General features: G+C 72.7%; 42 protein-coding genes, 2 tRNA genes, 1 pseudogene and 1 riboswitch (1 of these 46 only partly in view). Of the genes and pseudogenes, 22 read left to right on the plus strand and 23 right to left on the minus strand.

All coding sequences use genetic code 11. The annotated features are described in order from the left end of the window. Window positions 1-500, minus strand: partial view of a carbohydrate ABC transporter permease gene (locus ACJ6WD_RS22670; protein WP_407616407.1) — the 5' portion only. The gene continues 475 nt to the left of window position 1, outside the view; only the first 500 of its 975 coding nucleotides appear in the window; it begins with the start codon at window positions 498-500; its stop codon lies off the left edge, out of view. 168 nt (window positions 501-668) lie between these two features. Next, window positions 669-1,937, minus strand: coding sequence for an extracellular solute-binding protein (locus ACJ6WD_RS22675; protein WP_016573180.1), 1,269 nt, complete (start codon window positions 1,935-1,937; stop codon window positions 669-671). A 241-nt stretch (window positions 1,938-2,178) separates the two neighbouring features. Here ACJ6WD_RS22675 and ACJ6WD_RS22680 point away from each other — a divergent pair, with 241 nt between their 5' ends. From ACJ6WD_RS22680 to mctP, 3 genes are all read left to right on the plus strand, one after another. Beyond that, window positions 2,179-2,940 carry a GntR family transcriptional regulator gene (locus ACJ6WD_RS22680; protein ID WP_016573179.1) on the plus strand — a complete coding sequence of 254 codons (762 nt, stop codon included), beginning with the start codon at window positions 2,179-2,181 and terminating at the stop codon, window positions 2,938-2,940. 218 nt (window positions 2,941-3,158) lie between these two features. Further along, entirely contained in the window at window positions 3,159-3,416 is a 258-nt protein-coding gene (locus ACJ6WD_RS22685) for a DUF3311 domain-containing protein (RefSeq protein ID WP_016573178.1), read from the plus strand. After that, window positions 3,413-5,083 carry a monocarboxylate uptake permease MctP gene (gene mctP / locus ACJ6WD_RS22690; protein WP_331247265.1) on the plus strand — a complete coding sequence of 557 codons (1,671 nt, stop codon included), beginning with the start codon at window positions 3,413-3,415 and terminating at the stop codon, window positions 5,081-5,083. The genes ACJ6WD_RS22685 and mctP overlap by 4 nt, the downstream gene beginning before the upstream one ends. Window positions 5,084-5,167: 84 nt before the next feature. Here the strand turns inward: mctP and ACJ6WD_RS22695 are convergent, their stop codons facing one another. Next, window positions 5,168-5,356, minus strand: a complete 189-nt coding sequence (locus ACJ6WD_RS22695; protein WP_308401724.1) for a hypothetical protein — start codon at window positions 5,354-5,356, stop codon at window positions 5,168-5,170. 136 nt (window positions 5,357-5,492) lie between these two features. On the opposite strand from ACJ6WD_RS22695, the gene ACJ6WD_RS22700 reads away from it, so the two are divergent. The 4 genes from ACJ6WD_RS22700 (at window position 5,493) to ACJ6WD_RS22715 (ending at window position 11,995) form a co-directional block, all read left to right on the plus strand. Beyond that, window positions 5,493-5,996, plus strand: a complete 504-nt coding sequence (locus ACJ6WD_RS22700) for a GNAT family N-acetyltransferase (protein WP_331247267.1) — start codon at window positions 5,493-5,495, stop codon at window positions 5,994-5,996. Between the two features lie 167 nt (window positions 5,997-6,163). Further along, window positions 6,164-6,264: riboswitch (cobalamin riboswitch) on the plus strand. Window positions 6,265-6,450: 186 nt separating this feature from the next. Next, window positions 6,451-8,871 carry a ribonucleoside-diphosphate reductase subunit alpha gene (locus tag ACJ6WD_RS22705; protein ID WP_376555761.1) on the plus strand — a complete coding sequence of 807 codons (2,421 nt, stop codon included), beginning with the start codon at window positions 6,451-6,453 and terminating at the stop codon, window positions 8,869-8,871. Next, window positions 8,871-9,935, plus strand: coding sequence for a ribonucleotide-diphosphate reductase subunit beta (locus tag ACJ6WD_RS22710; RefSeq protein WP_016573173.1), 1,065 nt, complete (start codon window positions 8,871-8,873; stop codon window positions 9,933-9,935). The genes ACJ6WD_RS22705 and ACJ6WD_RS22710 overlap by 1 nt, the downstream gene beginning before the upstream one ends. Before the next feature lie 107 nt (window positions 9,936-10,042). Continuing rightward, window positions 10,043-11,995: a transglycosylase domain-containing protein gene (locus ACJ6WD_RS22715; protein ID WP_331247268.1), complete on the plus strand. Its 1,953-nt coding sequence runs from the start codon at window positions 10,043-10,045 to the stop codon at window positions 11,993-11,995. 38 nt (window positions 11,996-12,033) lie between these two features. On the opposite strand, the gene def is transcribed toward ACJ6WD_RS22715, so the two are convergent. From def to ACJ6WD_RS22755, 8 genes are all read right to left on the minus strand, one after another. Then, window positions 12,034-12,663: a peptide deformylase gene (gene def / locus ACJ6WD_RS22720; protein ID WP_233656842.1), complete on the minus strand. Its 630-nt coding sequence runs from the start codon at window positions 12,661-12,663 to the stop codon at window positions 12,034-12,036. A 69-nt stretch (window positions 12,664-12,732) separates the two neighbouring features. Further along, entirely contained in the window at window positions 12,733-13,731 is a 999-nt protein-coding gene (locus ACJ6WD_RS22725) for a hypothetical protein (RefSeq protein WP_233656843.1), read from the minus strand. 337 nt (window positions 13,732-14,068) lie between these two features. Beyond that, a complete protein-coding gene (locus ACJ6WD_RS22730) occupies window positions 14,069-15,307 on the minus strand; it encodes an HD-GYP domain-containing protein (protein WP_233656844.1) in 1,239 nt (412 codons plus the stop codon). After that, window positions 15,304-16,716 (minus strand): HD-GYP domain-containing protein, encoded by a 1,413-nt coding sequence (locus tag ACJ6WD_RS22735; protein ID WP_407616408.1) that lies wholly within the window; start codon window positions 16,714-16,716, stop codon window positions 15,304-15,306. Before ACJ6WD_RS22735 ends, ACJ6WD_RS22730 begins: the two co-directional genes overlap by 4 nt. A gap of 318 nt (window positions 16,717-17,034) precedes the next feature. Continuing rightward, window positions 17,035-17,427, minus strand: a complete 393-nt coding sequence (gene rsrA / locus ACJ6WD_RS22740; protein WP_016573167.1) for a mycothiol system anti-sigma-R factor — start codon at window positions 17,425-17,427, stop codon at window positions 17,035-17,037. After that, the gene (locus ACJ6WD_RS22745; protein WP_233657109.1) at window positions 17,424-18,125 is read right to left on the minus strand and encodes a sigma-70 family RNA polymerase sigma factor; all 702 of its coding nucleotides are present in this window, start codon (window positions 18,123-18,125) and stop codon (window positions 17,424-17,426) included. Before ACJ6WD_RS22745 ends, rsrA begins: the two co-directional genes overlap by 4 nt. Window positions 18,126-18,466: 341 nt before the next feature. Further along, entirely contained in the window at window positions 18,467-19,114 is a 648-nt protein-coding gene (locus ACJ6WD_RS22750) for an alpha/beta family hydrolase (protein ID WP_233656846.1), read from the minus strand. Between the two features lie 66 nt (window positions 19,115-19,180). After that, the gene (locus tag ACJ6WD_RS22755; RefSeq protein ID WP_016576470.1) at window positions 19,181-20,011 is read right to left on the minus strand and encodes an SOS response-associated peptidase; all 831 of its coding nucleotides are present in this window, start codon (window positions 20,009-20,011) and stop codon (window positions 19,181-19,183) included. A 35-nt stretch (window positions 20,012-20,046) separates the two neighbouring features. On the opposite strand from ACJ6WD_RS22755, the gene ACJ6WD_RS22760 reads away from it, so the two are divergent. The 4 genes from ACJ6WD_RS22760 (at window position 20,047) to ACJ6WD_RS22775 (ending at window position 23,799) form a co-directional block, all read left to right on the plus strand. Further along, on the plus strand, window positions 20,047-20,760 hold the full coding sequence (locus ACJ6WD_RS22760) for a M50 family metallopeptidase (protein ID WP_407616409.1): 714 nt from the start codon (window positions 20,047-20,049) through the stop codon (window positions 20,758-20,760). 205 nt (window positions 20,761-20,965) lie between these two features. After that, the gene (aroA, locus tag ACJ6WD_RS22765) at window positions 20,966-22,318 is read left to right on the plus strand and encodes a 3-phosphoshikimate 1-carboxyvinyltransferase (protein WP_233656848.1); all 1,353 of its coding nucleotides are present in this window, start codon (window positions 20,966-20,968) and stop codon (window positions 22,316-22,318) included. Between the two features lie 13 nt (window positions 22,319-22,331). Beyond that, complete coding sequence (rsgA, locus tag ACJ6WD_RS22770) at window positions 22,332-23,339, plus strand: ribosome small subunit-dependent GTPase A (protein WP_233656849.1); 1,008 nt, start codon at window positions 22,332-22,334, stop codon at window positions 23,337-23,339. 136 nt (window positions 23,340-23,475) lie between these two features. Further along, entirely contained in the window at window positions 23,476-23,799 is a 324-nt protein-coding gene (locus tag ACJ6WD_RS22775) for a multidrug efflux SMR transporter (RefSeq protein WP_344575491.1), read from the plus strand. Window positions 23,800-23,819: 20 nt separating this feature from the next. On the opposite strand, the gene ACJ6WD_RS22780 is transcribed toward ACJ6WD_RS22775, so the two are convergent. Continuing rightward, complete coding sequence (locus ACJ6WD_RS22780) at window positions 23,820-24,476, minus strand: TetR/AcrR family transcriptional regulator (protein ID WP_233656850.1); 657 nt, start codon at window positions 24,474-24,476, stop codon at window positions 23,820-23,822. Window positions 24,477-24,646: 170 nt separating this feature from the next. Here ACJ6WD_RS22780 and hisN point away from each other — a divergent pair, with 170 nt between their 5' ends. Together hisN and ACJ6WD_RS22790 are read left to right on the plus strand one after the other, a co-directional pair. Continuing rightward, a complete protein-coding gene (hisN, locus tag ACJ6WD_RS22785) occupies window positions 24,647-25,441 on the plus strand; it encodes a histidinol-phosphatase (RefSeq protein ID WP_233656851.1) in 795 nt (264 codons plus the stop codon). Between the two features lie 207 nt (window positions 25,442-25,648). Further along, on the plus strand, window positions 25,649-26,047 hold the full coding sequence (locus ACJ6WD_RS22790; RefSeq protein WP_016579232.1) for a cyclic nucleotide-binding/CBS domain-containing protein: 399 nt from the start codon (window positions 25,649-25,651) through the stop codon (window positions 26,045-26,047). A gap of 234 nt (window positions 26,048-26,281) precedes the next feature. Here the strand turns inward: ACJ6WD_RS22790 and ACJ6WD_RS22795 are convergent, their stop codons facing one another. Continuing rightward, window positions 26,282-27,745 (minus strand): catalase, encoded by a 1,464-nt coding sequence (locus tag ACJ6WD_RS22795; RefSeq protein WP_233656852.1) that lies wholly within the window; start codon window positions 27,743-27,745, stop codon window positions 26,282-26,284. A 160-nt stretch (window positions 27,746-27,905) separates the two neighbouring features. Here ACJ6WD_RS22795 and ACJ6WD_RS22800 point away from each other — a divergent pair, with 160 nt between their 5' ends. The 4 genes from ACJ6WD_RS22800 (at window position 27,906) to ACJ6WD_RS22815 (ending at window position 31,862) form a co-directional block, all read left to right on the plus strand. Then, complete coding sequence (locus ACJ6WD_RS22800) at window positions 27,906-28,325, plus strand: Fur family transcriptional regulator (protein WP_233656853.1); 420 nt, start codon at window positions 27,906-27,908, stop codon at window positions 28,323-28,325. 671 nt (window positions 28,326-28,996) lie between these two features. Then, window positions 28,997-29,761 carry an ABC transporter ATP-binding protein gene (locus ACJ6WD_RS22805; protein ID WP_233657110.1) on the plus strand — a complete coding sequence of 255 codons (765 nt, stop codon included), beginning with the start codon at window positions 28,997-28,999 and terminating at the stop codon, window positions 29,759-29,761. Beyond that, window positions 29,758-30,630, plus strand: a complete 873-nt coding sequence (locus tag ACJ6WD_RS22810) for an ABC transporter permease (RefSeq protein ID WP_331247269.1) — start codon at window positions 29,758-29,760, stop codon at window positions 30,628-30,630. The genes ACJ6WD_RS22805 and ACJ6WD_RS22810 overlap by 4 nt, the downstream gene beginning before the upstream one ends. 89 nt (window positions 30,631-30,719) lie before the next feature. Beyond that, window positions 30,720-31,862 (plus strand): ABC transporter substrate-binding protein, encoded by a 1,143-nt coding sequence (locus tag ACJ6WD_RS22815; protein ID WP_407616410.1) that lies wholly within the window; start codon window positions 30,720-30,722, stop codon window positions 31,860-31,862. 69 nt (window positions 31,863-31,931) lie between these two features. Here ACJ6WD_RS22815 and ACJ6WD_RS22820 read toward each other — a convergent pair. The 4 genes from ACJ6WD_RS22820 to ACJ6WD_RS22835 all read right to left on the minus strand — a co-directional run bounded on the left by ACJ6WD_RS22820 (window position 31,932) and on the right by ACJ6WD_RS22835 (window position 37,257). Further along, window positions 31,932-32,005: transfer RNA gene (locus ACJ6WD_RS22820), tRNA-Met, on the minus strand. Window positions 32,006-32,139: 134 nt separating this feature from the next. Further along, a complete protein-coding gene (locus ACJ6WD_RS22825; protein WP_233656855.1) occupies window positions 32,140-33,975 on the minus strand; it encodes a tetratricopeptide repeat protein in 1,836 nt (611 codons plus the stop codon). Between the two features lie 208 nt (window positions 33,976-34,183). After that, window positions 34,184-34,257: transfer RNA gene (locus tag ACJ6WD_RS22830), tRNA-Met, on the minus strand. A 108-nt stretch (window positions 34,258-34,365) separates the two neighbouring features. After that, on the minus strand, window positions 34,366-37,257 hold the full coding sequence (locus ACJ6WD_RS22835; protein ID WP_233657112.1) for a UPF0182 family protein: 2,892 nt from the start codon (window positions 37,255-37,257) through the stop codon (window positions 34,366-34,368). Window positions 37,258-37,393: 136 nt separating this feature from the next. On the opposite strand from ACJ6WD_RS22835, the gene ACJ6WD_RS22840 reads away from it, so the two are divergent. Then, complete coding sequence (locus ACJ6WD_RS22840; RefSeq protein ID WP_016573258.1) at window positions 37,394-37,948, plus strand: PPA1309 family protein; 555 nt, start codon at window positions 37,394-37,396, stop codon at window positions 37,946-37,948. A 44-nt stretch (window positions 37,949-37,992) separates the two neighbouring features. Here ACJ6WD_RS22840 and ACJ6WD_RS22845 read toward each other — a convergent pair whose 3' ends face one another. The 4 genes from ACJ6WD_RS22845 to ACJ6WD_RS22860 form a co-directional block, all read right to left on the minus strand. Next, window positions 37,993-39,087 carry a PDZ domain-containing protein gene (locus tag ACJ6WD_RS22845; RefSeq protein WP_376439817.1) on the minus strand — a complete coding sequence of 365 codons (1,095 nt, stop codon included), beginning with the start codon at window positions 39,085-39,087 and terminating at the stop codon, window positions 37,993-37,995. An 86-nt stretch (window positions 39,088-39,173) separates the two neighbouring features. Continuing rightward, complete coding sequence (locus tag ACJ6WD_RS22850) at window positions 39,174-39,374, minus strand: hypothetical protein (RefSeq protein WP_233656857.1); 201 nt, start codon at window positions 39,372-39,374, stop codon at window positions 39,174-39,176. Window positions 39,375-39,559: 185 nt separating this feature from the next. Next, the gene (locus ACJ6WD_RS22855) at window positions 39,560-40,039 is read right to left on the minus strand and encodes a molybdenum cofactor biosynthesis protein MoaE (protein ID WP_233656858.1); all 480 of its coding nucleotides are present in this window, start codon (window positions 40,037-40,039) and stop codon (window positions 39,560-39,562) included. Between the two features lie 153 nt (window positions 40,040-40,192). Continuing rightward, entirely contained in the window at window positions 40,193-41,350 is a 1,158-nt protein-coding gene (locus tag ACJ6WD_RS22860; protein ID WP_016578180.1) for an SDR family oxidoreductase, read from the minus strand. A 190-nt stretch (window positions 41,351-41,540) separates the two neighbouring features. On the opposite strand from ACJ6WD_RS22860, the gene ACJ6WD_RS22865 reads away from it, so the two are divergent. Together ACJ6WD_RS22865 and ACJ6WD_RS22870 are read left to right on the plus strand one after the other, a co-directional pair. After that, window positions 41,541-43,007, plus strand: coding sequence for a zinc-dependent metalloprotease (locus ACJ6WD_RS22865; protein ID WP_407616411.1), 1,467 nt, complete (start codon window positions 41,541-41,543; stop codon window positions 43,005-43,007). After that, window positions 43,004-43,549, plus strand: a complete 546-nt coding sequence (locus ACJ6WD_RS22870; protein ID WP_233656860.1) for an NUDIX hydrolase — start codon at window positions 43,004-43,006, stop codon at window positions 43,547-43,549. Before ACJ6WD_RS22865 ends, ACJ6WD_RS22870 begins: the two co-directional genes overlap by 4 nt. A 258-nt stretch (window positions 43,550-43,807) precedes the next feature. Here the strand turns inward: ACJ6WD_RS22870 and ACJ6WD_RS22875 are convergent. Further along, window positions 43,808-44,929 (minus strand): annotated as a pseudogene (locus tag ACJ6WD_RS22875) (TerD family protein); the annotation flags it as partial. 114 nt (window positions 44,930-45,043) lie between these two features. Continuing rightward, entirely contained in the window at window positions 45,044-45,655 is a 612-nt protein-coding gene (locus ACJ6WD_RS22880) for a M48 family metallopeptidase (protein ID WP_020931216.1), read from the minus strand. Window positions 45,656-45,844: 189 nt separating this feature from the next. On the opposite strand from ACJ6WD_RS22880, the gene ACJ6WD_RS22885 reads away from it, so the two are divergent. Together ACJ6WD_RS22885 and ACJ6WD_RS22890 are read left to right on the plus strand one after the other, a co-directional pair. Further along, window positions 45,845-46,984 carry a ThiF family adenylyltransferase gene (locus tag ACJ6WD_RS22885; RefSeq protein WP_407616412.1) on the plus strand — a complete coding sequence of 380 codons (1,140 nt, stop codon included), beginning with the start codon at window positions 45,845-45,847 and terminating at the stop codon, window positions 46,982-46,984. Window positions 46,985-47,018: 34 nt separating this feature from the next. Continuing rightward, window positions 47,019-48,452 (plus strand): ABC1 kinase family protein (locus ACJ6WD_RS22890; RefSeq protein WP_407616413.1); only part of this gene is annotated, 1,434 nt, incomplete at its 3' end.

The raw sequence follows: 48,452 nt of genomic DNA on the forward strand, positions 1-48,452 counted from the left end.
TCCAGAAGCCAGTTGACGACGCCGTAGCGGGAGTCGAAGAGCCACTGGAAGACGGTGGTGGCGGCGATCGACGGCATCGCCCAGGCCAGTACCAGCGCCACCGACAGCACCAGGCGCATCTTCGTGCCGAGCCGGGCCAGCAGCAGTCCGAGCAGGGTGCCCAACACCATGATCAGCACGACGTTGACGGCGGTGAAGACGATGGTGCGGCCGGTGACCCGCCAGAACTGCTCGCTGCCCAGGACCTCCTGGTAGTTGCCCAGGCCCCGCCAGTCGGTGAGGTGCTGGATCAACTCCTTCATGTTGAGGTTCTGGAAGGAGAGCACCAGGTTGCGGACGAGGGGCCAGCCCAGGAAGACCGCGGTGGCGAGCAGGGCCGGGAGCAGCAGGAGGTAGGGGGCGCTCCGTCGGCCGCCGGGGCCGCTCCGGGCGGGCGGCGCGCCGCCCTTGCCGGTCCGCGGCGTGGTCCTCCCCGCCGCTTCGTCGAGCTGCACTGCCATGAGCGTGTGGTCCCCTCGTTCCCGTGGATGCGCCGGGTGGTGCGGTGGAGGCGGCCGCCGGCACCGCGGGGTGCCGGCCCGGCGCGGTGACGGCGGCCGCGGTCGCTGCTACGGGCGTACGGGCGGGGCCCCGGAGGGCCGCCCGGCCCGTACGCGTCCGGTGGCCGGCTACTCCTTGGCGAGCCGGGCGTTGATCTCGGACTCGATGTCCTTGGCGGCGTCGGTCGGGGCCTTGCCGTTCAGGACCGCGGTCATGTAGTTCTTGATCGGGTTCGGCACGTTCTCCACCGCGGCCCACTGGGGGATCAGCGGGGTGGTGCCGCCCGCCTTCTCGGCGGCGGGGGCGGCGGCCGCGGCGGCCGGGTTGTCCTTGGCGGCGCCGGCCAGGGCCGGGGACTTGGGCGTCCAGCCGGATTCCTTGACCATCTGGGCGTCGTTGTCCTTGGAGAGCGCGACCTTCAGGAATTCCTTGGCGAGTTCCTGGTTCTTGCTCATTCCGGCGACTGCGAAGTTGGAGCCGCCGAGGAAGACGCCCTCGGGCTTGGCGGCGGTCTCCCCCGGAATGGTGAAGAATCCGATGTCTTCCTTGATCTTCGGATTCGCCTTGACGGCGGTCGCGGCTTCGTAGCCCATGGCGATGAGGGCGCCGGTCTTCCCCTTGGCGAAGATTTCGGCCTGCTGCGGAGTGGCCTCGTCCTTGTTCTTGGGGGCGCTGCTGAACGCCATGTACTGCTTGTAGATGTCCATCGCCTTGGCGACCTTGGGGTCAGCGAAATTGGACACCCATTTGCCGCCTTCCTTCTTCACCAGTTGCGCACCGGTGCCGATGGTGAGGCCGTCGAGGAAGTACCAGTTCTGGCCGGGCAGGTAGAGCGGATCGGCTTCGGTCTTCTGCTTGATGGTGTCGAAGTCGTGGAAGAGTTCGGCGCGCGTGGTGGGGAGCTTGGTGATCCCGGCCTGGGCCCAGATCTTCTTGTTGTACATCACCACGCGGTTGCCGGCGAACCACGGCAGGGCGTACTGCTTCCCGTCCGCCATCGCGGCCTTGTTGAAGGCGTCGTTCCAGTCGGCGCCGATCTCCTTCTTCAGGTCGCCGAGGTCGACCAGGGCCCCGGCCTTGGCGTAGGCGGCGGTCTGGGTGTTGCCGATCTCGACGACGTCCGGCGGAGTGTCCTCCGAGAGGGCGGTGCTCAGCTTCTGCTGAATGCCGTTCCACTGCTGGACCTTGAATTCGACCGTGGCGCCGGTCTTCTTCTTGAATTGGTCGGAGACCTGCTTGGTCCATTGTTCCGGATTGGACCCGGACATCACCCATACGGTCAGCTTCTGGCCCTTGAAGCCATCGGCGCCCGCATTGCTCTTGCCGCTCGACCCACAGGCAGCGACACTCACCAGCATTCCCGCGACCGCGGTCGCCGCTATGAGCCCACGCTTCATCGCGCTCTCCCCCTCAAGGACGGGTGTGGCTTTAATGGTTTAGACCAGTTCCCGCAGCTTGGCCTAGACCTTTAGGGGTGTCAAGGGTGTATAAGAGTCGCTGTCAGGTCCGTTACCGGACCGACATCTGGCGGGCCCAGGCCCGCGTGGACGCATGGGCACCCCGTCCGTGCCACGATGTGAGCCGCTACGTACGGAGGAGCCGGTGACGGCAGCACGACAGGCATCGGAAAGGCGGGTCATGGACACCGAGGCGGGCAGCGCCGAGAGCAGCGGCAGTGGCGCGCGGACCGCCCGGGTGCCCAAGTACTACCGGCTCAAGCGGCATTTGCTGGAGATCACCGAAACCCTGCCGCCGGGCACCCCAGTGCCGCCCGAACGCACCCTCGCCGCGGAGTTCGACACCTCCCGCACCACCGTCCGCCAGGCCCTCCAGGAACTCGTCGTCGAGGGCCGCCTGGAGCGCATCCAGGGCAAGGGCACCTTCGTCGCCAAACCCAAGGTCTCCCAGGCGCTGCAACTGACCTCCTACACCGAGGACATGCGGGCCCAGGGCCTGGAACCCACCTCCCAGTTGCTGGACATCGGCTACGTCACCGCCGACGACCGGCTCGCCGGGCTGCTGGACATCACCCCCGGCGGCCGGGTACTGCGCATCGAGCGACTGCGGCTGGCCAGCGGCGAGCCGATGGCCATCGAGACCACCCACCTTTCGGCCAAGCGGTTCCCGGCGCTGCGCCGCAACCTCGTCAAGTACACCTCCCTTTACACCGCGCTGGCCGAGGTCTACGACGTCCGGCTGGCGGAGGCCGAGGAGACCATCGAGACCTCGCTGGCCACCCCGCGCGAGGCCGGCCTGCTGGGCACCGACGTCGGCCTGCCGATGCTGATGCTCTCCCGGCACTCCCTGGACGCCCAGGGCCAGCCGGTCGAATGGGTGCGCTCGGTCTACCGCGGCGACCGCTACAAGTTCGTCGCCCGCCTCCAGCGCCCGACCGACTGACGCCCCCGCCCGGAGCCGACCGACCGTACGGATTCCGAACGGCCCGCCGCCCGACCGCCGCCGCACGCCACGGAATCCGGTCCCTCCCGGTGTCCGCCCAACTCCCGTGCGGTAACCGCCGCATACCGATATGCGGACAGCTAGTGACGCGTGCCACGACCCTGCCTTAGATTTCCAGCCGGTTGCACAGGAGTTCACGAGGGACGGGAGCCACGGTCATGGCCGAGAAAGCCGCACCACCGGACCGCAGACCGGTCGTCACCCCCACACGGGTAGTGGCCGGATTGTGCCTGATCGCCCCGTTCATCGCGATGCTGTGGGTGAGTTCGTACGCCAGGATCGAGCCGACGCTGATCGGAATCCCGTTCTTCTACTGGTACCAGATGGCGTGGGTGCTGATCTCGACGGTGCTGACGTCCGTGGCCTACAAGCTGGTCCAGCGTGAGCAGCGGGCCCGCAAGGACGGTGCGGCATGACGACGACTCCCTTGACCACGACGCTCGCCGCCGCCCCCCAGGGCGTCAACGGCGTGGCGCTCGCCGTCTTCGTCTTCTTCTTCCTGGCCGTCACGGTCATGGGCTTCCTGGCGGCGCGCTGGCGCAAGGCCGAGCAGTCCGCCAACCTCGACGAATGGGGCCTGGGCGGCCGCAGCTTCGGCACCTGGGTGACGTGGTTCCTGCTCGGCGGCGACCTCTACACCGCCTACACGTTCGTGGCCGTTCCGGCGGCGATCTACACGGCGGGCGCGGCCGGCTTCTTCGCCGTCCCGTACACCATCCTGGTCTACCCGCTGATCTTCACCTTCCTGCCCCGGCTGTGGTCGGTCTCGCACCGGCACGGGTACGTCACCACCTCCGACTTCGTCCGCGGCCGCTTCGGCTCCAAGGGCCTGTCGCTGGCGGTGGCCCTCACCGGCCTGCTCGCCACGATGCCGTACATCGCGCTCCAACTGGTCGGCATCCAGGCCGTCCTGGACGTGCTGGGCGTCGGCGGCGGTGCGGACGCCAACTGGTTCGTCAAGGACCTGCCGCTGCTGATCGCGTTCGCCGTGCTGGCCGCGTACACCTACTCGTCCGGCCTGCGGGCGCCGGCGCTGATCGCGTTCGTCAAGGACGGGCTGATCTACCTGGTCATCGTGGTGGCGATCATCTACATCCCGATCAAGCTGGGCGGCTTCGGCGAGATCTTCCACGCCGCCAAGGACACACTCGCCGTGCACGGGCCGACCGGCAAACCGCGCGGTGAACTGGCCAGCGGCCCCAACGCGCAGTGGGCGTACGCCACGCTCGCGCTCGGCTCGGCGCTGGCGCTGTTCATGTACCCGCACTCGATCACCGCGACGCTCTCCTCGCGCAGCCGCAACGTCATCCGCCGCAACACCACGATCCTGCCGCTCTACTCCCTGATGCTGGGCCTCCTGGCGCTGCTCGGCTTCATGGCGATCAAGGCCGGTACGGACACCCACGGCAATGCGCAGCTGGCGATCCCGCAGCTCTTCGAGGACATGTTCCCCAGCTGGTTCGCGGGCGTGGCGTTCGCCGCGATCGGCATCGGCGCACTGGTGCCCGCGGCGATCATGTCGATCGCCGCCGCCAACCTCTTCACCCGGAACGTCTACAAGGACTTCCTCAAGCCCCACGCCACGCCCGAGCAGGAGCACAAGGTCGCCAAGCTGGTCTCCCTCCTGGTGAAGGTCGGCGCGCTGGCCTTCGTCCTCACCATGGACAAGACCGTCGCGATCAACTTCCAGCTGCTGGGCGGCATTTGGATCCTCCAGACCATGCCGGCCCTGGTCGGCGGGCTCTTCACCCGCTGGTTCCACCGCTGGGCGCTGCTGGCCGGCTGGGCGGTCGGCATGGTCTACGGCACCCTCGCCGCCTACGGGGTGGCCAGTCCGACCCAGAAGCACTTCGGCGGCTCCAACGCCCAGATCCCCGGCATCGGCGAGATCGGCTACATCGGCCTCACCGCCTTCGTCCTGAACGTCGTGGTGACCGTCGTCCTGACGTTCGTCCTGAAGGCCCTCAAGGCCCCCGAGGGCACCGACGAGACCTCTCCGGGGGACTACACCGCGGACGTCGGCGACGCGGGCGTCACCGCCGACCTGCCGCCGGCGACGGCGGGGGCACCGGCGGGGCACTGAGCACCGTCAACTACGGCGGAGGGCCGTGGCGTTCCCCGGAACGGCACGGCCCTGTGTCCCGTGCGGCGCGTCGGCCGCGCAGGATCAGCTCACCCCGTCCTTGAGCGCCTCGGTGTCGAGGGTGATGCCATCCCCGTCCGGCACAGCCTTGCTCCAGATTTTTCCGTCGATGAGTTCCAGCCGTGCCCCTTCCTCCGCCCGGTCGATTATCCGAGCTGCCTCTTCGAAGCAATCGGTGAGCGTGCTGTGCGGCCGGTCGACGAGCGCGGTCATGGAGCCTCCTCCTTCTTCCGCTGGACGGACCAGAGAGCGTAAGCCCGACGACAGTCGAGGCCACTGACGGTCACATGACGGTTACCATTCGCCGCCCCGGCCGTGCCCTCGGGCGGCCGCCGCGACACTGGCCTCCATGGACATCACCATCAGAGCCGTCCGCCCGGCGGAGTACGAGACGGTCGGGGACCTCGTGACCGAGGTGTACCTGGCCGACGGGCTGTTGAAGGGCGGAGCGGACGATCCGTACGCGGCGGTGCTGCGGAAGGTCGCGCACCGGGCGGCGCACGCCGAGGTGCTGGTGGCCGTGGGCGGGGCGGACGGGGCGCTGCTGGGGGCGGTGACGTTCGCGCCGCACGGGAGCCCGTACGCGGAGTTGGCCGGGCCCGGGGAGGCCGAGTTCCGGATGCTGGCGGTGCGGGCCGCCGGGCGCGGGCACGGCGTCGGGGCGGCGCTGGTGCGGGCGTGCCTGGCGCGCGCACGGGAGTCGGGGCTGCGCGCCATGGTGCTGTCGAGCCAGGCGCACCTGCTGCCGGCGCACCGGCTGTACCGCCGGCTGGGCTTCGCGCGGGCGGCGGAACGGGACTGGGTTCCGGTCCCCGGGGTGACGCTGTGGGCGTTCGCCCGTGAGCTGGTCTGAGGGGTCGTCGGCGGCTGTCGCGACGGCGTTCCGGCGGCGCCGAAGCGGCGCCCGGGTGGTCCGGCCCTTCGCATACCTGCGGGAATGGTATGCGGGAGCGACACAAGATGTGGGGGTGCATGCGGGTAGCGACACAAGATGTATGCTCTTCCTCGCTGTCGCCGCAGGGGAATCCGGTGCGAATCCGGGACTGTCCCGCAACGGTGTGAGAGCGCGTTCCGCGGCCCGTTCGCAAGGGTCCGCCGGTGCGCTCCCGAGTCCGAGGACCTGCCGACGGCACGTCCGCACCGCCATCGGTGCGGCGTCGATACGTCCGGGCCCCGAGGGATGGGCCGATGGACGCCGCGCGGCCGACCCGCGCACCTCCGGCTCGCCGTGAGGTGCCGCCCTGCCCGCGCGGCTGCCGTCGCACCGCCGCCCCTCCCGGCCCCCGCCGAGTGAGGGAGAGCATCAGGTGACCATCGCGCCAACGGAGCCCGCGTCAGACGCCGAGGTCGTGCAGTCCGCGGTGGCCGCACCTCCCGCGCACCAGGACGGACCGGGCGTCGCCCTGCTGCGGACGCTGACCGAGCTGACCGCCGACCTGACCGCGACCGACCCCGGCAAGGTGGCCGCCGCCGCGCTGCGCGGCCGGCACCCCGGCTCCGACGAGGCGGAACTGCGCGCGCTGGCGACCGAGGCCGCGGCCGGGCTGATCGCCGACGAGCCGCAGTACTCCCGGCTCGCGGCGCGCCTGCTCACCCTCGCCATCGCCGAGGAGGCCGCCGGCCAGGGCGCCACCTCCTTCGCGACCTCGATCGAGGTCGGCCACCGGGAGGGCCTGATCGCGGACGTCACCGCGGAGTTCGTCCGCGGCCACGCGGCGCAGTTGGACGCGCTGGTGGACGGGGCTCTGGCGTCCGGCGCCGACGACCGGTTCGGGTACTTCGGGCTGCGCACCCTGCAGTCGCGCTACCTGCTGCGGCACCCCACCACCCGCAAGGTGATCGAGACGCCCCAGCACTTCCTGCTGCGGGTGGCCTGCGGTCTCGCCGAGGACGACTCCGCGCGGGCGCTGGCGGACGTCGCCGAGCTGTACCGGCTGACCAGCACGCTGTCCTACCTGCCGTCCTCCCCCACGCTCTTCAACTCCGGCACCCGGCACCCGCAGATGTCCTCCTGCTACCTGCTGGACTCCCCGCTGGACGAGCTGGACTCCATCTACGACCGCTACCACCAGGTGGCCCGGCTCTCCAAGCACGCCGGCGGGATCGGTCTGTCGTACTCCCGGATCCGCGCCCGCGGTTCGCTGATCCGCGGCACCAACGGGCACTCCAACGGCATCGTGCCGTTCCTGCGCACGCTCGACGCGTCGGTGGCCGCGGTCAACCAGGGCGGCCGCCGCAAGGGCGCGGCCTGCGTCTACCTGGAGACCTGGCACGGGGACATCGAGGAGTTCCTGGAACTGCGGGACAACACCGGCGAGGAGGCCCGCCGGACCCACAACCTCAACATCGCGCACTGGATCCCGGACGAGTTCATGCGCCGGGTCGAGGCGGACGCCGACTGGTCGCTGTTCTCCCCGGCCGACGTGCCGGAGCTCGTCGACCTGTGGGGCGAGGAGTTCGACGTCGCCTACCGGGCGGCGGAGGCCGCGGGCAAGGCCCTCAAGCAGGTGCCGGCCCGGGTGCTGTACTCCCGGATGATGCGCACCCTGGCGCAGACCGGCAACGGCTGGATGACGTTCAAGGACGCCGCCAACCGCACCGCCAACCAGACCGCGGAGCCCGGGCGGGTCGTGCACTCCTCCAACCTGTGCACGGAGATCCTGGAGGTCACCGACGACGGCGAGACCGCGGTCTGCAACCTGGGGTCGGTCAACCTCGCCGCGCACCTGCGCCAGGACGCCGGCGACGGGGCGGAGGCGATGGACTGGGAGCGGCTGGACGCCACCGTCCGCACCGCCGTGACCTTCCTCGACCGGGTCGTGGACATCAACTTCTACCCGACCGAGCAGGCCGCCGCCTCCAACTCCCGTTGGCGGCCGGTGGGTCTGGGCCTGATGGGCCTGCAGGACGTCTTCTTCCGGCTGCGGCTGCCGTTCGACTCGGCCGAGGCCCGGGAGCTGTCCACCCGCATCTCCGAGCGGATCATGCTGGCCGCCTACGAGGCGTCCGCCGACCTCGCCGAGCGGCACGGGCCGCACGCGACCTGGTCCGCGACCCGCACCGCCCGCGGCGTGCTGCACCCGGACCACTACCCGAACGCCGAACCGCGCTGGGCGGACCGTTGGGCGGCGCTGCGCGCCCGGATCGCCACGACCGGCATGCGCAACTCGCTGCTGCTGGCCATCGCGCCGACCGCCACCATCGCGTCGATCGCCGGCGTCTACGAGTGCATCGAGCCGCAGGTCTCCAACCTCTTCAAGCGCGAGACGCTGTCCGGCGAGTTCCTCCAGGTCAACACGTACCTGATCGAGGAGCTCAAGGAGTTGGGCCTGTGGGACGCGCGGACCCGGGACGCGCTCCGGGACGCCAACGGCTCCGTCGCGGAGCTGGCCTGGATCCCCGCGGACGTCCGGCACCGCTACCGCACCGCCTGGGAGATCCCCCAGCGCGCCCTGATCGACATGGCCGCGGACCGCACGCCGTTCCTGGACCAGAGCCAGTCGCTCAACCTCTTCATGGCGTCGCCGACCATCGGCAAGCTCAGCTCGATGTACGCGTACGCCTGGAAGCGCGGCATCAAGACCACGTACTACCTGCGTTCCCGGCCGGCGACCCGGATCGCCCAGTCGGCCCGCGCCGCGTCCCTTCCCGCCCAGCTCCCGGCGAGCGACCCCGACGCGGTCGCGTGCTCCCTGGAGAACCCCGAGTCCTGCGAGGCCTGCCAGTAATGTCCACCGCACCCGAGAAGACCACGAACGCCGCAGCCGCCCACACCGCCACCACCGGCGGCCGGAAGAACCTCCTGGACCCGGGCTTCGAGCTGACCCTGCGGCCCATGCGCTACCCGGACTTCTACGACCGCTACCGGGACGCGATCAAGAACACCTGGACCGTCGAGGAGGTCGACCTCCACTCCGACGTCGCCGACCTCGCCAAGCTCTCCCCGGGTGAGCAGCACCTGATCGGCCGTCTGGTGGCGTTCTTCGCCACCGGCGACTCGATCGTCGCCAACAACCTGGTGCTGACGCTGTACAAGCACATCAACTCCCCCGAGGCGCGGCTGTACCTGAGCCGTCAGCTCTTCGAGGAGGCCGTGCACGTCCAGTTCTACCTGACGCTGCTGGACACCTACCTGCCCGATCCGGACGACCGGGCCGCCGCGTTCGCCGCGGTGGAGAAGATCCCGTCCATCCGCGAGAAGGCGGAGTTCTGCTTCCGGTGGATGGATCACGTCGAGAAGCTCGACCAGTTGGAGAGCAAGGCCGACCGCCGCCGCTTCCTGCTGAACCTCATCTGCTTCGCGGCCTGCATCGAGGGCCTGTTCTTCTACGGCGCGTTCGCCTACGTGTACTGGTTCCGGTCGCGGGGCCTGCTGCACGGCCTGGCCACCGGCACCAACTGGGTCTTCCGCGACGAGTCGATGCACATGGAGTTCGCCTTCTCCGTGGTGGACACCGTCCGCGAGGAGGAGCCCGACCTCTTCGACGACGCGCTCCAGCAGCAGGTCACCGACATGCTGACGGAGGCCGTGGAGGCCGAGCTGCAGTTCGCCCGCGACCTGTGCGGCGAGGGCCTGCCGGGGATGAACACCGCGTCGATGCGCGAGTACCTCCAGTGCGTCGCCGACCAGCGGCTGCGCCGGCTGGGCTTCCCCGCCGTCTTCGGCTCGGAGAACCCGTTCTCCTTCATGGAGCTGCAGAACGTCCAGGAGCTGACCAACTTCTTCGAGCGGCGCGCCTCGGCCTACCAGGTCGCCGTCGAGGGCTCGGTCTCCTTCGACGACGAGTTCTGATCCCGACCGGCTGAAGCCGTGTCCCGGCCACCCGCCCGAATGTGAGCGTTCGATTAGCGGGTGGCCGGAGCGGCAACCGGAGCCTGTGCCACCACATCTACCCGGATATGGAGGGCAGGAAGAAAAGTCGCCGGTACATCGACTACCCCCGCCTCGGCCGGAAGGGGGTGCGCCGCTGGCTGCCGTCGTGGCGCCTGTGGTCGGGCACGTGCACGTTCGTCCTGGCATGTCTGGGCGGGCTGTTCGCGTTCGTCTACGCGAAGATCGACGTCCCCAACGAGAACGCGCTCGCCGGCCGGGAAGGCACCGTGTACTACTGGGCGGACGGCAGCCAGATGGTCACCGTCGGCACGGTCAACCGACAGAACGTCACCCTGGACAAAGTACCCAAACACGTCCAGAACGCCGTGATCGCGGCCGAGAACGCCACCTTCTACGAGGACCACGGGGTCTCGCTCACCGGCATCGCCCGGGCCGTGGTGAACATGGTCTCCGGCGGTGACACCCAGGGCGGTTCGACCATCACCCAGCAGTACGTGAAGAACACCTACCTCTCGCCGGACCAGACCGCCACCCGCAAGGTGAAGGAATTCATCATCGCGCTGAAGGTCAACAACCAGAAGAGCAAGTCGGACATCCTGCGGGGCTACCTCAACACCAGCTGGTTCGGCCGGGGTTCGAACGGCATCCAGGCGGCGGCCCACGCCTACTACGGCATCGACGCCAAGGACCTCGACCCCAGTCAGGGCGCGCTGCTGGCCGCCGTGCTGAAGGGCTCCGAGCAGTACGACCCGGGCCTGAGCAAGGCCAACCACGCCCGGGCGGTGGACCGTTGGAAGTGGATACTCGACCGGCTCGTCGACACCGGTGCGATGAGCAAGGAGGAACGCGCGCACTACCGCACGTTCCCCGAACCTCGCCCGGTGACCAAACCCACCAGCCAGGCCGGCCAGATCGGCTACCTCGTCGACGTCGCCAACAAGTTCGTCAAGAGCACCACCGGGCTGACCGACAAGGACCTGGCCCGCGGCGGCTACCGCGTCCACACCACGTTCGAGAAGCAGCGCACCCGCCGGCTGGAGAAGGCCGTCAACGACGTCCGCACCAAGAGCCTGGACGCGAAGAAGCGCACCGCGGACAGCTACGTGGAATTCGGCGCGGCCTCGGTGCGCCCCGACGACGGCGCGATCGTCGCGCTCTACGGCGGTGCCGACGCCACCCGGCACTTCAGCAACAACGCCGACACCACGGCGGTGCCGGCCGGCTCCGCCTTCAAGCCGATCGTCCTGGCCACCGCCCTCCAGCAGGAGGCCGAGCGGTACGGCGACCAGCCGCGCCCGGCGGACGGCTCCAGCCGGTCCGACGCGCTGCTCGGCGCCCTGATGCAGGGCTCGAACGTCCCGTTCGTCCAAGGCGGGAAGCAACTCGGACTGGAGCAGATCCGGGACCTGGCGCTCAGCCTGGGGCTGCGCAAGGAGAGCCTGGCGCAGCTGGAGCAGACCTTCCCGCTGGGCACCTCGGCGCCCAGCGCCGTCCGCCTGGCCAGCGCCTACAGCACCTTCGCCAACGCCGGGCGGCACGCCGAGCCGTACGCCGTCTCGACCATGACCTACCAGGGCAAGGCGGTCGCCGGCTTCGAGCGCCCCGAGCCGCAGCAGGCGGTCACCCCGGAGGTCGCGCAGACGATGACCAACATGCTGGCGGGGCTGGGCTGGCGGACCCTGCCGTCGGGCCTCAAGGCGGGCGAGGAGCCGCCCGCGGTCGCGGCCACCGAGCCCGGTGACCGGATGAAGTCGGCGTGGTTCGTCGCCACCCCGCCGCCGGCCGGCGGCGGCTGGGCCAAGGGAGTGCGCCCCGCACCGGTCGCCGGTGCCGGTGTCCGCGCCGACCCCACGACCGGTGCCGGGAAGGGCGCCGAACCCACCACCGCGATCACGCTGTTCCGGAACAAGCCGGGCGCGCCCCAGTTGCTGCCCCTGAACGGCGTCGGCGGCCCCGACACCGGACTGGGCACCTCGCTCCCGCCCCGGGTCTGGACCGCCTACCAAGGCGCCGCGTAGGGCGGCGCCGGGCCGGGAGCCCCGCGCCGCCCACCGCCTCAGTCGTTGGGGACGACGGCGTAGCGGGGCTCGCGCTCGGCCATCTGCTTCAGCGCGTCCTTGCGGTCCCGCTTGGAGAGCCGGTCGATGTAGAGGTAGCCGTAGAGGTGGTCGGTCTCGTGCTGGAGGCAGCGCGCGAAGTAGCCGGTGCCCTCGACCACGATCGGCTCGCCCTTGGCGTTCTGGCCGCGCACCACCGCGTAGTCGGGGCGGGGCAGCTCGGCGTACGCGCCGGGGACGGACAGGCAGCCCTCGTTGGAGTCGTCGAGCACCCGACGGCCGGCGGGCAGCTCGTCCAGGACGGGGTTGCAGACGTGGCCGACGTGCCGGACGCCCTCGTCGTCCGGGCAGTCGTAGACGAAGACCTTGAGGTCCACGCCGATCTGGTTGGCGGCCAGGCCGACGCCCTCGGCGGTGCGCTGGCTGGCGAACATGTCGTCGATCAGCTGCGCCAGCTCGTCGTCGAACTCCGTGACGTCCTTGCACTCCTTGTGGAGGACCGGGTTGCCGACCACGGTGATGGGACGGGAGGTGCCGCGCTCCCGGTGGGCCGCCTCGCGCTCCTTGGCGTCCGTGACGTCGTCGACGAACGCGACGCTCTCCTGCTGATCACTGTCCTGCTGGGCCATCTCCGCCGTACGCCTTCCTGCAAAACCCTCGGGGAACGCCCTACAGCCTACGGGGACGCGGTCGCCCGCTCAGCAGACCTCTTCAAGATCGCGCCATTCCCGGGTGTCCGGGCTGTCCGCGACCCAGCCGTCCAGCAGGCCCCGCACCAGGGCCGCGGGCGCCGCGATACCGCACTCGCGCTCGGGGGCCCACAGCGAGCCGGAGCCGGCGGTGCGGTGGCCCAGCGGCCCGGGGTGGCCCGGTTCGCTGTGGTCGTGCGGGTCCAGGTGCTCGCCGTCGCCCTCGTCGCTGGGCATCCGGCTCTCGGAGCAGGTGCGGCACAGCAGCCGCACCGACGACGACCAGTCCTCGGCGGCGAAGCCGGCGTCGGCCGCCAGCTGCTCCAGGGCGTCCCGGTCGGCCTCGGTGGCGGCCTCCAGGAGCACCACCCAGGTGGGCACCGGGGAGGGCGCCCACAGCTCGATCTCGTCGAAGACCGGGAAGGTGCGGGTGTCGCCGTCGGCGGCGGTGGTGGTCCGCTCGCCGTGCGGGACGCCGTCGTGCAGCACCACCTCGCCCCAGCGCCGCCCGGAGGACGGCAGCGGGATGGAGAGCACCTCGATGCGGGCCGGGTCCAGCCGGCGGCCCCAGACCACCTCGGCCTCGCCCTCGGGCGAGAGCCGGACCGCGGCGCTGCCCAGCGCCATCCCCCGCGGCTCCCCGGTCGGCGAGCCCTCGCCGGGGACCTTCAGCCCGTACGCCTGCCAGGCACGACGGGCCAGCGGCCAGTCCTGGAGGGCGGTGGCGGCGATGCCGACGTTCCACCAGTCGGGCGCCCCGGTCTCGCGGTCCAGCAGCGCCACGGCGCGCAGGCCGGCGGCCCGGGCCTGCTCCCAGTCGTGCCGGAACTTGTGCAGCAGCGCGAGGTTGAACCAGGACTCCGACAGCCAGGGCTCCATGTCCGCCGCGCGGGTCAGCAGTGCCCCCGCGTCCTCGTAACGGCCGTCGCCGATCAGCGTGAAAGCGCGGTCGGTCGCCTGCCGCCACGAGGCGGAGGGCCGGTGCCGTACCTTGCCGAAGATCCTCACGATTCCCGCCTGCTGGTTGCTCTTGTGCCGCTCCGGAGGGGGCCCGGGCGGTTCCCCGGGGCCTTCTGGGGGCCCACTCGACAACCTGCCACAGATTGGCGTCGGGCTCACCCCCGTGCGGCTCATGCCCTGCGCCGACCCCCTGAACCCCCCTTCAAGGGGCTCCCTTCGCATCCAACCATGCCCATCTCGCAGGCCGCTCATTACCCATGGGTTCCCCGACAGTGGACGGGTCGGGAACACCGTGCGACGGGGGTGCGCGGGGCCTCGACGGGAGCGCACGGAACGGCTCCGCGCCCCGGCGCACACCGTGCGGAAGCCCCCCCGGCGCCCGGGCTCAGCCCGCCCGGCCCCCGCGCGCCAGGACCCGGGCGAGCGCCTCGACCACCCCCGGTTCGTGGTCCCGGGCGGTGGCCAGCCGCAGCCGTTCCAGGGCCCGCAGCCGCCCGGCGGGCCCCGTGGCGCCCGCCACCAGGTCGTCGTAGGCGTTGACGGTGCGCACGATACGGGCGGTGACCGGCTGCTCCCGGTACGGATCGGCCTGCCGCTCGACGATCACCGCGACCTCCGGCGGGGCACCGGTCTGCCGGGCCACCGCGCCGCCCAGCAGGGCGATCCGGCGCTGTTCGGCGGGCGGCAGCGGGGCGGTGGCGCCGTCCGGCACCGGGTCGACGAGCGAGAGCTGTCCGATGTCGTGCATCAGGGCGGCGTGCTCCAGGACGTCCAAGTCCGGCCCGCCGAGCCCGAGTTCCCGCCCCACCGCGCGGCTGAGCCCGGCCACCCGGCGGACGTGGCCGGGCGGCGTGCAGCCGGCGATCTCGGTGGCGCGGGCCAGCGAGGCGATGGTCTGGCGGTAGGTGGCACGGACCGCCGCGTACCGGCGGAAGGCGAGCTGGGTCAGCAGCAGCGGCAGGCAGAACACCGGCAGCGCCCACAGGCCGGCGACCGCCACGGCCAGCGCGATGACCACGCCGGTGGCGCAGATCGCGGTGCCGATGCCGGGCAGCGCCCGCAACGCGTCCCGCAGCAGCGGCCCGTACGGCCACCCCGTCCGGGCCCGGGCCAGTGCGGCGGCCAGCACCGCGTCGCAGAGCGCGGTCAGCGCCAGCAGCACGGCCAGGAAGAGCGGGCGGACGGGACCGATCGCGGCCCAGGCCGGCAACGTCCCCGCGGCGTGCAGGGGTTGGCAGCAGGTGGCGGCGAACCCGACGCTCAGCACCCGGCGGGCGAGCGGGTCCAGCACCGGCCCGCCGCCGCGCGCCAGATAGGGGACGAGCCCCACCAACCCGGCCGCCACCACCACCGCCAGGGTCTGCGCCACCCCGTGCCCGGCCGGCCGGCCGTCCGCGTCGTCGAGCAGCGCGTAGCCGAGCGCCCCGGCCGCACCGAGCGGGGCGCCCTCCCGCAGACCTGGGCGGGCGGGGGCGCGGCGCACCGCCTCGCCCGCCGCGATCAGCGCCCCGAAGGCCAGTGCGGTGCGCGGTGCGGCGATGCCGTGCCACAGGGTGTGGCCCAGGCCCCAGCAGGCCAGCGCGACGGCCGGGCCGTGCACCCAGGCGGCGGCGCGGCGTCTCATCGGGCGGCGCCGTGGTCCGCGCCCGACCGGTGGGCCCGGACCGGGGGGACGGCGCCGCTGCCCGCCGGCGCCGGATCGGCCGCCCGCTCCTCCCCCGCGGTCACCTGCTCCGGCCGCCAGCCGTGCTTGTCGAGGGCGGCGGCCAGTGCCCGGACCATCCGCGGGTCGAACTGCGTCCCGGCGCACCGCCGGAGTTCGGCGACCGCGGCCGGCACCGGGCGGGCCCGGCGGTAGGAACGGGTGGAGGTCATCGCGTCGAAGGCGTCCGCGACGGCCACCATCCGTGCGCACTCGGGAATTTGATGACCCATCAGGCCGTAGGGGTAGCCGCTGCCGTCCACCCGCTCGTGGTGGTGCAGGATCGCGGCCCGCACCTCGCCCAGGAACCCGATGCCGCGGACGATCTCGTGCCCGTACTCGGGGTGCAGCTCGATGATCCGGCGCTCCTGCGGGGTCAGCGGCCCGTCCTTGCGCAACACCCGGGTGGGGACGCCGAGTTTACCCACGTCGTGCAGGATGCCGGCGAACCGCAGCACCTCCAGCCGGTCCTCCGCCATGCCCAGTTCCCGGGCGATCAGCACCGACGCCCGGCCGACCCGCTCGCTGTGCCCGCGGGTGTAGCGGTCCTTGATGTCGACGGCCTGGACCAGGGCCCGGACGGTGGCCTGGTGGGCGGCGCGCTCCCGCTGGTACTGCGCGAACGCCCAGCAGGACAGGTGCACCGGCAGCAGCACCAGCAGCGCGGCGGGCGGCCCGTAGACGCTGTGCCAGAGCACCGCCATCATCAGCCCGGTCAGCCCGTGGACGAGGTGGGTCACCGGCAGCCGCGCCGCCGGGCCGCGCCACGCGGTGCGCAGCGGGTGCCGCTCGGCGAGGGCCAGCACGCCGCCGCCGAGCGCGGTGAGCACACCGCAGAAGGCGGCCGCGGCGGCCAGCGCGGGCGGCAGCAGCTGCGGGAAGGTCGACATCGGGGCCGCGGCCGGTGCGGCGGGGCCGACGGCCCGGAACACCTGGGCCGCCGCCCAGGCTGCCAGGGCGAGTTCGGCGGTGTGCCAGAGGCGGCGGGCGGCCGGCCAGGGGCGGGCGGCCGGCGCGAGCAGGGCGCCGGGCACGGCGACCAGCGCCGCCAACGACGGTGGCAACAGGAAGGCTCCGGCGAGCACCACGGGGGTGGCCCAGCCCGGAGGAAACGTTCCGGTCGGCGCGTCGGGCCCGGCCGCGTGCCGCGCCGGGCCCTGGGTCAGCGGGCAGCGGCGGATGCGTTCGCACAGGCCGTGCAGGACGCCCAGGGCCAGGGCGTCGGCCCAGGGGGCGGCGGCGCCGAGCCGTACCGCGGGGGCCGCGCAGAGCGCCGCGGCCAGGGCGGCGCAACCGATGTACACCCGCGCGGCCGCTGGGAGTTCTCGCATCGCGCCCTCCTCACCCTGCCCGACGCACCCCGCCGTCACGGCGGACGGCCGCGCACCGCGAGGGTCCGGCGAGAATAGAGGGGCGGTGGCGCCCGAGGGGACGCATCGACGGATCGAAGGGGGCGGATCGCCCGGCCCCTCACCCCCAGGGGTGAGCGGGGCGCACGCCCGTTCGGCGCGTGGACGTGCCGGCTGCGCGGCGGCGGTCCGTTGTCGGAGCCGTACGCGTACGCGGCAGCGTTCCGGGGCCGGAGTGACCGGGGCGGCCGGGATCGCGGGGCTCCCCGGAGGCACCCGGGCCCGCTGGGGCGGCCGGGTCTACTCGGCGCGTGCGGCGCTGTCCGCCGCGTCGGCCTGCGGCGGTGCGCCGGCGGCGCCCTGGGCGTCCGCCGCGCGCTCCCGCTGGGCCTGTTCGTGCCGGGCCTGATCCAGGACGCTCACCTCGGGCACGGCCTCCCCGGCCCGGATCAGCTCGATCCGGCCCATGACCTTGGACCGCAGGTCGGTGGGGACGTCGTCGTGGCCGCAGCACCGCTTGACGAGCTTCTTGACGGCCTGCTCCAGCCCGTACTTCTCCAGGCACGGCGAGCACTCGTCGAGGTGGACCTGGAATTCGGCGCACTCCCCGGCCGGCATCTCGCGGTCGAGGTACTCGTAAAGGTGGTCAAGGACCTCTGAGCAGTCCTTCTCGTGCGGCTCTCCGCAGCTCATGATCCCGAGCCTTTCCGGTCGTGCGACTCCGGCGCCGGCGCGGACTCCGTCTGGGCGGCCGCCCCCGCCGGAACCAGCCCGCGCTCGCGGGCGTAGTCCTCCAGCATGCCGCGCAGTTGGCGCCGACCGCGGTGGAGACGGGACATCACCGTGCCGATGGGTGTCCCCATGATGTCCGCGATCTCCTTGTACGCAAAGCCCTCGACGTCCGCGAGGTAGACGGCGATCCGGAATTCCTCGGGGATCGCCTGCAGCGCGGCCTTCACGTCCGAGTCGGGAAGGTGGTCCAACGCCTGCGACTCGGCGGAGCGCAGGCCCGTCGACATGTGGGACTCGGCGCGCGCGAGCTGCCAGTCCTCGATCTCGTCGGCGGCGCTGCGCTGCGGCTCACGCTGCTTCTTGCGGTACGAGTTGATGAACGTGTTGGTGAGGATGCGGTACAGCCACGCCTTGAGGTTGGTGCCCTCCCGGAACTGGTGGAAGGACGCGTACGCCTTGGCGTACGTCTCCTGCACCAGGTCCTCCGCGTCGGCCGGGTTGCGCGTCATGCGCAGGGCCGCGGAGTACATCTGGTCGAGGAAGGTGAGGGCGTCCCGCTCGAAGCGCGCGTTGCGCTCGGCGTCGCTCTCCGTCCGGCCCGCGGTCTGCTCCGCAGCCGGGCCGTCGGTCCCCTCGTCGGTTCCGGTGACCGGACCCACCTCCTCCAACACCGTGGCGGATCCCGCGGCTGCCGGCGCCACGGGTCCTCTCGATTCGGAGAATAGACGACGATCCGGTGCGCCCGCCGCTCCAACCAGGGCTGACTGCGTCACCTGCATCGGCGGCCACTGCAGGTCGGCGGCCGGTCGAGCCGGGCAAGCGATTCCCATGCGGCGGACTCCCATTCCTCGTGCGCGCTGGCTGTGCTCCATTGCCTACGCATGGCACAACAGCGGCACCGGGCCGGATCATTCCCGCCCCGACCGACCGGATCTTGGCCGGTCGTGGCAGGTCGGGCCGGGGGCCGCGCGACGCGGTACGGCGCCCCGGCCGCGGGCCGTCAGCCGAACATCCCGTCCAGCCACGCCACCACCGCGTCGGTGAGCACCGCCATCGACTCCGCCTCGCTCACCCCCGCCGACTTCGGCACCGCGAAACCGTGGTCGCCGTGGGCCACCTCGGTGAGCGCGGTGCCCGCCGGGAACTCCGCCGGCCGCCCGAACGGATCCCGCCCGCCCTGGACCACCAGCGTCGGCACGCCGGCGCCGGTCAGCTCCTCGCCCCGGGACCGCTCCGGCTTGCCCGGCGGGTGCAGCGGGAAGCTCAGCGCCAGGACGGCGTGGGCGCCCAGCGCGCGGGCCGTCCGGCAGGCCACCCGGGCGCCGGCACTGCGACCGCCGGCGACCACCGGCAGGCCGGGCTTCTCCAGCGCCGGCCAGAGCGCGGTCCACCCGACGTCCAGGGTCTTCGGGGCGGGCGCCACCTTCTTGCCGGCCACCCGCCACGGCTGCTCGACCAGCGCCACGGTGTAGCCGCGGGCCGGCAGCGCCGCCGCCAGGGCACGCAGGTCACGGGCCTCGATGCCGCCGCCCGCGCCGTGGCTGACGGCGATCACCGCCCGGGCCGGCTCGGCGTCGCGGTACCAGGAGATCCGGGCGTCGCCCGCCGGCGTCGCGACCGTCTCGCTCTCGTTCGCCCTCGTACTCATGGGCCCATCCTGCCCGCGGTGCGCCGGGGAGGGCACCGCGGCCCGCCCGACCGGCCACGACGGCCTTCAGAACAGGGTGCCGACCTCCGGCCCGTCGAGTTCGGTGACCAGCTCCGGTCCGTTGTTGCGGACGTTGCTGACGTCGGTCGGCACGGGGAAGGCCCGCATCAGTCCGGGCGGCGGCGGGGTCAGCAGCGCCCGGAGCTCGTCCGGGTCGCCGCGGCCCGGGTCGAGCCAGGCGTCCCAGCGCTCCGGCGGCAGCACCAGCGGCATCCGCGGGTGGATCTCGGCGAGGGTCTGCGGGCCCTCGCCGCCGTCGGCACCGGCCAGCGCGGTCGTCTCGGCCTCGGTGGTGAGGACCGTGCAGGTCACCCACCAGGCCAGCGGGTGGTCGGCGGGCAGCGTGCGGTCCCGCCAGAACTCGTAGAGCCCGGCCATCGCCATCACCGAGCCGTCCGCGGGCGTCACGAAGTACGGCTGCTTGCGGGGGCGCTTCTTGCGGCCCTGCTCCTCCAGCTGCCGCTCGGTGGCGCCGGTGACCCACTCGAAGTAGCCGTCCCCGGGGATCAGGCAGCGGCGGGCGGCGAACGCCTGCCGGAACGACGGCTTCTCATGCACCGTCTCCGACCGGGCGTTGATCATCCGTGCGGCGCCCTCGGGTGATTTCGCCCACGCCGGGACGAGCCCCCACTTGAGCGTCCGCAGCTGGCGCACCGGGCCCGGCGGGAAGGCGGCGGCCGTCTCGCCCTTGAGGGGACGTTCCAGCACCACCTGCACGTTGTCCGTCGGGGCGACGTTCCAACTGGGCGCCAACGTCTCCGTGGGTTGCCACTGCTGGACGCCGAAGGTTCCCACCAGTTCCTCGGCCTGCCGGCTCGCTGCATACCTACCGCACATGCGTGCCACACTGCCATGCCACACGAAGGGGAGACATGGACACCCACCACATCACCGACGTCTGGGAGCAGGTCTTCTCCGCCCAGCCCGGCCCCTCGCTCTGGCTGGTGATCGTCACCGGCGTGCTGGCCCTGGGCGCCGTCGTCCCGCGCACCGCCTGGCGCCTGTCGCGGAACGCCGTGACCATCGCCCACGAGGGCGGACACGGGCTGATCGCCCTGCTCACCGGGCGCCGTCTGGACGGCATCCGGCTGCACTCGGACACTTCGGGGCTGACCGTCTCGCGCGGCAAACCGCACGGTCTGGGCATGGTCCTGACCGCCGCCGCCGGCTACCTGGCCCCGTCGCTGCTGGGCCTGGCCGGTGCCGCGCTGCTGGCCGCCGGGCACACCACGGCCCTGTTGTGGGGGGCCACCGCGCTGCTGCTGGCGATGCTGGTGATGATCCGCAACGCGTACGGCGTGCTCACCGTCGTGCTGGCGGGCGGCACCTTCCTGCTGGTGTCCTGGCTGACCGCGCCCGAGGTGCAGGCGGGCTTCGCGTACGCGGTGGTGTGGTTCCTGCTGCTGGGCGGGGTGCGGCCGCCGTTCGAGCTCCAGGGGAAGCGGCGGCGCGGCGGCGCCGTGGACTCCGACCCCGACCAGTTGGCCCGGCTCACCCACGTCCCGGCCGCCGTCTGGCTCGGCTTCTTCCACGTGGTGACGGTGTGCTCCCTGCTCGGCGGCGGGCGCTGGCTGCTCGGCATATGAATCGGCATACATGAATCGGCATATGAAGGAGGAGCGGATGTCCGTACCGTTGACCTCTGGTAACCCACATTCCGTATGTCGGTGTCGCCCCTGTTGCCCCGGAGGGGCCCGCTGCCTGCGGTTGCACCACGAGAGCCGTGTTTCGCACAGGTTGCGCCGCTTTTGATCAAGATCGGAACCCTTGTCCAGCCATTAAAGTAAGGGCATGACCGAGAGCCCCGCCCTCCCTGCCCTGTGGCCCGCCCCCGTCGCTCCCGGGGCGGTCGATGCGACCGTCACCGTGCCCGGCTCCAAATCGGTCACGAACCGCGGCCTGGTCCTGGCCGCCCTCTCCTCCGAGCCCGGCTGGCTGCGCCGCCCGCTGCGCTCGCGCGACACCCTGCTGATGGCCGAGGCGCTGCGCGCCCTGGGCGTCGGCATCGAGGAGACCGCGTCGTCCAGCTCCGCCGGCACCTCCGGCGGCGAGGCGTGGCGCATCATCCCGGCCGGCCTGCACGGCCCGGCCACCGTCGACGTCGGCAACGCCGGCACCGTGATGCGCTTCCTGCCGCCGGTCGCCACGCTCGCCGACGGCCCCATCCGCTTCGACGGCGACCCGCGCTCCTACGAGCGCCCGCTGGGCGGCGTCATCAACGCGCTGCGCGCCCTGGGCGCCCGGATCGACGACGACAACCGCGGCGCGCTGCCGATGACGGTGTTCGGCGGCGGCGCCTTGGAGGGCGGCGCGGTGGAGATCGACGCCTCCTCGTCCTCCCAGTTCGTCAGCGCCCTGCTGCTGTCCGCGCCGCGCTTCAACCAGGGCGTCGAGGTCCGGCACGTCGGCGCGGCGCTGCCCTCGATGCCGCACATCCGGATGACGGTCGACATGCTGCGCAGCGTCGGCGCCCAGGTGGACACCCCGGAGGCGGGCGGCGAGCCGAACGTCTGGCGGGTCACCCCCGGCGCCCTGCTCGGCCGCGACCTGGTCGTCGAGCCGGACCTCTCCAACGCCCAGCCGTTCCTGGCCGCGGCGCTGGTCACCGGCGGCCGGGTCACCATCCCGGACTGGCCCGAGCACACCACCCAGCCCGGCGACGCGCTGCGTGAGATCTTCACCACCATGGGCGGCTCCTGCGAGCTGACCGACCGGGGCCTGACCCTCACCGGCAGCGGCCGCGTCCACGGCATCGACGTCGACCTGAGCGAGGTCGGCGAGCTGACCCCGGGCATCGCCGCGGTCGCCGCGCTCGCCGACTCGCCGTCCACCCTGCGCGGCGTCGCGCACCTGCGGCTGCACGAGACCGACCGGCTGGCCGCGCTCACCAAGGAGCTCAACGAACTCGGCGGCGACGTCACCGAGACGGCGGACGGGCTGCACATCCGTCCCCGGCCGCTGCACGGCGGGATCTTCCACACCTACGAGGACCACCGCCTGGCCACCGCCGCCGCGATCATCGGCCTGGCCGTCGAGGGCGTGGAGGTGGAGAACGTCGCCACCACCGCCAAGACCCTGCCCGACTTCCCCGCGCTGTGGACCGAGATGCTCGATCCGACGTCCCCCGCCGCCCGGAGAGCCTGAGGGTCGCCGCACCATGCGCCGCTACGGGAAGAACCCCGACGAGGACGACATCCGCGTCCGCCCCAACCGCAAGGGCAACCGCCCGCGGACGAGCATCCGCCCCAAGCACGAGGACGCCCGCGAGGGACTGGTCCTGACCGTCGACCGGGGTCGGTTGACCTGCCTGATCGACGACCGCAAGGTCACCGCCATGAAGGCCCGCGAACTGGGCCGCAAGAGCGCGGTGGTCGGTGACCGGGTCGCCGTCGTCGGCGACCTGAGCGGCGACAAGGACACCCTGGCCCGGATAGTCCGGGTGGAGCCGCGCAGCTCCACGCTGCGTCGCACGGCCGACGACGACGACCCGTTCGAGCGGGTGGTGGTCGCCAACGCCGACCAGCTCGCCATCGTCACCGCGCTGGCCGACCCCGAGCCCCGGCCCCGGCTGATCGACCGCTGCCTGGTCGCGGCCTACGACGCCGGGCTGGAACCGCTGCTGGTGCTGACCAAGTCGGACCTGGCCGCACCGGACGCGCTGCTGGAGTCCTACGGCGCGCTCGGCGTCCCGTACGTCGTCACCAACCGCGACGAACTGTCCGACGGCAGCGCCGCCGAGCGGGTCCGGGAGCAGCTGACGGGCCGGATGACGGCGTTCGTGGGGCACTCCGGGGTGGGCAAGACGACCCTGGTCAACGCCCTGGTGCCGGAACGCCGCCGGGCCACCGGGCACGTCAACGCGGTCACCGGTCGCGGCCGGCACACCACCACCTCGGCACTGGCACTGCCGCTGCCCGGCGACACCGGCTGGGTGATCGACACCCCGGGCGTCCGGTCCTTCGGGCTGGCGCACGTCGACCCGTCCCGGGTCATCCACGCCTTCCCGGACCTGGCGTCGGGCACGGCGGAGTGCCCGCGGGCGTGCAGCCACGACGAGCCGGACTGCGCGCTGGACGCGTGGGTGGCCGGGGGGCACGCCGAACCGGCGCGCCTGTATTCCCTGCGCCGGCTGCTGTCCACCCGCGAGCGACGCGAGGGCGACTGATCGCCGCAAACCCCTGCCCCCCGTCCGGGGCCCGGGCATAATCGCCCTCACGGCAGAACCGGTCCGACCCGGTCCCCACCGGTCGGAAGTGGTCACCTGGCTGAAGCGGTCACCGAGCTGACGGAGGCAATGGGATATGGCGTGGCTGCTGGTCGTGGTGGCGGGGGTGTTGGAGACCGGCTTCGCGGTCTGCCTCAAGCTCTCGCACGGCTTCACCCGCCTCTACCCGACCATCGCCTTCGCGGTCTTCGCACTCGGCAGCTTCGGCCTGCTGACGCTGGCGCTGCGCAAGCTCGACGTCGGCCCGGCGTACGCCGTCTGGACCGGCATCGGGGCCGCCGGCACCGCGATCTACGGCATGGTCTTCCTCGGCGACCTGGTCTCCACGTTGAAGATCGTCTCCATCAGCCTGGTCATCGTCGGGGTGGTCGGGCTCCAACTGTCCGGTTCGGCGCACTGACGCACGCCGGGGCGGCCGGCTCAACCGACGAGCCCGGCGAACGCGCCCCGGACGAGCCGGGAGACCGCCGCGTTCTCCGCCTCCGCCGCCGGCCGCGTCCGCTGCCGCGGCACCGCGGCCCGCACGTCGGCCGGCGACCGTACGGGCTCCGGCTCCCGCTCCGGCCCGGCCGGGGCGATCACGCAGGACAGCGTCAGCCGGGCCGCGGTCTCGCAGGCGGCGTCCAGGGCCGGCAGTTGCTCCCGGGGGCGGCCGGGCGCCAGCGCCGCCACCGCCCGCTCGCGGAACCGGCCGACGAGCTCCGCCGGCCCCGTCTGCCCGAGCGGCAACCGGTCGCCCCAACAGCCCGTCAGCGCCGCCCTGACCAGCGGGTTGGCGCGTGCGGTGCGCAGCGTCCAGGTGGCCGCCGCGGTCATCCGGGCGGCCGCGTCGTCCATGGGCCCGGGCGCGCCGGCGTCGCCGCGGGCCAGCTCTCGCTCCACCCCGGCCAGATAGGTCTCGGTCTCCCGGCGGACGAGGGCCCGGGCCAGCCCGTCCTTGCTGCCGAAGGCGTTGTAGAGCGTCTGCCGGGACACCCCGGCCGCAGCCGCCACGTCCACCATCCGGACGTCCGCCCAGGCCCGGACGAGCAGCGCCGAGTACGCGGCGTCCAGTAGGGCCTCGCGCGCCGAGGGCATCCGCCACCTCCTGGCTCGGCCCGAACCGCGGGACACGCCCAGAATTGACGCGCCGTCAGGGACTGTCAAGACCTCCCGTGCCCGGCTCCGGCCGGCGCCGACGGACAGACCACCCGGGAGCGCGGCATGGCCGTGTGGATCCCGCGTATACCAGTGGATACTGTTCGCACATGCCCGACTATCACGATGATCTTCGCCTGGCACACGTCCTGGCGGACGCCGCGGACGCCGCGACCATGGAACGGTTCAAGGCCCTCGACCTCAAGGTGGAGACCAAACCGGACATGACTCCGGTCAGCGAGGCGGACAAGTCCGCCGAGGAGCTGATCCGCAGCCAGCTCCAGCGCGCCAGGCCGCGCGACGCGGTGCTCGGGGAGGAGTTCGGCAGCGAGGGCTCGGGGCCGCGCCGCTGGGTCATCGACCCGATCGACGGCACCAAGAACTACGTCCGCGGGGTGCCCGTCTGGGCCACCCTGATCGCGCTGATGGAGCGCGGCGAGGGCGGCGACCGCCCGGTGGTCGGACTGGTCTCGGCGCCGGCGCTGAACCGCCGCTGGTGGGCCGCGGAGGGGCTGGGCGCGTTCAGCGGCCGCAGCCTCACCTCGGCCGGCCGGCTGCACACCTCCGAGGTCGGCCGCATCCAGGACGCGTCCTTCGCCTACGCCTCGCTGACCGGCTGGGAGGAGCGCGACAGGCTGTCCCGTTTCCTCGACCTGTCCCGGGACTGCTGGCGCACCCGGGCCTACGGCGACTTCTGGCCGTACATGATGGTCGCCGAGGGGACGGTGGACATCTGCGCGGAGCCCGAGCTGTCGCTGTGGGACATGGCGGCCTGCGCGGTGATCGTCCAGGAGGCCGGCGGCCGGTTCACCGGCCTGGACGGTCGGCCGGGTCCGCACAGCGGCAACGCGGCCGCCTCCAACGGCCTGCTCCACGAGGAGCTGCTGGCGTACCTCGGCGACTGACCGGGGCCGAGCCACCGCCGCGGAATCGGATTCCGCCCGGAAAACCACCGCTGAGCTGCACAGGGGCAGATGTTCGGACTGGCGTCCAGCATCTGCCCCTTGTCGTGCGACCGAGAGCATGTGAACATGAGAATCCCCCACTTTGTGAACTTGTGAATCGATTCGCATGTTCACTTGCCCTCAAGGAGGTGGCTCTTCTCCATGCCCATGCTCGTCAAAGACGCCATGAGCACGGTGGTCCTCACCATCGGGCCGGCTCACACCCTCCGTCAGGCGGCGCGGCTGATGGCGGCCCGCCGCATCGGCGCGGCCGTCGTCTTCGACAAGGACACCTACGGCGTCGGCATCCTCACCGAGCGCGACATCCTCAATTCCCTCGGCGCGGGCGAGGACCCCGACCGGGAGACCGCCCAGGGCCACACCACGTCCGACGTGGTCTTCGCCGCCCCCGACTGGACCCTGGACGACGCGGCGGACGCCATGGTGCGCGGCGGCTTCCGCCACCTCGTCGTCCTCGACGACCTCGAACCGGTCGGCATCGTCTCGGTCCGCGACATCATCCGTTGCTGGTCCGACGCCACCCAGCGGACGCCCGCGGCGGCCTGAGCGAGAGTCCGGCGCACCCCGGCGCGACACCCCGCGCCGGCGGGCGCGCGAGCGGGCGGGTGCCCGGCGGACCGCCGTGCACCCGCCCCCGCACCGCCGACATCCGCCCCGCGGCAGCACGAAGAGGCCGGAGCCCCATGGCATCCGACCTCTTCGGCATGTACGGCAAGCGACGCCCGGTCGCCCTGCGGCGGGCCGCCGCCACGGGGACGGCGGCCGCACCGCACGGGACCGCTAGCCGCGCAGGGCCTGGACCGCGGCTTCCAGCCGCTTGCCGTAGTCCGCGTCCGCCTTGCGGAAGTTCTCGATCGCGCGCTGCGCGATGTCGTCGCGGGACACCTTGGCGATGAAGCCCGCCAGGTTGTTGATCAGCCGCTCCCGCTCCGCCTCCGACATCAGGCGGTAGAGGTTGCCGGCCTGGACGAAGTCGTCGTCCTCGGCGTGCGAGGGCGCCGCGCTCTCGCCGGTCCCGCCGGACACCGGGAGCGGCTGCCACAGCGGCCGGCCGGTCTGGGCGGGGCCGCCGAAGCTGTTCGGCTCGTAGTTCTTCTGGCCGCCGTGGCGGCCGTCGTAGAGCGCGCCGTCGCGGCCGTGGCTGCGCGCCTCGGTGGCGTGCGGGCGGTTCACCGGCAGGTGGTCGGCGTTGATGCCGACGCGGTAGCGGTGGGCGTCGCCGTACGCGAAGAGGCGGCCCTGGAGCATCTTGTCGGGGGACGGGCCGATGCCCGGCACGAAGTGGTGCGGGGAGAAGATCGACTGCTCGACCTCGGCGAAGATGTTCTCGGGGTTGCGGTTGAGCTCCAGCTTGCCGATCTCGATCGGCGGGTAGTCCTCGTGCGGCCAGACCTTGGTCAGGTCGAACGGGTTGAAGCGGTAGCCGGCCGCGTCGGCCGCCGGCATGATCTGCACCTGGACGGTCCAGGTCGGGAAGTCGCCGCGCTCGATGGACTCGCGCAGGTCCCGCTGGTGGCTGTCCGGGTCCTCACCGGCGAGCTTGTTGGCCTCGTCCTGGGTGAGGTTCTTGATGCCCTGGTCGGTCTTGAAGTGGTACTTGACCCAGAAGACCTCGCCCGCGGCGTTGTTCCACTGGAAGGTGTGCGAGCCGTAGCCGTTGAGGTGGCGGTACGTCGCGGGTATGCCGCGGTCGCCGAACAGCCAGGTCACCTGATGCGTCGACTCGGGCGACAGGCCCCAGAAGTCCCAGACGTTGTCCGCCTCCTGGGAGCCGGTGTACGGGTCGCGCTTCTGGGTGTGGATGAAGTCCGGGAACTTGATGGCGTCCTTGATGAAGAACACCGGGGTGTTGTTGCCGACGAGGTCGTAGTTGCCCTCCTCGGTGTAGAACTTCAGCGCGAAGCCGCGCGGGTCGCGCACCGCGTCGGCCGCACCGAGGTTGCCGGCCACCGTCGAGAAGCGCAGGAACGTCTCGGTCTGCTTGCCGATCTCCGAGAGGAACTTCGCCCGGGTGTACTGCGTCACGTCCGCGGTGACCGTGAAGGTGCCGTACGCACCGGCACCGCGGGCGTGGACGATGCGCTCCGGGATGCGCTCGCGGTTGAAGTGCGCGAGCTTCTCGATCAGGAGCTGGTCCTGGATCAGACCGGGGCCGCCGACACCGGCCGTCTCGCTGTTCTGGTTGTCCGCGACCGGAGCTCCGGTCTCCGTGGTCAGCGGTCCGGTGGGGGTCTCTACCGACACGTGCGCCTCCTGATGTCTTCGTACACCTGCCCTTGGCTTGCGCCGCAACCGATCCTACATTGGACAATGTCTAAGTCAAGAAGTACCCGAATCTCGTACCCGATCCGGTGATGGACGACCGCTGCTACCCTGGTGTCTATCTGACTGATAGGTGATTGGCATGAGTGACCTGCTGGAACGACTCCGGGGACGCGGCTGGCGGCTGACCGCACAGCGCCGCGTCGTCGCCGAGGTCCTGGACGGGGACCACGTCCACTACACCGCCGACGAAGTGCACGCCAGGGCGTCCGAGCGCCTCCCCGAGATCTCCCGCGCCACGGTCTACAACACCCTCGGCGAGCTGGTCTCGCTCGGCGAGGTCATCGAGGTGAGCACCGACGGCCGCGCCAAGCGCTACGACCCCAACGCGCACCACGACCACCAGCACCTCATCTGCGCGCGCTGCGGCACCATCCGCGACGTGCACCTGCACGGCGACCCGCTCTCCGCACTGCCCATGCCGGAGCGCTACGGCTTCGAGGTCTCCGAGGTCACCGTGACCTACCGGGGCATCTGCCCCACCTGCAGCGCCAAGTCCTGACCGCGGCCCGGCCCCCGTCCGGGCCGCGCCCCAGGCCACCGCACCCGGCCCCCCGAGCTCCGGGACCCCGGGCCCATCCGTCCCGGTTCGCCACCGTCGAGCCGCGCCCGGCGCCCCGATCGGGGCCCCCTTCCGGCCCGCCGGCCACCCCTCGCACCCCCGGTACCCCATGGGCCCCGTGCACCCCCGGCGCCCCTCCGGACGACCACCCCGCGGGCGGCGCACCCGCCCCCGGTCGACGAACCCCTCCGCCCACACCCCGCGTCGCCCCCTCCCGCCGGCCGCGAACGGGCCCCCGACCAGCGCCCGAGCCCGAGCCCACCCGCTCCACGGCCGACCGTCCGCCCGCCCGCCTCCCGGCGTCCCGCCCCGCACGCCCCTTGCCCGAATCTGACGGGCCGTCATATCGTCGGCGGGCCGCGCTTTTCGGCCATCGGGACCGACCGCGTCCCGGGCCGCCCGGGAGCGCCCGGCCGGCGCCCCGACGGCACGTTGTCCGCACTCCGCGAGGAGCACCCGTGGGAGAGCCGCACCCGTCCCCCGCCCCTACACCCCCGCCGACCGCCGCCGACCTCACCCCCTCCGTACCGCCCACCCCACCCAGCCCGCACGAACCACTCAGACCGCCCGCTCCACCCGCAACCGCTCCCCCGGCCCTCCGAGCCCGCGCGCTGGCGCGAACGTTCGGGCGGGGCGGCAAGGCGCTGGCCGCCCTCGGCCCGCTGGACGTGGAGATCGCGCCCGGCGAGTTCGTCTGCGTCGTGGGGCCGTCCGGGTGCGGGAAGTCGACCCTGCTGCGGATCGCCGCGGGGCTCCTGCGGCCCAGCGCGGGCGAGTTGGAGCTGCGGACCGGCTCCGACCGCCCGGCAGCGATGATCTTCCAGGACTACGGCATCTACGACTGGAAGACCGTCCTGGCCAACGTCCGCTTCGGGCTCGACGTCCAGCGCGTGCCCCGCAAGGAGGCCGACCGCCGGGCCCGGTCCTGGCTGGCCCGGATGGGGCTCGCCGACTTCGCGACCGCCTATCCGGCCGCCCTCTCCGGCGGAATGCGCCAGCGCGTGGCCATCGCCCGGGCGCTCGCCGTGGAACCGGAGATCCTTCTGATGGACGAGCCGTTCGCGGCCCTGGACGCCCAGTTGCGGACCATCCTCCAGGACGAGTTGCTCGCCCTCACCCAGACCACCCGCACCACCACCCTCTTCATCACCCACAGCCTCGAAGAGGCCCTGGTCCTCGGCGACCGGGTCCTGGTGATGTCCGCCCGACCCGGCCGGATCATCGCCGAACGCCGACCGCCGTTCGCCCGCCCGCGCACCGGAGAGGTCCGCGCCGCCCCCGAATTCGCCGCCCTGAAGGCCGAGTTGTGGGAGCTGCTGCGCGGCGAGGTGGCCGGCCGGACCACCACCGAACCCGAGGGGGCCGTCCCCGCATGACCACCGCCCCCGCCAAGGACGGACCCGGCGCCGACCGCCTCCTGGTCCGCCGCCCCGGCCCCCAGGAGCTCAGGCCGGAACGCGCCCACCGCCGCCGGCGCACCCTCGAACTCACCCTCGCGGTCGCCGTTCCGGTGCTGCTGGTCCTCGTGTGGCAGCTGGCCGCCGCCCGGTCCTGGATCGACGCCCGCGTCTACCCCGCGCCCGCCACGATCCTGGCCGACGGCTGGCACCGGGCTCTGGCCGGCGAGCTGTGGCCGGACGTCCGCGCGACCCTCCAGCGCGTCCTGGCCGGCTACGCCGCCGGCACCGTCAGCGGCTACCTGCTGGGCCTGTTGATGGGCTCGCTGTCGCTGGTGCGCGCCGCCCTGGAGCCGCTCCTGGACGCCCTCTACGTGGTCCCCAAGTTGGCGCTGCTGCCGATCTTCCTCAACATGTTCGGGCTCGGCGAGGGCCCGCAGATCGCCCTGGTGGCGGCCACCGTCTTCTTCTTCGTCTGGATCTCCACGATGGCCGCGGTGCTCGCGGTGCCGGCCGGCCACCGGGACGCCGGCCGGGTCTTCGGCGCCGGCCGCTGGCAGATGTTCCGGCACGTGCTGCTGCCCGCGTCGCTGCCCGCCGTCCTCGTGGGCGCGCGGATCGCCGCGGGCGTGGCAGTCCTGGTGATCGTCGCCTCGGAGCAGATCGCCGCGGCCGACGGGCTCGGCCACTTGATCTTCGACTCCCGGGCGCTGTTCCAGAACGACGTGATGTTCGTCGGCATCGTCTGCGTGGCCGTGCTCGGCGTGGTCTTCTCCGAACTGGTGCGGCTGGCCGGCCGGTTCCTCACCCCGTGGGCGCCCCGCGACCGCGGCCGGACGCAGAACTGAAGCCGCCCCGCACCCCGCCCCCGCACCCACCGTCCCCGGGCACCCCCAGGCCCCCGAGCCCACGGAACACCGGCCCGTACGGAGGTCCCATGCGCACCCGAACCCGCCCCCGACCCACCCTCGCCGTCGCCGTCCTGACCGCCGCCCTCGCCCTCAGCGCGGGCTGCGCCGCCGGCCCTGACGCCACCGCCCCCGCCAAGCCGCGCACCATCAAGGCCGTAGCGGGCTGCGGCGCCGGCTCCTGGACCGACCCCGCCGACCTCTCACCCGGCCGCGCCCCGGCCCGCTGCGCCAAGGGGGCACCGGCGCCCGCACCGCTCGGCAAGCGCCGCACCCTCACCGTCGCCACCGGCACCCTGAGCGCCGAGTACGTCGCGCCCCTCCGACTCGCCCTGGCCAAGGGCGAGTTCCGCAAGGAGGGCCTGGACGTCCGGTTGAAGGTGCTGCCGACCCCGGACGCCCTGCCCCTCCTGGCCAAGGGCGACGTGGACGTCCTGTGGGCGGCCCCGGAGGCCGCCGTGGTCAACGGCGTCAACGGCGGCTTCGACATCCGTTGGGTGGCCGGGAACTTCTCCCCCGACCCGAAGTCCCGGAGCGGCCTGTGGGTCCGGCTCAAGAACGGGCAGGACGCGTCCTCGGTGCCCCTCAAGGGCGCGACGCTGGGCACCATGATCGGCAAGGGCTCGGTGATCATGTACCCGATGGACCGGGCCTTCGCCGCCCACGGCGCCGCGCTGGACTCCGTCACCTTCCAGCAACTCGGCTCGGCCGACGTCCTCACCGCCCTGACCGGCGGCGGCGTCGACTCCGCCTGGCTGCTGGACCCCGTGTGGCGCCAGGTGGACGGCACCAAGCAGTACGCCTTCCTCGGCGGCCAGCCGCAGGGCGAACCACTCGGCGGCGCCCTCTACGGCCCCAACCTGCTCCAGAAGGACCCGGACGCCGGCGTCGCCTTCCTTAGGGCCTACATCCGCACCGTCAACACCTACTTCGCCGGCGACTACAAGGCGGACCGGGCGTTCGTCGCGGAACTGGCCGGGCTGCTGAAGGTCGATCCGAAGATCCTCGCGTCGGTGCCCCCGCTCCGGATGGACTGGGAAATCAGGAAGGGCACCACCGACCGGCTCCAGAAGACCTACCGTGACGCCGGCGTCACCAAGGGGGCACCGCTGCCGGAGGCCAAGCTCGTCGACCGCGGCCTGTACGCGGAGGCGGTCGGGCACCGCCCGTAGCCGACACCCCGAACGCACCGAACACACCGAAGGCCCGGATCCTCAAGGGATCCGGGCCTTCGGTTTCAGTAGCGGGGACAGGATTTGAACCTGCGACCTCTGGGTTATGAGCCCAGCGAGCTACCGAGCTGCTCCACCCCGCGCCGTTGTGTGTTTACTGTAACCCCACCGCGACGACCAGCGCAAATCCCTTCCGCCCGCCCCGGGAGCAGTGCCCGGGAACCGGTCCGTTCGACCGCGTCCCGGGCATCCGATCACCGACGTCGCCGGTCGGCCGTCAGGCGCTCAGCTCCTCCTGGAGCGCCGTCCGCAACCGGGCCGCTCGCTCCGCCACCTCGGGCGGCCCGAACTCCACGGCCCGCGCGCACCAGCGCTGGGCCTCCGCGAGCGCCCCGCGCCGGGCCGCGATCAGCGCCAGCCGCAGCGCCGCCCGGCCGTGGCCGCTCTCGGCGGCGCGCTGCCACCACAGGACGGCCTCGGGGAGGCTGCCCTCACGGGCCAGCAGCAGCCCGAGGTTGAAGGCCCCGTTGCGGCTGCCGGCCTCGGCCGCGGCGCGGTACCAGGTGGCCGCCTCCACCGCGTCGCCGCGGGCCGCCGCGAACATGCCAACCCGGACCTGGGCGCGACGGTGCCCCTGCCGCGCGGCCCGCTCGTACCACTGCCGGCTCTCGTCGTCCGCGGACCGCTCGGCGTCCGCCTCGGCGGACCGGCGGTCGAGGAGGTCGGCGAGCCGGAAGGCCGCCTCGGCACTGCCGCCGCCGGCCGCACAGCGCAGGTTCCGCTCGGCGTCCTGGAGGTCGCCGTCGCGCAGCTGCGCTATGGCGACCTGAAGCGCCGCCTCGGTGTGCCCGGCGGCCGCCGCCCGCTCGTACCAGGAGCGCGCCAACCGCTCCTCGCCGCGCCCGGCGAACAGGATGCCGAGGTTGAACGCGGCGTCCACGCTGCCCGCTTCGGCCGCCTTGGAGAACCACGGCTCGGCCCCCGAGGCGTCGCCGCGCTGGAGCAGCAGGATGGCCAGCGCGTTGGCCGCCTCGCGGTGCCCGGCGTACGCGGCGCGGCGGTACCACTGCTCGCCCCGGCCGGGCCGGCCCTGTTCGGCGCAGAGCAGGCCGAGGTTGTAGGCGCCGTTGACGTCGCCGGCGTCCAGCGCGGCGCGGTACCAGCGCTCGGCGCTCTGGAGTTCACCGCGGTCGGCGTGGAGCGCCCCCAGGGCGTTGGCGGCGTTGCCGTCGCCGTCCTGGGCGGCCCGCCGCCACCACTCCGCCGCGCTCTCCTCATCGCCGGCGTCGCGCAGCAGGAAACCCAGCGCGCAGGCAGCCCGGGCCTCGCCGTCCTTGGCCGCGGAGAGGTACCAGCGGCCGGCCTCCTGGACGTCGCCGCGTTCCTCCAGCAGCGCGCCGAGTTGGAGCGCGGCCCGCCGGTGACCGCGGGCGGCGGCCTGGCGGTACCACTGCTCGGCCTCGGCCTGCTGGGTCAACTCCCCGTAGGCGGGCACCGCCCGGCGGTCGCCGTCGCGGCCGTCCTCGATGACCCGCGCGAGGCGGTAGGCCGCTTCGCGGTGGCCACGCTCGGCGGCGGCCCGGAACCAGCGCTCGGCACCGATGTCCCCGCGGTGCTCCAGGAGGTCGGCGAGGGCGTAGGCGCCCAGGTAGTGGCCGGACTCTGCGGACTGGCGCAGCCAGTACTCGGCGGCCGGCTCGTCACCGCGCTCGCGGTAGTGCCGTCCCAGGGCGTGCGCTGCGGCGGCGGAGCCGGCGACGGCGGCGATCCGCCACCAACCGGCGGCCTCGTCGCCGTAGCCGCGCTGGTGGAGGAGGACGCCGAGGTTGTTCGCCGCCGCCCGGTCCCCGGCGGCTGCCGCGGAGCGCAGGTGGGGCTCGGCCCCGTCCAGGTCACCGCGGCGCAGCAGCATCGCGCCCAGTGCGCTCATGGCGGCGGTGTCGCCCGCCTCGGCGGCGCGGCGGTACCCGGACTCGGTGACCGCGTCGGACGCCTCGGCCGCACCGTCGGCCTCCATCGCGTCCATCGCCATTTCGGAATCGCGCCCGTCGTCGGGCGCCTGCACAAAACGGTCCGTCTCCAACAACCTTGCCTTGTCCCCCATAAGAACCATCGTCGCATCACCTGTTACCCGCGTACACCTGGTATACCGCAGCCGGTGAGGTCACTTCAGCGTTTTGTCGACTTCCCGACACGGCGACATGCCAAACTCAAGCACACGACTTTCCCCCGTGGGTTGTCCGACCCGCCCGTGGCGAGCTTTACCCCGAACGCATGACAAAGGCCCGGATTCTCAAGGAATCCGGGCCTTGGTCTATCAGTAGCGGGGACAGGATTTGAACCTGCGACCTCTGGGTTATGAGCCCAGCGAGCTACCGAGCTGCTCCACCCCGCGCCGTTGTGACTCCAACGTATCACGCCACGGGGACCACTGTTGACACACGGGCCCCGGTGGCCACCGGTTCGCACCGGCGGCCACCGGACCACGGCCCGCGGCAGTGGCTCAACTGCCGGACTTGCCGCCCTTCTCGGACGCCTTGGCGGCCCGGTCCAGCGCGGCCTTCAGCCGCTTCTGGGCGTCGCCGTAGGCGCCCCAGTCGCCGGCCACCCGCGCCTTCTCGCCGTCGTCGTACGCCTTCTCGGCGTCCGACAGCGCCTGCTGCACGGTCTGGCCGGACGGCGGCGGCTGCTCGCCGGTCTGGCCCCCGCCGGGCGGCGGTTCCGAGCCGGTGGTCGGCGCCTTCTTGCCGAAGACGACGTCCAGCGCGTCCTTGAGGCTGTTCTCCAGGACCGGCTTGTTGTCGCCGTAGCTCACCAACACCTTCTTCAGGAGCGGGTAGTTGGTGTTGGCGCCGCGCAGGTAGACCGGTTCGACGTAGAGCAGCCCTTCGTCCAGGGGGACGGTCAGCAGGTTGCCGTACTCGATCTCCGAGTCACCGAACTTCTTGAGGATGTTCAGCTCGTTGGCGATCGTCGGATCGGAGTTGAACTTCGACTGCGCCAGCTGCGGGCCCGGCACCGGCGTCTGCGCGGGCAGCTTCAGCAGTCTGATCTTGCCGTAGTCGTTGCTCGTCGCATCGGCGTCGACCGCCATGAAGGCGCCCAGGTTGTCCTTCTTGTTGGGCGTGAAGGTCGTCGTCAGTGAGAACGCCTGCTGCTTCTGTCCCGGCATCTTCATGCTCAGGTAGTACGGCGGCACCGCGTTGCCCGACTTGGTGGTCGGGTCGCTGGGGATCTGCCAGCGCTCCGAACCGGTGTAGAAGGTGCCGGGGTCGGTGACGTGGTACGTGGTCAGCAACTGGCGCTGCACCTTGAAGAGGTCCTGCGGGTAGCGCAGGTGCGCCAGCAGGTCCGGGCTGATGTCGCTCTTCTTCTCGACCGTGCCGGGGAACGCCTTCATCCAGGTCTTGAGGACCGGGTCCTTGGTGTCCCACTGGTAGAGCTTGACCGTGCCGTCGTAGGCGTCGACCGTCGCCTTGACGGAGTTGCGGATGTAGTTGACCTGGTTCTGCTGGGCCACCACCGCGCGCTGGCCGTTGGTGAGCGAGTCGGCGGTGCTGTCCCCCAGGGTGGTGCGGGAGGCGTACGGGTAGCCGTTGCTCGTGGTGTACGCGTCCACGATCCACTGGATCCGGCCGTCGATCACCGCCGGGTAGGCGTCGCCGTCGATGGTCAGCCAGGGGGCGACGGACTCGACGCGCTCCTTGGGGGTGCGGTTGTACAGGATCCGCGAACCGTCGCCGATCGCGCCGGAGTAGAGGATCTGCGGCTCCCCGAACGCCACCGCGTACGCGGCGCGGTTGATCGGGTTGGACAGGCTGACCCCGCTCTTGCCCTGGTAGCGGTAGCTCTTCTCACCGCTGTCGTCGGAGTAGTCCAGCTCCTGCTGCGGCCCGCCCACGATGGAGTACTGGGTGGTCTTCTCGCCGTAGTAGATGCGCTGTTCGTGCGGCGGCAGCTGGCCCTTGGAGGGCAGGTCGGACTCGGTGTACTGCGGGCCGCCGCCGTCGGCGGTCTCGGTCCCCTTGGCGGTGACCGCGCCGTAGCCGTGGGTGTACTTGAAGTGGTCGTTGATCCAGTTGCGCTCGGGGATGCCGGCGAGGTTCAGCTCGCGCAGGCCGATGACGGTGTCCTGCTCCTTGCCGTCCTTGTCCTTGTACCGGTCGACGTCCAGGGTGGACGGGAACTGGTAGTAGGACCGCACCTGCTGCTGTTGCTGGAAGGCCGGCGAGACCACGTTCGGGTCCAGCAGCCGCATGCTGGCGACGGTGTCGGCGTCGTCCCGCAGTCGCTGGCTGTCCGCGTCGGAGGTCGGCTTGTAGTTGCCCTTGTACGACGTCACATCCGAGTCCTGGATGTCGTACGCCGTCCGGGTCGCCTTGATGTTCTGCTCGATGTACGGGGCTTCCTTGGCCTGCTCGTTCGGCTGGACCTGGAACTTCTGGACGATCGCCGGGTACAGCCCGCCGATCAGGACGGCGGAGAGCACCATCAGGCCGAACCCGATCACCGGCAGCTGCCAGGTGCGCCGCCACAGGGTGGCGAAGAACAACACCGCGCAGATCGCCGCGATGAAGAACAGGATGGTCTTCGCCGGAAGGTAGGCGTTGGCGTCCACGTAGCGCAGACCCGTCCAGTTGTCGGCCGACTTCAGGCCGCTGGACTTCACCGCCAGGCCGTACCGGTCGAGCCAGTAGGCGACCGCCTTCAGGGAGACGAACAGGCCCAGCAGCACCGAGAGGTGGCCGGTGGCGGCGGCGGTCGCCCGCGAACCGGGGCTGGTCAACCGCAGCCCGCCGTAGAGGTAGTGGGTGAGCGCGGCGGCCACCAGGGACAGCACCACGCAGGCGAAGCCGAAGCTCAAAAGGAAGCGGTACCACGGCAGGTCGAAGGCGTAGAACGACACGTCCTTGTGGAACTGCGGGTCCGTCGTGCCGAACGGGACGCCGTTGACCCACTGGAGCCACGTCCGCCACTCACCGGAGGCGGAGGCCCCGGCGATCAGCCCGATCACCGCGGTGACCGCGACCAGCGCCCACTTCTTGAACGGGGCGATGCCCATGCGGTAGCGGTCCAGGCTCTGCTGCTCCGTGGACATCGCGCTGAGCGGCGGCCGCAGCCGGTGCGCCAGCCAGACGTTGATGCCGACGGCGATCGCCATCACGATGCCGAAGGCGAAGAACAGACCGATCTTGGTCCACAGGGTGGTGGTGAAGACCGAGGAGAAGTGGACCGACCGGTACCAGAGCCAGTCGGTCCAAAATCCCGAGAACATCACGAAGAGCATGGCCAGTACGGCCAATGCGCCCAACGTCATGAGCAGGGTCCTGAACCGCCGCGACGGTCGGCCGACTCTGATCCGTGGCCCGGTGGGGCCTCCGCCGCGGTCCGGCATCTGGAAAGCCAAGGTGCGCACCTCGAAGTTCGCTGTCGTGTGGAGCAGGCCCGGCGATAGTAGGACCCAGTGATGCAACTTACGACGGCTTTACTCGGTTCCCGATTTCCGGGGTGTACAAGGCACGATGTTGGGCATGACCAACCTCCCCGTTGACGGCACCCCCCTCGCCGCCGACCCGCTGACCCGTGCGGTACTCGAAATCGACGAGTACGCCGCCGGCCTCGGCTGGGACCAGCCCGCCCGTTTGTTCGCCCTCGTCGACACCGTGAAACTCCGCGCGCAGGAGCCGTCGCTCGCCGCCCAACTGGGCATCGACGACTCCGTCGGCACGTCCTTGACCCCCATCGAGCAGGACGAGATCCCGGCCGGAGCGCCGCTGGACGAGTTCCTCGCCACCATCGCCTGGCCGGACGCCGTCGTCGGCTGCGCCCTGACCGTGGAGCGGCTGATGCTCCCGCCGTCCGCCGAGGAGGCCGAGCCGGCGGGCATGTCAGAGAAGCAACTCGCCAAGTGGGTCGCCGAGCACCCCGAGCGCCAGGAGGTGCGGATGACGGTGGCCGTCCTCCGGGACGGCTCCCGCGAATCGGCACTGCGCCTGCGGGAGAAGGACTCCACCTCCGAGGTGCTCACCGGCAAGGCGCTGGTGCCCGGCCTCGCGGACGCGCTGTCGGCGACCTTCGAGGAGTAGTCGCCGGCGGTGGGCCACCGGCCCGCCGTCGCGCGGCGGTGCCGCTAACGGCCTGCCGGGCTACAGCTCGGCAGGCCGGCGGTGTCGTGGTTGCGGATCTTCTCCAGCGCCTTGACCGCGTCCCCTATGGTGCCGACCTTGACCAGCTTCAGACCGCTGGGAGTGTCCTTCGCGGCGGCCGCGCAGTTCTCCGCGGGCGTCAGGAAGAACTCCGCGCCCTTGTCCCGCGCGCCGATGGTCTTCATCGAGATGCCGCCGATCGGGCCGACCTTGCCCTGGTCGTCGATGGTGCCGGTGCCGGCGACGAACTTGCCGCCGGTGAGGTTCCCGCCCGGGGTGAGCTTGTCGACGATGCCGAGCGCGAACATCAGGCCGGCGCTCGGACCGCCGACGTCGGCGAGCTTCACGTCGATGGTGAACGGGAAGATGTGGTCCACCTGGGCCTGGATGCCCACCACCGCACGGCCGCCGTCCGCCACCGTGGTGATCGTGACCTGCTTCTCGGGGCCCTCGGGCCGCTTGCCCTGCTTCTCCGCGGCGGCCGCGTCCTTGGCCGGGATGACGGTGAAGACCACCTTCTCGCCCGGCTTGTGCCGGGTGACGAGCTTGGCGACGTCGCCCGCCTGCTGGACGGTCTTGCCGTCCACCGCCTTGATCACGTCGCCGGCGTGCAGCAGCCCGTCGGCGGGCTTGTCCTTGACGACGGCGCCCACCACGGTCTGACTGGCGATCGGGACGTGCAGCTGCTGGAGCGCGGCGACCTTCGCGCTCTCCTGGGACTGGGAGAACTCCTCGGCGTTCTGCTGGTCGGCCTGCTCGGCCGTCTGGCCGTCCGGGTAGAGCGTCTTGTGCGGCACCACCGCGCTGCTGGGGTCCAGCCAGCCGTAGACCGCCTCGAAGAGGTTCATGTTGTAGTCCGGCCCGGTGACCCGCACCGTGGTCATGTTGAGGTTGCCGGTCGTCGGATACGTCTTCCGCCCGGAGATCTGCAGGACCGGCTCGCCGTTGTGGTCGCCGAGGGTGTTGACCGTCGGCCCCGGCGACATCTCGGCGTACGGGACGGGAATCAGCACCCCGGCACAGAGCAGCGCGATCAGCATCAGGGTCGAGGCGAGCAGCGTCGCGGTGCGGCGTGGCATGGAACGACAGTACGGGACGGGTATGACAACCGGCCCGCGGGGCCGTCCGTCCGGGGGCCGACGGTCGGGCCGGGCGCCGGAAGCCGTCAGACCGGGTCCGAGACGCGCTCGGGGACCGTCGGGGCGGCGGCCGCGGCGGGCTGCTTCTCCATGGCCGCGCGGAACCGGGCGTAACCCGCCAGCTCGGCGACGTCCCCGGTCCGGCGGTTGCGCACGGCCCAACTGCTCCACAGCGCGGCGATCAACCCGGCCAGCACCGGAATCAGCAGCCAGAGCAGCGCTCCCATGGCGACCTCCCTACCCCTTGCGCGCCCGCGATCGACGAATAAGCAGATTAACCATCTGCCAGGTCAACGCTGGTGCCGGGGAGCCGGTTACGCAACCGGAAGCCGGGTTACCGGTTCGGCCGCAGCCGGGGTACCTGTTCAGCCGCGCGGAACCGTCGGCCGGCCGTCCCGCAGGGGCGGCCCCGCTAGGCGCCGACCCATTCCTCGGTGCCGTCCGAGAACGTCTGGTGCTTCCAGATGGGGACCTCGTGCTTGAGGTCGTCGATCAGCTTGCGGCAGGCGGCGAACGCCTCGGCGCGGTGCGGGCAGGAGACCGCGACGACCACGGCCAGATCGCCGATGGCCAGATCGCCCACCCGGTGGACGGCGGCCAGCGCGCGGACCGGATAGTCGGCGACGACCTTCTCGGCCACCCGACGCAGTTCCTCCGCCGCGGTCGGGTGGGCGGAATAGCCCAGTCCGTCGACGTCCGAGCCCCCGTCGTGCGAGCGGACGGTGCCGACGAAGAGTGCCGTGCCGCCCGCCGCGCGGTCCCCGACGGCCGCGAAGACCTCGTCCACGGACAGCGCGCCGTCGCGGATCTCCAGGAGCCGGATGGGGTCCTCGCCGCCCTGCTCACCAGGGTGGTCGTGGCCGGTGGACGGCCGGGTGTGCGTGGCAGACATGGTCCCATCGTGCCGTACCGGGTGCCGCTGGGGGAATGGCCGTTTCCACCGGGCGTGCGGGGGCCCGTTTTGGAGGCTCGTACAGTCCCCGGCCCTCCCGGACCCGCCGCACGGGCCTGCGGACGGCCCCGCCGACGCCGGCCCCGGAGGGCGTCAGATGCGGCGGCGGGCCTTGCGGGCGCGGCGGACCAGGGCCGCGGTGCCCAGGAGGGCGACGGTGGCACCGGCGGCGCCGGCGGCGGTGGCATCCTTGCGGCCGAGGCGGCGGCCGGCGACCGTGTGCCGGCCGGCGACCTCCTCCAGCAGTTCGGCGAGGACCTCCTCGTTGGTCCACCGGGGCCGCCAGCCCGCGTCGTGCAGCCGGCTGCCGCTGACCACCCAGGGGTGCATGGTGTAGGCGAGGTCCCCGGCGGGCGACGGCGTCAGGCCGATCCGGTGCAGCCGGGCCGCGGCGCCCAGCGCCACCGACGACGGCAGCTCCATGCGCCGGATGCCGGAGAGCTCCTCGACCTCCTCCTGCTCCAGCCAGCCGTCGCAGCCCACCGCCAACTCGCCCTCGACCTTCTCCAGGGCGGCGTGCTCCAGGGCGCTGACCAGGTCCTCCACGTGGCAGAACTGCCAGGCGGGACGGGACCCGGCGACGACCAGCAGGCGCGGCGACTCGAAGTAACGGGTCAGCGCGGTGTCGGTGCCGCCGACCAGGATCGCGGGGCGGAGCACGGTGACGTTCAGGCCCGGGTGGGCGCGCGGGGCGCGGTGGGCCAGGTGCTCGATCTCCAGGAGGTCGCCGACGCCCGTGGCGTCCGCGGTGGCGCGCAGCTCGGCGTCCTCGGCGAGCGGGACGTCGTTGTCGGGCAGCGCCCCGTAGACCATTGCGGAGGTGCACAGCACCACCCGGTGGACGCCGGCGGCCGCGGCGGCGGTCAGCACCGTCTGGGTGCCGCGCACGTTGTAGGCGGTGCGGGCGGTGGCGTCGGTCTCCAGGTCGAGGTCGAGGGCGAGATGGACGACGACGTCCGCTCCGCGCAGTTTGTCGGCGATGGCCGGGTCGCGGACGTCGAGGACGTGCCACAGCGCCTCGGGGACGTCGCCGGGCCGTTCGTCGATGGCCACCACCTGCTTGACCTCGTCGGACGCGACCAGGGCGCGGGTGAGCAGCGCGCCGACCCCGGAGGCGGCTCCGGTGACGGCGACGACGGGACGGCGCAGCGGCCGGTCGGCGTCGACCGGGGTGCGGTCTGCCTGTTCAGCTGTGGCGGCAGCGTTTCGAGCGTTTCGCGCTGCGCGAACGGTCGGATCTGGGGAACTCACCGGGCGTCTCCAGCGGTTGTCTTCAGTACGGGCGCGTCGGACGGGTCCGTACCAGGTGGCATCCATCCTGCCGCAGCCACCGGGACAGCGAAGCACCGAGCCCCAGGGCGGGGCGAGTGTCTACGCTGGAGGTGATGTCGGGCAGCCGCCGTCGGCGTAGGGCCGGCGGCCCTACGAGCCGAGGAAACCCGTGAGTGACACCCCATTTGGATTCGGCCTTCCGCCGGAGGAGCCGGAGGACGGCGACAACGGCGAGAAGAAGGGCGGCCAGGGAGGTAGCCAGGGCCCCGCGAACCCCTTCGGGTTCGGCGGCGGGAGCGGCGGCGCGGACAACCCGTTCGCGGCGCTCTTCGGCGGCATGGGCGGACCCGGCGGCCAGATGGACCCTGGTGACCTCGGCGCCGCCTTCCAGCGGCTCGGGCAGATGCTCTCCTACGAGGGCGGCCCGGTGAACTGGGAGATGGCCAAGGACATCGCGCGGCAGACCGTCGCGCAGGGTGCCGAGGACGGCAGCAAGGACGCCAGCGTCTCCTCCGGTGAGCGCGCGGCCGTCCAGGACGCCGTGCGGCTCGCGGACCTGTGGCTGGACGGGGTGACGTCGCTCCCGTCGGGCGCCGGCTCGGTGGTGGCCTGGAGCCGCGCCGAATGGGTCGAGGAGACCCTGCCGGTGTGGAAGGACCTGGTCGACCCGCTCGCGGAGCGGGTCGGACTGGCGATGGGCGAGGTGCTGCCCGAGGAGATGCAGGCCATGGCCGGCCCGCTGCTCGGGATGATGCGCTCCATGGGCGGCGCGATGTTCGGCACCCAGATCGGGCAGGCGCTGGGCGTGCTGGCCTCCGAGGTCGTCGGTTCGACGGACGTCGGGCTGCCGCTGGGCCCCGCCGGCAAGGCCGCGCTGCTGCCGGCGAACGTCAAGGCGTTCGGCGCCGGACTGGGCGTCCCGGAGGAGGAGGTGCGGCTCTACCTCGCCCTGCGCGAGGCCGCCCACCAGCGGCTCTTCGCCCACGTGCCGTGGCTGCGCTCGCACCTCTTCGGTGCCGTGGAGGGCTACGCGCGCGGCATCAAGGTCGACACGACCAAGCTGGAGGACATGGTCGGCCAGATCGACCCGCAGCACCCCGAGGAGCTGCAGAACGCCCTCCAGGGCGGCATGTTCCAGCCCGAGGACACCCCGGAGCAGAAGGCCGCCCTGGCCCGCCTGGAGACCGCGCTGGCACTCGTCGAGGGCTGGGTGGACGCGGTGGTGCACGCCGCCGCCAAGCCGCACCTGCCGTCCGCGGACAAGCTCCGCGAGACGCTGCGGCGGCGCCGCGCCACCGGCGGCCCGGCCGAGCAGACCTTCTCGACGCTGATCGGGCTCCAACTGCGTCCGCGGCGGCTGCGCGACGCCTCGCGGCTGTGGGCGTCCCTGACGGACGCGCGGGGCCTGGACGGCCGCGACGGCCTGTGGGAGCACCCGGACATGCTGCCGACGGCGGCCGACCTGGACGACCCCGACGGCTTCGTCCACCACGAGCACGCGGACTTCTCCGAGCTCGACAAGATGCTGGGCGAGGCGGCGAGCGGCAGCGGCCCGGACCTGACCAAGCGGGCCGGGGACGACGCCGAGGGCCCCGAGGACGGGCCGGCCGAGGGCAAGGGTGACGGCGCCAAGTGAGCCTGCACACGGAGGCGGCGCGGGTGCTCAAGGAGTGGCCCGCGCCGTCGGCTGATCAGGAGCGGCTGCGGCTGGCCTACCTGGACCACCTCGTGGCCCATCAGGACGGCATGTGGAAGCCGTGCAAGGACGGGCACATCACGGCCAGCGCGCTGGTGATCGACCCGGCCGGCGGGCGGGTGCTGCTCACCCTGCACCGCAAGTTGGAGATGTGGCTCCAGATGGGCGGCCACTGTGAGCCCGAGGACGCCTCGTTGGCCGACGCGGCGCTGCGCGAGGCGCGTGAGGAGTCCGGGATCGCGCACGGGCTGACGCTGCTGGGCGGCGCGCCGGTGCGACTGGACCGGCACCAGACGCCCTGTGCGGTCCACCTCGACGTGCAGTACGCGGCACTGGCGCCCGCGGATGCGGTGGCGGAGATCAGCGACGAGTCGCTGGACCTGCGCTGGTTCCGCTACGACGAGGTGGCCGCGGTCGCCGACGACTCGGTGGTGCGCCTGGTGGCGGACACCCGGGCCCTGCTGTCCGCGGCTTCTTCCTGACCCGACGTCACCCCTGCGTCCGGCGGCCACCCCCGAGGAGGGGCGGTCGCCGGCCGCCTGCGTGACGGGTGGCCCGGGCGGTCAGCCTCGGGGCTGCTGGCCGTGCGGTGCGCCGGGCGCTCCCGGCTCGTCGGGACGGTGCCACGGGCCCGTGCCGCCGTCCTCGGGCAGCGGTGCGCCCGGCGCCGGGTACGGGGTGTTCGGGGCGTAGGGGGCAGGCGGCGGCTGCTGGCCCGGCTGCCCGTACGCGGCGGGCGGCGGGAGCGGCACGGGCGGCCCCTGCGGCGCGCCGTACTGCGGCACCGGCGGCGGCTGCTGACCGTACGGGGGCGCCGGCGGAGGCTGTTGGCCGTACGGCGGGAGCGGCGGGGGCTGCTGACCGTACGGGGGCGGCTGTTGGCCGTACTGCGGGGGGTGTTGGCCGTACTGCGGCAGTGGGGGCGGCTGCTGACCGGCCGGGTGTCCACCGGGCACCTGGCCGTACGGCGGGGGCGGCGGAGGTCCCGGCACGCCGATGCCCGGCGGCGGGGGCGGCGGCGGGGGCGGTCCCTGCAACGCCGGCGGCGGTACCTGTCCACCGGGCGGGACCATCGGCGCGATGACCGTCGGCGCACTGTGGATCTGGGCGGCGGCGGGCTGCGGCAGCGGGGGCGGCGTCGACCGCGGAGGGTGCGGGGCGGGCGCGCGCGGGTCGGGGACGGCCGGCGCGGGCGGTGCCGGAACGGCCGGCGGCACAGCGAGGGCGGGCGGCGCGGCGGACGGGTCGGGTCCCGGGGCCGGCGGGGACAGCGTGAAGTCGGCGTCGTCCCGCGCGGCGGCGGATGCAGCCGGTGCCTGGCCGGCGGCGTCCTCCTCCAGGACCTCGCCGCCGAAGTTCGTCAGCAGCGCCTCCAACCCACCGTCGAACCCCTGCCCGACCGCCGCGAAGCGCCAGACGTCCTTGAAGTAGAGGTCGCCGAGCATCACGGCGCGCTCGGTGCTGAACTCGGCGCCGGTGAACGGGTACCGGGCCACCTCCTGGCCACCGGCCACCACACGCAGGCAGCCGGGGCCGACCTGCGCCATCTGCCCCTCGCCGTCGAGGGAGGCGGTGAAGGTCAGCCTGCGGACCTGCGGCGGCAGGCGGTCGAGGGCGACGTGGAAGGACGCGGTGTCGCCGGGCCGCGGGTCGAGCAGCCGGATCGCGTCCTCGGGGGCCGCGGGCTGGTTGTAGAAGACGAAGTAGCGGTCGTCGGAGAGCCGCTCGTCGGCGTCCAGGCCGAAGCAGCTGATGTCGAAGGCCAGGCCGGGCCCGGCGATCTGCACCCCGACGTACAGGTCCCGATCCGCCGTCAGATCGGCGAGCCTGGCCTTGTGGCCCCGCTGGAACTCCCTGGCCATGTGCAACGCCCCTCCCCCGCTCTCGCAGTGCATCCCTACCCACGCCAGGCTAACGGCTGGCACCGACGGTCCGCGGTGGCGGGGCGCGTCGGGGAACGGACCGGAACCGGCGGTTCAGCGACGGCGGGCGGCGGGCAGGTGCGGCAGCCGGTCGGCGGCCACCACGCCTTCGAGGTAGCCGCGGGCCCGTTCGGTGCGCGGATAGGGATCCAACAGCCGCCAGAACTCCGGCCCGTGACCGGGGACGAGGAGGTGTGCCAGCTCGTGCAGCAGGACGTAGTCGATGACGTACTCCGGCATGCCCTGGAGGCGGTGCGACAGCCGGATGCTGCCCTCGGCCGGGGTGCACGATCCCCAGCGGGTGTTCTGGTTGGTGACCCAGCGGACCGACGCCGGCCGGGCGCGGCCGTCGAGGTACTGCCCGGAGAGCCGCTCGGCCCGTTCGGCCAACTCGCCGTCGCCGAGCATCCGCTTGCTCTCCTGGGCGGCGAGCTTGTCCAGCATCACCGACACCCAGCGCTGTTCCTCGGCCTGCGACATCCGGGCCGGGATCAACACGATGGTGCGATCGCCCTCGCGGTACGCGGAGACCGTCCGGCGTCGCCGGCTGCTGCGGCGCACCTCGACCGGACGGGCCGGCGGGCTCGGCTCGGCCCGCCGCGGGCGATCGGCGGCGCGGCGCAGGGGTGTCTCCCCGGATCCGCGCGGGGAAGGGTCGGCGGGCACGCGCCCGACGTTACCCGCTGGCACGGGGGGAAGTCCCGGCCCTCGGACGGTTCGCCACCTGAACGCCCCCGGCGTGCACCGCTTGTACGACTCCGGGCCGGCGCCTGTGGATAACTTCGGGGTCCGGCGGCCGGCCGGCGCATGCTGGAGGCCGGACGAGACGGAACGGGGGCGGATGACGTGCATCCGATGCTCAAGCCCGCGCTGCGGCGCGGCTGGCAGGACCGGGAGACGGTGCGGTTCGGGGTGGCGCCGGCGCATGCCCGGGTGGTCGGCCCGGTCGACCTCGCGACCGGCAGCTTCCTGGAGTTGATCGACGGCACCCGCTCGTTGTCGCAACTGCTCGACGCGGCCGTGGCGCTGGACGTGGCGCCGGAGCGGGCGCGCGGGGTGGTGGCGCGGCTCGACGCGGCCGGGCTCCTGGAGCCGCCGGCGACGGACGGGCCGGCGGACGGCGCCGTGCGGGCCGACGGACGGGCCGTCGCGCGGCTGCGGGCGGATCTGTCCGCCCTGTCGGTGCGGCAGCGCCCGGGAGCGGCGGGACCGCTGGCGCGGTTGGGGGCGCGCCGGTCGGTCCGGGTGACGGTCAAGGGGGCCGGGCGGGTCGGCGCCCAGGTCGCGGCGCTGCTGTCCGCCTCGGGGGTCGGCCGGGTGGACGTGGTGGACGGCGGCACGGTCGCGCCGTGGGACGTGGTGCCGGGCGGGCCGACCGCCGGCCAGGTCGGCGAGCGGCGGGCCGAGGCCGCTCGGCGGCTGGTCCGGGAGTCCTCCCCGTGGAGCCGGCGGCCCCGGCCCGGCGGCCCGGTCACCGAGGCCGGTGAACCGGGCGTCTGCCTCCTGGTGCTCGCCCCGCGCGACGGCCTCGGCGCGTACGCCCCCGACCCGGTGCTCGCCGAGCCGCTGCTCGCCGCCGGCGTCCCGCACCTCTACGCGGGGGTGCTGGAGGCCACCGGGGTGGTGGGCCCGCTGGTGGTGCCCGGCGTCTCGGCCTGCGCCGGCTGCGACCAACTCCGCCGTACGGACGCGGAGCCGGCCTGGCCGCGGCTGCTGGCGCAGTGGCGTTCGGGTCGCGGCACGCCGGCGGTACCGGCCTGCGACGCGGCGCTGGCGACGGCGGTCGCGGGGCTCGCCGCCGTGCAGGCGCTGGCGTTCCTCGACGGCGAGCCGCCGCCGTGCACCGGCGCGCGGATGGAGCTGCCGCTGCCGTGCGCGAGCGTGCGGACGGTGCGGATCGCCCCGCATCCCGCTTGCGGCTGCGGGGCCGCCGGTGGACGGGGCACGGCGGACACCTCGGATCCTCGGCCGCGACACGCAACAATGACGGGGTAACCCCGGTAGGGGACGGTGTGAGTTGGAGGGGCGCATGTCTGATCTTCCCCGTAAGGCGGTCACCCGCACCGCCAAGCTGGCCGCCCTGCCACTGGGGTTCGCCGGCCGCGCCACCTGGGGCCTGGGCAAACGGATCGGTGGCAAGTCCGCCGAGATCGTCGGCCGGGAGCTCCAACAGCGCACCGCGGAGCAGCTGTTCAAGGTGCTCGGCGAGTTGAAGGGCGGTGCGATGAAGTTCGGGCAGGCGCTGTCCGTCTTCGAGTCGGCACTGCCCGAGGAGGTCGCCGGTCCCTACCGCGCGGCCCTGACGAAGCTCCAGGAAGCGGCCCCGCCGCTGCCGGCCAGTACCGTGCACGCCGTGTTGGCCGAGCGGCTCGGGGAGGACTGGCGGGAGCTGTTCGAGGAGTTCGAGGACAAGCCGGCCGCGGCGGCGTCGATCGGGCAGGTGCACCGGGCGGTGTGGCACGACGGTCGCGAGGTGGCGGTCAAGGTGCAGTACCCGGGGGCCGGCCCGGCACTGCTGTCGGACCTGACGCAGCTCAGCCGGTTCGCGCGGCTGCTCGGACCGCTGATCCCGGGCATGGACATCAAGCCGCTCATCACCGAGCTGCGCGACCGGGTCTCCGAAGAGCTGGACTACGCCCTGGAGGCCGAGGCCCAGCGGGCGCACGCCGCGGAGTTCGCCGGCGACCCGGACGTGGTGGTGCCGGCCGTGGTGCACCAGAGCGACCAGGTGCTGGTGACGGAGTGGCTGGAGGGGGTGCCGCTGTCCGAGGTGATCGCCGACGGCACCGAGGAGGAGCGCGACCGCGCCGGGCAGCTGCTGGCGCACTTCCTCTTCTCCGGTCCGGCGCGCACCGGCCTGCTGCACGCCGACCCGCATCCGGGCAACTTCCGCCTGCTGCCCGGCAGGACGCCGGACGGCCCGGTGGCCGAATGGCGGTTGGGCGTCCTGGACTTCGGCACCGTCGACCGGCTGCCGGACGGGCTGCCGCCGACGATCGGCAGCTCGCTGCGGATGGCGCTGGACGGCGAGGCGGACGCGGTCTACCACATGCTGTGCGAGGAGGGCTTCGTCAAGGAGTCCATCGAGCTGGACCCGGACGCGGTGCTGGAGTACCTGCTGCCGATCATCGAACCCGCGCAGCTGGACGCGTTCACCTTCACCCGGGGCTGGATGCGGCGGCAGGCGGCCCGGATCGGCGATCCGCGCTCCCCCGCACACCAGTTGGGCAAGCAGCTCAACCTGCCGCCCGCCTACCTCCTGATACACCGTGTGACGTTGAGCACCATCGGGGTGCTGTGCCAGTTGGGGGCGACGGTACGGCTGCGCGCGGAGTTGGAGGAGTGGATGCCGGGGTTCCTGTCCGCCGCAGCCGAGGCGGACGCGACGGACGACGACACCGCGGGCCACGACGAGGCGGACGCCGGCTCGGCGGAAGGGGGCGCCTCGGCGGGTGCGGCGGAC

Origin of the sequence: Streptomyces sp. VTCC 41912 (assembly GCF_045799175.1) — a bacterium.
GTDB lineage: Bacteria > Actinomycetota > Actinomycetes > Streptomycetales > Streptomycetaceae > Streptomyces > Streptomyces albulus_C.

Coding starts and splice junctions, on each gene's coding strand:
- ACJ6WD_RS22675 (WP_016573180.1), bottom strand. CDS start 1,937: ATGAAGCGTGGGCTCATAGCGGCGACCGCGGTCGCGGGAATGCTGGTG.
- ACJ6WD_RS22680 (WP_016573179.1), top strand. CDS start 2,179: ATGGACACCGAGGCGGGCAGCGCCGAGAGCAGCGGCAGTGGCGCGCGG.
- ACJ6WD_RS22685 (WP_016573178.1), top strand. CDS start 3,159: ATGGCCGAGAAAGCCGCACCACCGGACCGCAGACCGGTCGTCACCCCC.
- mctP (WP_331247265.1), top strand. CDS start 3,413: ATGACGACGACTCCCTTGACCACGACGCTCGCCGCCGCCCCCCAGGGC.
- ACJ6WD_RS22695 (WP_308401724.1), bottom strand. CDS start 5,356: ATGACCGCGCTCGTCGACCGGCCGCACAGCACGCTCACCGATTGCTTC.
- ACJ6WD_RS22700 (WP_331247267.1), top strand. CDS start 5,493: ATGGACATCACCATCAGAGCCGTCCGCCCGGCGGAGTACGAGACGGTC.
- ACJ6WD_RS22710 (WP_016573173.1), top strand. CDS start 8,871: ATGTCCACCGCACCCGAGAAGACCACGAACGCCGCAGCCGCCCACACC.
- ACJ6WD_RS22715 (WP_331247268.1), top strand. CDS start 10,043: ATGGAGGGCAGGAAGAAAAGTCGCCGGTACATCGACTACCCCCGCCTC.
- def (WP_233656842.1), bottom strand. CDS start 12,663: ATGGCCCAGCAGGACAGTGATCAGCAGGAGAGCGTCGCGTTCGTCGAC.
- ACJ6WD_RS22730 (WP_233656844.1), bottom strand. CDS start 15,307: ATGAGACGCCGCGCCGCCGCCTGGGTGCACGGCCCGGCCGTCGCGCTG.
- ACJ6WD_RS22735 (WP_407616408.1), bottom strand. CDS start 16,716: ATGCGAGAACTCCCAGCGGCCGCGCGGGTGTACATCGGTTGCGCCGCC.
- rsrA (WP_016573167.1), bottom strand. CDS start 17,427: ATGAGCTGCGGAGAGCCGCACGAGAAGGACTGCTCAGAGGTCCTTGAC.
- ACJ6WD_RS22750 (WP_233656846.1), bottom strand. CDS start 19,114: ATGAGTACGAGGGCGAACGAGAGCGAGACGGTCGCGACGCCGGCGGGC.
- ACJ6WD_RS22755 (WP_016576470.1), bottom strand. CDS start 20,011: ATGTGCGGTAGGTATGCAGCGAGCCGGCAGGCCGAGGAACTGGTGGGA.
- ACJ6WD_RS22760 (WP_407616409.1), top strand. CDS start 20,047: ATGGACACCCACCACATCACCGACGTCTGGGAGCAGGTCTTCTCCGCC.
- aroA (WP_233656848.1), top strand. CDS start 20,966: ATGACCGAGAGCCCCGCCCTCCCTGCCCTGTGGCCCGCCCCCGTCGCT.
- rsgA (WP_233656849.1), top strand. CDS start 22,332: ATGCGCCGCTACGGGAAGAACCCCGACGAGGACGACATCCGCGTCCGC.
- ACJ6WD_RS22775 (WP_344575491.1), top strand. CDS start 23,476: ATGGCGTGGCTGCTGGTCGTGGTGGCGGGGGTGTTGGAGACCGGCTTC.
- ACJ6WD_RS22780 (WP_233656850.1), bottom strand. CDS start 24,476: ATGCCCTCGGCGCGCGAGGCCCTACTGGACGCCGCGTACTCGGCGCTG.
- hisN (WP_233656851.1), top strand. CDS start 24,647: ATGCCCGACTATCACGATGATCTTCGCCTGGCACACGTCCTGGCGGAC.
- ACJ6WD_RS22790 (WP_016579232.1), top strand. CDS start 25,649: ATGCTCGTCAAAGACGCCATGAGCACGGTGGTCCTCACCATCGGGCCG.
- ACJ6WD_RS22800 (WP_233656853.1), top strand. CDS start 27,906: ATGAGTGACCTGCTGGAACGACTCCGGGGACGCGGCTGGCGGCTGACC.
- ACJ6WD_RS22810 (WP_331247269.1), top strand. CDS start 29,758: ATGACCACCGCCCCCGCCAAGGACGGACCCGGCGCCGACCGCCTCCTG.
- ACJ6WD_RS22815 (WP_407616410.1), top strand. CDS start 30,720: ATGCGCACCCGAACCCGCCCCCGACCCACCCTCGCCGTCGCCGTCCTG.
- ACJ6WD_RS22825 (WP_233656855.1), bottom strand. CDS start 33,975: ATGGTTCTTATGGGGGACAAGGCAAGGTTGTTGGAGACGGACCGTTTT.
- ACJ6WD_RS22835 (WP_233657112.1), bottom strand. CDS start 37,257: ATGCCGGACCGCGGCGGAGGCCCCACCGGGCCACGGATCAGAGTCGGC.
- ACJ6WD_RS22840 (WP_016573258.1), top strand. CDS start 37,394: ATGACCAACCTCCCCGTTGACGGCACCCCCCTCGCCGCCGACCCGCTG.
- ACJ6WD_RS22845 (WP_376439817.1), bottom strand. CDS start 39,087: ATGCCACGCCGCACCGCGACGCTGCTCGCCTCGACCCTGATGCTGATC.
- ACJ6WD_RS22850 (WP_233656857.1), bottom strand. CDS start 39,374: ATGGGAGCGCTGCTCTGGCTGCTGATTCCGGTGCTGGCCGGGTTGATC.
- ACJ6WD_RS22855 (WP_233656858.1), bottom strand. CDS start 40,039: ATGTCTGCCACGCACACCCGGCCGTCCACCGGCCACGACCACCCTGGT.
- ACJ6WD_RS22885 (WP_407616412.1), top strand. CDS start 45,845: ATGCTCAAGCCCGCGCTGCGGCGCGGCTGGCAGGACCGGGAGACGGTG.